Origin of the sequence: Pseudomonas sp. PA-5-4B, assembly GCF_021606215.1 — a bacterium.
Lineage (GTDB): Bacteria > Pseudomonadota > Gammaproteobacteria > Pseudomonadales > Pseudomonadaceae > Aquipseudomonas > Aquipseudomonas edaphica.
Genome location: NZ_WKDB01000042.1, coordinates 1 through 55511, shown reverse-complemented (window position 1 = coordinate 55511; position 55511 = coordinate 1). Strand labels below are relative to the sequence as shown.

Below are 55511 nucleotides of genomic sequence, written 5' to 3'. Positions count from 1 at the left end.
CTGTGCCGCTTGTTGCCCCAGGGTGAGCCCAAGCGCGAAGTGGTGGCACAGACCCTGCACTTGTCTCAGCGCACGTTACAGCGGCGTTTGCAGGAGGAGGGCACCAGTTTCCAGACGTTGCTCGACGATACGCGTCGCGAGCTTGCCGAACAGTACCTGGCGCAGCCGAGTATGACCTTGCTGGAAATCGCCTACCTGTTGGGCTTTGCCGACCCGAGTAATTTCTTCCGCGCGTTCCGCCGCTGGTTCGACGTCACGCCCGGCGAGTACCGGGTGCGGCTGCTGCAGGCATCGACGGTCAGTGGCGCCAAAACGCCGGAATGCACAGAACAAACACGGTAATAATCTCCAGCCTTCCCAGCAGCATGCCGAATGACAAGATCCACTTGGCCGCATCCGGCAGGCTGGCGAAGTTACCGGCCGGGCCGATGGTTTCGCCCAGGCCCGGGCCAACACCGGACACGGTGCTGGCGGCACCGGTCAGTGCGGTCATCCAGTCCAGACCCAGCAGTGACAGGGCCAGGGCGATGGCGCAGATGGTGATAGCGAAGAAAAACGAAAAGGTCAGGATCGAGCGCACGATCTCTTCGTCGAGACGGTGGCCGTTGTACTTCTGCTTGATCACTGCGCGTGGGTGGATCAGTTGGTTCAGGTTGGCCTTGAGCAGGATGTAGGCGACCTGGAAGCGGAAGATCTTGATCCCGCCCGCCGTCGAGCCCGAACAGCCGCCGATAAAACCCAGGTAGAAGAACAGCATCAGCGAGAAATTGCCCCACAGGCTGTAGTCCCCCAGCGCAAAGCCGGTCGTGGTCACCACCGACGTAACGTTCAGGGCAACATGGCGCAGGGCATCCAGCCAGTGCAGGTTGGTCGTCCACCAGTACCAGGTGCCGAGTACCAGCCACGTCACGATCAGCAAACCGAGCAAGCCTTGCACTTGCTGATCCTTGATCAGCGCCCGGCGGTTGCCGCGCAATGTGGCCACATACAGGGTGAACGGCAAGCTGCCGAGGATCATCACCACCACCGCTACCCAGTGCACCGCCGGTTGTTTCCAGTGGGCCAGGGATTCATCGGAGGTGGAAAACCCGCCGGTGGAAATTGCTGACATCGCGTGGTTGATCGCATCAAACAAGCCCATGCCGGCCCACCAGAACGCCAGGCTGCCCAGGATGGTGATGCCCACATACGCTGCCACGATCAGGCGCGCCACCATGTGCGAGCGCGGCATGACTTTTTCTGAGCGGTCCGAGGATTCGGTCTGGAACAGGCGCATGCCACCAATGCGCAGCAGCGGCAGGATCGCCACCGCCATGCCGATAAAGCCGATGCCGCCCAGCCAGTGCAACATTGAACGCCACATCAGGATGCCAGGGGACATGCTGTCCAAACCGCTCAGGACGGTGGAGCCGGTGGCGGTGATGCCCGACATGCTTTCAAAGAACGAATCGGTGTAGCTGATGTGCTGGGTCAGCAGAAACGGCAGCGCGGCGAAGATGCACACCACCAGCCAGCTGGTGACGGTCAGCAGGTACATGTCCCGGGGGCGCAGGTGCACGTGTTCGGGGCGGCCGGGGATAACCAGGGCCAAACCCGCAAGGAAGGTGATCATGCTGGCCCACAGGAACGAGGGCAGGTCGCTGGTGCGTTCGAAGATCACCAGGGTGGCCATCGGGATGACCATGGCGATCGCGAGGGTGATCAGGAAGATGCCGATGATGAAACCGATGATACGCAGGGTCGGCAACGCCATGAAGAAAGCTCGGGTTTGAGAGAGTGGCGCCATTCTACCTGCGGTGCGGGTCTTGTAAACCGGGGTGTACGAGGCGAAGCAGTTCGACTGTGGGAGCTGGCTTGCCTGCGATGGCGACCTGTCAGCCACCCATCTGTAGCAGACCCATCGCTATCGCAGGCAAGCCAGCTCCCACAGTGGGTATGGGAAGGGGGGAACGCGCACAAAAAAGGCGACCCGAAGGTCGCCTTATTCAGCGCAGGATCAATCAGAACTCGTGATCAGCGTTATCCGGGTTCAAATCACTGATGCCCAGCTTGCCCGCGGCGGTTTCGATCGCGCCGGTCTGCTTGACCAGTGCCGCAATCGCGTCACGCACGATCTGGTTGCCCTTGTCGTTACCGGCCGCGATCAGTTGGTCGTAGTGCTCACCGGCGTTGGCCTGGTCAACCATGACCTGGATCTTCGCTTCGGTCGACGCCAGGTCGGCCTTGAGCGCCGAGTCGGCGGCTGGATCGGCCTTGGCCACCAGCGACGAGAGGCTTGCGCCGGTCATTTTGGTGCCGTCGGTGCGGGTGTACTCGCCCAGGTAGACGTTGCGGATGCCCTTGGCGTCGTAGAAGTGCGAGTTGTGGGTGTTGTCGCTGAAGCAATCCTGTTCGTCTTCCGGCGAGTTGGCTTCCAGGGAAACCTTCATGCGCTCACCGGCCAGTTCGCCCAGGGACAGGCTGCCCATGCCGAACAGCATTTTGCGCAGGCCGTCGGTGGCAGGTTCTGCTTCCAGGGTGGCGCGGTAGTTGTCGTCGACCTTGGGTTTCCAGTTGCCGACCATTTCTTCCAGGTCGCTGACCAGCAGTTGGGTCACAGCGCGCAGGTAAGTGCGACGGCGCTCGTTGTTACCGCCGGTGGCACCGTCGCCGGTCATGTAGTCGGATGCCGGGCGGTTGCCTGCGCCTGGGCCGGTGCCGTTGAGGTCCTGGCCCCAGAGCAGGAACTCGATGGCGTGGTAGCCGGTGGCGACGTTGGCTTCGGAACCGCCCAGTTCATTGAGGCTGGCGAGTTTTTCCGGGGTGATTTCCTTGACGTCGACCTTGTCTTCGCCCACCTGGATCTCTGTGTTGGCGATGATGTTGGCGTTGGCGCCCGGGTTACCCAGCGCGTGCTCGTAGGATTTGTCTACGTAGTCGATCAGGCCTTCGTCCAGGGGCCAGGCGTTCACTTGGCCTTCCCAGTCGTCGATGATGGTGTTGCCGAAGCGGAACACTTCACTTTGCAAGTACGGCACACGGGCGGCGACCCAGGCGGTGCGGGCTGCTTTCAGGGTGTCGTCGCTCGGGTTGGCGAGGAAGGTGTCGATTGCGGTCTGCAGGGTCTTCGCGGTGGATTCGGCGTCGCTGTACACCGCGAACACCATGTCGGCGTAATGCGCGACAACGGCCTTGGCGGCTGCTTCGTCGACCTGGCCGGCAGGCGTGGCAGCCGCTGGAGCGGTGGTGCTGACTGCCGGGGTCGGCGCGGCGGCCTTGTCTTTACCTTCGCCGCAACCGGCGAGAGAAATGGCAATGGCCAGCAGACTGGCGGTGGCCAGGGGCATACGAATCATGGCGAACATCCTGCTTCGGTTGTTGATAGGGCGCGCGGGGAAGCGCAAAAACTGCGACATAATGCGAAAGATTTGCATTTTGTGTAAAGGTTTATGCGAGGGAAATATTTGGTATCGATTTGTCGGTTCAGAGAATCGCCGCGTTGTTGCGCTCGGACTGTTTCAAAAACGCCGCCAGCTCACGGGCCTGCAGCGGTTTGCTGTAGTGGTAGCCCTGGCCCTCATGGCACCCTTCGGAAATGATATAGGCCTCCTGCTCGGCGGTTTCCACGCCTTCGGCAATCACCTGCATGCCCAGGCTTTTGCCCAGTTGGATAATGGCGCGCACGATGGTTGCATCGTCGTCGTCATCCAGCAGGTCCTGGACGAAGCTCTTGTCGATCTTGATCTTGTCCAGCGGCAGGCTCTTGAGGTAGCTCAAGGATGAATAGCCGGTGCCGAAGTCATCAATCGCGATCAAGGCACCGGAGCGGCGCAGGCTCAGCAGGTGCTGGGCGGCGGTGCTGATGTCCTCCATCAGGCCGGTCTCGGTCACTTCCAGCTCCAGGCTGCGTGGCGGCAGGCGATAGATCTGCATCAGGTTGTTGACCACCCGTGGCAACTCGGTGTGGTGCAACTGCACGGTGGACAGGTTGACCGCCATGCGCAGTTCGGTGAAGCCCAGGTCATGCCATTCGCGCAACTGCCGGCAAGCCTGGTCCAGCACCCATTCACCAATCGGAATAATGGTGCCGTTCTGCTCCGCCAGCGGGATGAACAAGTCCGGCGGCACCAGGCCGTGTTCCGGGTGCTGCCAGCGAAGCAATGCCTCTACGCCCACCACGCGGTGGTCGAGGTAGCTGATCTGCGGTTGGTAGACCAAGTGGAACTGCTCGCGACCCAGGGCATCGCGCAGGTCTTTTTCCAGTTCGCGGCGCCGGCGCATTTCGCTGTCGACACTGGCGATATAGAACTGATAGCGGTTGCGCGAGCGGCTCTTGGCCAGGGTCATGGTCTGTTCGGCTTTTTGCAGCAGCTTCTCGGTGCTGTCGCCGTCCTCCGGGAACAGGGTGATGCCGATGGTGGCGCGCAGGCGAATCTGGTCCTGGTCGAGGGCGAATTCGGCTTCCAGGTCGTCGAGGATACTTTGCGCCAGCTCGGCGGCCTCGTAAGGCTGGTCGATATCGGCCTGCACCAGTGCAAACTGGTCGCCGCCCAAGCGGGCGAGGGCGCCGAGGCGGCCGCTGTGGGCGCGCAGGCGGTCGGCCAGGGCCAGCAGTAATTTGTCGCCGGCCTGGTAGGTGAACTGTTCGTTGACGCTTTTGAAGTCATCCAGCCCCACGCACAGCACCGCCACCCGGCGCTGTCGGCGGCCGGCATCGGTGAGGATCTTGTCCAACTGCTCCTGCAGCTTCTGACGGTTCGGCAGCCCGGTCAGGAAGTCGTACTGGGCCATGCGCAACAGGCTCGATTCCGCCTCATGCCGCAAGTGCGTATTGCGCTCGATGGACTCGAGCAACTGGTTGGCAGTGTTGATCCACAGCCCCAGCTCGTTGCGTTCATGGCCCTTGAGCTGGGGGATCTTGTGTTCGCTGGGGCGGTCGGGGTTGATTGAGGTCAAGTGCTCGATAATCCGCGACAACGGCTTGGTCAGCAGCCAGTGATACACCAGGTACAGCACCAGGCCCATGGCCAGGGCGCGCAGCACGCCGGAAATAAAGATGATCACCGAGCTGACAATAAAACCTTTGCCGTAGGTGGCTGTGTCGAGGGTAATGCTCAGGTCGCCGTAGTACTCGCTATAGGGGCCTTTGCCAACCAGTGCAGTCGTAAAGGTGCGTTCCTGGCCAAGAATCAGGTCGGTCAACCAGCGGGTGGGTGATTGCTGCAAGGCGCGGCTTTTTTCCGCCAGCATGGTTTCGTTGGGGTGGCCGATGGAGGCCATGCGCACGGCGTCGTCCTGAAACAGGCCCTCGATCACCTGCATGCCCATCTCGCGGTCCAGGCTGTAGACAGCCTGGGTCGAGGGGTCGCGAAACATGTCGAGGATCCGCTGCGCGTCACCGGCCACGGCCTGACGCGTCTTGTAGGCATCAAACACGATCTGCGCCACGCTCAGCGTCACGCCCACGATCAATGCCGAGAGCAGCACAACCCGTAGCAACTTCACCGACAAGCTGTTTTTGAGTTCCAGCTTCAAAGGGTCATTCCTTGTTCCGTGCGGGTAGCCTCAATATGCCATGAGTATTGGCAATCTCGGGATGGCAGTCAAAGGGACATTGCTGCTAAGGCTTCTGGAGGCTGTAAAGGGCGTGTCTGGAAGGAAGAGGGCGATGATATCCATCGCCCTCGGGTACCGCGCAGGAAAGGAAGGGAATGCCTTCGACATCCCGACATCGAGTGTTGCGGGCTTAAGATACTTTGATCGAGTTTTCGTTTACGTTGTTGAACGTGATCTGATGTTCGTTCTTCTGGTGGGCATCACCGCCGATTTTACCTTGCGCCCTGCCGGCGGCCTGACTGGCTGAATTGACCAGCGTGCCCAGCAAGTCCATGCCCTTGCTCACCAGGTCCATGCCTTTGCCTGCGAGTGGCAACACTGAAGACACAGCTGACATACCCATCGATAACGGATCCATTGCGGACTCTCCTACAGGATAAAATGAGAGAGTTATTTCTCTCGCATGCTGGGTGGCCTGTTCCTCTCGGTGAGTTCCACACATTCTGCATTACGTCCAGTTTTCGTCGGCCACAAAAAAGCCCGGCAATTGCCGGGCTCTTTCTACTGCAAACGTTGCTTAGGCAGTAAAGGTTTTGCCTTCGAACTGCTCAGCCACGAATTTCCAGTTGACCAGATTCCAGAACGCTTCCACATACTTTGGACGCACGTTGCGGTAGTCGATGTAGTAGGCGTGTTCCCACACGTCGCAGGTCAGCAGCGGGGTGTCGCCGCTGGTCAGCGGGTTGCCGGCGCCGATGGTGCTGGCCAGGGCCAGGGAACCGTCAGCTTTTTTCACCAGCCAGCCCCAACCGGAACCGAAGGTGCCGACGGACGTCTTGGTGAACTCTTCCTTGAACTTGTCGAACGAACCGAAGGCTGCGTTGATGGCTTCAGCCAGTGCGCCGGTCGGTTGGCCACCGGCGTTTGGCGCCAGGCAGTTCCAGTAGAAAGTGTGGTTCCAGACCTGAGCGGCGTTGTTGAAGATGCCGCCCGAAGAAGACTTGACGATTTCTTCCAGAGTCTTGCCTTCGAACTCGGTGCCAGGCACCAGGTTGTTCAGGTTCACGACATAGGTGTTGTGGTGCTTGTCGTGGTGGTACTCCAAGGTTTCCTTGGAGATGTGCGGCTGCAGGGCATCGTGTGCGTAGGGCAGCGGCGGCAATTCGAAAGCCATGATGATTCTCCTAATCAGGTCAGTTGCGGTGAGCGCAAGGCCGATCACGGGCGGCCAAACAAGCGCCGGGGAGTTTGTACTCTTTGCGGCGCAGGGTCCGGATCATAGCACCGGGGGTGCGGCAAAACCACGCAACAACTGTGTGGGATAGAGGTTCCAGAGCGTTTTGGAATATTCATCCGGCACTGATCAATTGGTAGGCCACGCTGAACATCATCACCGCGACCAGAAGGTCGAGCAGGCGCCAGGTCGCCGGGCGCGCCAGCCAAGGTGCCAACCACGCCGCGCCGAGTGCCAGGGTGGCGAACCACAGGAACGAGGCGCTGGCAGCGCCGGCCACATAGGCGCCGGGCTCGGTTTGTTGCGCGCCCAATGAGCCGATCAGCAGCACGGTGTCCAGGTACACATGGGGATTGAGCAGCGTTACTGCCAAGGCACTGAGCAACACGGCGCGCAATGAACGCACCTTGAGGTGTGCCCCCTGTTCCAGGCTTTGTCGGGAACACGCTCGACGCAACGCCAAGGTGCCGTACCACAGCAGGAATGCCGCACCACCCCAGCGGGCAATGGCCAGCAGCAGCGGGTTTTGCGCCAGCACGGTAGCCAGGCCAAATACCCCAAGTGCGACCAGAATTGCATCACACACGATGCACAGCGCCGCCACCGGCAAGTGATGTTCACGGCGCAGGCTTTGCGCCAATACAAACGCGTTCTGGGTGCCGATCGCCATGATCAGGCCGAGAGCCACCAGCAGCCCGTTTACGTAGCTTTGCCACATAGCCATTACTCCGCGTTTGCTGCCAGTTGGCGCAATACATCCATGGCCCGCTCGGCATCGGCGCGGCCCACGAACAAGTGGTCGTGATAAAACCCGGCAATCACGTTGCAACTGATACCGGCGCTGCCCAGCGCACTGGCGAACGCCGCCGTCAGGCCCACGGCTTCAAGGGCCGAATGCACATTCAGGGTGATCCAGGCGGCCACATAGTCGAAGGCCAGCCCGGCGTGTTCCGCCTGCTCACGCTCCACAATCAGGGTCAAACCTTCCTGCTCGCGAAAGCTGCCGATGATCTCGCAACCTGCCGGGATACGTGAGTCGGGCAGAGTGCAGAACACGTAGTCGCCTTCGTTTAGATGAGGGCTCATGCTGCGCAGCAGGGTTGCCAGGGCGGTTTCGCCAGCCATGTGTGGATTCCTTTAATAAAGAGAAGCAATGCTGGTCATTCTCCCGGCCCACGCTGTATAAGAAAAACCAATATTGCTGATCGCTCATTAGAGAAACTGATGTTCGACTATAAATTGCTTTCCGCCCTGGCGGCGGTGGTGGAGCAGGCCGGCTTCGAGCGTGGCGCGCAGGTACTGGGGCTTTCTCAGTCAGCGATTTCCCAGCGCATCAAGTTACTGGAGGCGCGTATTGGCCAACCGGTGCTGGTGCGGGCCACGCCACCTACACCCACCGACATCGGGCGACGTTTGCTCAACCATGTGCAACAGGTGCGCTTGCTCGAGCGCGACCTGCAAAGCCAGGTGCCAGCGCTGGACGAGGAGGGCATGCCCGAGCGCCTGCGCATCGCCTTGAACGCCGACAGCCTCGCCACCTGGTGGGCCGAGGCCGTCAGCGACTTTTGCGCCGAGCAGCATTTGTTGCTGGACCTGGTGGTGGAAGACCAGACCGTGGGCCTCAAGCGCATGCGCGCCGGTGAAGTGGCGGCCTGTATCTGCGCCAGCGAACGCCCGGTGGCCGGGGCGCGCAGTCTGTTGCTCGGTGCCATGCGCTACCGTGCGTTGGCCAGCCCTGCATTTATAACGCGGCATTTTCCCGAGGGCGTGCGTGCCGATCAGTTGGCACGCACGCCGGCGCTGGTGTTCGGCCCGGACGATTTCCTGCAGCACCGCTACCTGGCATCGCTGGGCGTGGACGGCGGTTTCGAGCACCATTTGTGCCCGTCCTCCGAAGGTTTTATTCGCCTGACCGAAGCCGGACTGGGTTGGGGCCTGGTGCCGGAATTACAGGTGCGCGACCAGTTGCAAAGCGGCGCTTTAGTCGAGTTGTTGCCAGATAAGCCCATCGACGTGCCGTTGTACTGGCATCATTGGCGCAATGGTGGGCAATTGTTGGGGCTGCTGACCGATCACTTGGCCCAGGCCTGTGGCCAATGGTTGGTGCCGTTGGACTGATGGCGTGCGTCAAGGCAACAGCGATGAAAAACGAAAGAGCATGGGGTAACAAATGAAAATTCTGGTCACCGGCGCAAGCGGCTTCATCGGCGGGCGTTTTGCACGTTTCGCCCTGGAGCAGGGCCTGGACGTGCGGGTCAACGGGCGGCGTGCCGAAGGTGTGGAGCACCTGGTAAGGCGCGGCGCCGAGTTTATCCAGGGTGATCTCAATGATGCCGACCTGGTGCGCGAGCTGTGCCGCGATGTCGAAGCCGTGGTGCATTGCGCCGGCGCCGTCGGGTTGTGGGGCAAGTACCAGGACTTCCACCAGGGCAATGTGCTGGTCACCGAAAACGTCGTCGAGGCCTGCCTCAAGGAGCGTGTCGGGCGCCTGGTGCACTTGTCGTCGCCGTCGATCTACTTTGATGGCCGCGACCACCTGGGGCTGACCGAGGAGCAAGTGCCAAAGCGCTTCAAGCATCCCTACGCCGCCACCAAATACCTGGCGGAGCAGAAGGTGTTTGGCGCCCAGGAATTCGGCCTCGAAGTACTTGCGCTGCGCCCGCGTTTTGTCACCGGGGCCGGCGACATGAGCATCTTCCCGCGCCTGCTTAAAATGCAGCGCAAGAACCGCCTGGCTATCGTCGGTGATGGTTTGAACAAGGTCGACTTCACCAGTGTGCACAACCTCAATGAGGCACTGCTCAGCAGCTTGCTCGCCACCGGCTCGGCGTTGGGCAAGGCCTACAACATCAGTAATGGCGCGCCGGTGCCAGTGTGGGATGTGGTCAATTATGTAATGCGCCAGATGGACATGCCCCAGGTCACCCGGTATCGGTCGTACGGTTTGTCCTACAGCGTGGCGGCGTTGAACGAGGCATTCTGCGCAATGTGGCCGGGTCGCCCGGAGCCGTCGTTGTCGCGCCTGGGCATGCAGGTCATGAACAAAGATTTCACCCTGGACATCAGCCGTGCCAGGCATTATCTCGACTACGAGCCCAAGGTCAGCCTGTGGACGGCGCTCGATGAGTTCTGCAGTTGGTGGAAAGCTCAGGAGCCGGGGCTGAAATAAGCTCACAACCAGCAACACATCGGGAACCGAATTCAGGCTTCCGGGTCGATCAATGCGGCGCCAACGGGGTTTATACTCCGCTCGCTCGGCTTTTCCGGTCGCCATCTCACCGATTCAGGGTTGATTCATGCGTAACGATGCCAAAGACGATTTCGACAACGTTCCCAGCCTGCGGGCCGACATCGGGGACGATGATGATTTCGAGCCGACTCCCGCCACCTCCGTGCGCTCGCGCACAACCAAGGTGGTCAAGGTCAAGAGCGCCAGTACCGGCCCCCTGTGGGCCTTGGTCGGCGCGCTGCTGATCGCCTTCGCCGGCCTTGCCTGGTGGAGCTTCCAGCAGATTTCCCTGATGGGCCAGCAGTTGGTCGCCACCCAGGAAAGCTTTGCACGCATCAGTGAAGAAGCAGCGGGGCGCCTGCAAGACATTTCCGGCAAGGTGGTGGCCAGCGAGGCCAACGTCAACAACGGCAGCGAAGCCCTCAAGTTGCAGATCAAGCAGTTGGAAACCCAATTGCTGGAGCAAGGCAAGCAGCAAGTCGGCGTGGCCGGGCAGGCAACCGAACTCGACCAGCGCCTGGCACAGATGAGTGCCAGCACCACTGAACTGTCGAGCGCGAATGCCAAGCTGCAAGGCCAGGTGCAGGCGCTGACCGATGCCGTGGCCACACTTAAGGCGGCGCAGGGTGAGGTCAAGGATCTGTCCGCCGACGTGGCGGCCCTTAAAAAGCAAGGCAACCCGAGCGCGGCCATCGCCCGCCTGGAACAGGACCTGGTGGTGCTCAAAAGCGCGCAGGAGAACCAGCCCGCCAATAGTGATGCGCCAACCAATAAAGAGTTTGACGTGTTCCGCATCCAGACCACGCGCAACATCACCACGTTGCAGAGCCAGGTGCAGAACCTTAACCAACAGCTCAACGCGCCAGCGCGGGTCACCCCACTGGGCCAATAACCCAATGATCGTTCCCACGCTCTGCGTGGGAATGCCGCCATGGACGCTCCGCGTCCCGCTGCCGGGTTGTGCAGGGGTGGCGCAGAGCGCCACGGGCTGCATTCCCACGCGGAGCGTGGGAACGATCGACGGGCTCTGCGTGGGAACGATCAAATGTCACCAGGTGGTGACATTTCCCATCCCCTTCGTTACTTGCCCTCGTCTCGCCCTTGTTTAGACTCCGGTCATCCCATAAAAAATAAAAAGGGCTACCCATGACCATGCAACCACTGCCTGCCAGCAGTTGGCTGAACGCACCTGCCCATCACGCCTGGCTCGCCAGCGAAGGCCAACGTCTGCTGGCGTTCGCCAAAGCCTCACGCCTGCCAGACGGCTTTGGCAACCTTGACGGCAACGGCCAACTGCCGGCCGACGCCCACGCCGAAACCATGAACACGGCGCGCATGACCCACAGCTTTGCCATGGCCCATGCCATGGGGGTGCCGGGTTATGCCGACCTGGTTGCCCATGGCGTTGCCGCCCTCAGTGGCCCCTTGCGCGATAGCGAACACGGCGGCTGGTTCGCCGCGCCCAACGCATTGGATGGCAACCGTGGCAAAGCCGCTTACCTGCACGCGTTCGTTGCCCTGGCTGCCAGCTCTGCCGTAGTGGCCGGCGCACCCGGTGCGCAGAACCTGCTCCACGACGCCGTGCATATCATCGACCAGTTCTTCTGGAGCGAGGAGGAGGGCGTGATGCTCGAGTCCTTCGCCCAGGACTGGAGCGGCGTCGAAGCCTATCGCGGCGCCAACAGCAACATGCACGCCACCGAAGCCTTCCTGGCACTGGCCGATGTCACCGGTGAAACACGCTGGCTGGACCGCGCGCTGCGCATTGTCGAGCGCGTTATCCACACTCACGCTGCCGGCAACCAGTTCATGGTGATCGAGCATTTCGACACGCACTGGCAACCCTTGCTCGGCTACAACGAAGACAACCCTGCCGATGGCTTCCGCCCGTATGGCATCACCCCCGGCCACGGTTTCGAATGGGCACGTTTGGTGCTGCACCTGGAAGCCGCACGCCTGCAAGCCGGGCTGGCCACGCCGGACTGGCTGGTGAGCGACGCCCGCGGCCTGTTCGCCAGCGCCTGCGAATACGCCTGGGCCGTGGACGGCGCTCCCGGCATCGTCTACACCCTGGACTGGAAGCACCAGCCAGTGGTGCGCGAGCGCCTGCACTGGACCCATGCCGAAGCCAGCGCGGCGGCCCAGGCTTTGCTCAAACGCACTGGCGAGCTGCATTACGAAACCTGGTATCGGCGCTTTTGGGAGTTCTGCGAAAGCCACTTTATCGACCGTATCAACGGCAGCTGGCACCACGAACTCAGCCCGCACAACCAGCCCAGCAGCAAGATCTGGGGTGGCAAGCCGGACCTGTACCATGCCTGGCAAGCGGTCGTACTGCCTGTACTACCCTTGTCACCGAGTATGACCAGCGCATTGGGTCAAGGATGCTATGTCACCAAGTGGTGACATTTGTGCGTCCCTTTGTTACCTGCGCGCTAAAAATCCATGTTTAAACTCCGTGCAGCGCAAGCTCTAGACTTGCATGCATAACAACAAGAAAAGGTATTCAGATGAACGCGATTAATCGCCTCGCCGTTGCTATTTCCATTGCCTCGTTGTTTCCCCTCAGTGCATTTGCCGCCGACTCGAAAGGGACGGTTGAAGTTGTGCATTGGTGGACCTCAGGCGGTGAAAAAGCAGCAGTAGACGTACTGAAGGCTCAAGTTGAGAAAGATGGCTTCGTCTGGAAAGACGGCGCCGTAGCCGGTGGCGGTGGCGCCACTGCAATGACTGTGCTGAAAAGCCGCGCAGTCGCTGGCAACCCGCCAGGCGTTGCCCAGATCAAAGGCCCGGACATTCAGGAATGGGCGTCCACTGGCTTGCTCGACACCGACGTGCTTAAAGACGTCGCCAAAGAAGAAAAGTGGGACTCGCTGCTCGACAAGAAAGTCTCCGATACCGTGAAGTACGAAGGTAACTACGTTGCCGTGCCGGTCAACATTCACCGCGTAAACTGGCTGTGGATCAATCCGGAAGTCTTCAAGAAAGCCGGTATCACCAAGAACCCGACCACCCTCGAAGAATTCTACGCAGCCGGCGACAAACTCAAGGCCGCAGGCTTCATCCCGCTCGCCCACGGTGGCCAGCCTTGGCAGGACAGCACCGTATTTGAAGCGGTCGTACTGTCGGTGATGGGTGCCGACGGCTACAAGAAAGCCCTGGTTGACCTGGATAACGACGCGCTGACCGGCCCGCAAATGGTCAAGGCCCTGACTGAGCTTAAAAAGGTCGCGACCTATATGGACGTCGACGGCAAAGGCCAGGACTGGAACCTGGAAGCCGGCAAAGTCATCAACGGCAAGGCCGGCATGCAGATCATGGGTGACTGGGCCAAGTCCGAGTGGACTGCCGCCAAGAAAGTCGCCGGCAAAGACTACGAGTGCGTAGCCTTCCCGGGTACCGACAAAGCCTTTACCTACAACATCGACTCCCTGGCGGTGTTCAAGGTTAAAGACAAGGGCACTCAGGAAGGTCAGAAGGACATCGCCAAAGTGGTACTGGGTGAAAACTTCCAGAAAGTCTTCAGCATCAACAAAGGCTCGATCCCGGTTCGTACCGACATGCTCAATGAAATGGACAAGCTCGGTTTCGACTCCTGCGCCCAGACCGCTGCCAAGGACTTCCTTGCCGACGCCAAGACCGGTGGCCTGCAGCCAAGTATGGCCCACAACATGGCCACTACCCTGGCGGTACAAGGTGCGTTCTTTGATGTCGTGACCAACTACATCAACGACCCGAAAGCCGACCCGGCCGACACCGCCAAGAAACTCGGCGCTGCGATCAAGTCTGCCAAGTAACGGTTAGCACGGCTGGTCCTTGTGAGGGGAAACCCCCTGACCCCTCACAAGGCTTGCTCCTGTAGTCCTTTTTCCCTGTACTGGATTTTCCCATGAGTTCTGTTGCTGTGTTCAGCAAGGCCTCGCCGTTCGATGCGCTGCAGCGCTGGCTCCCTAAGCTGGTGCTGGCGCCGAGCATGTTCATCGTGCTGGTGGGCTTCTACGGCTACATCCTGTGGACATTCGTGCTGTCGTTCACCACGTCCACGTTCCTGCCCAGCTACAAATGGGCTGGTCTTGCACAATACGCGCGGTTGTTCGACAACGACCGTTGGTGGGTGGCGAGCAAGAACCTGGCGCTGTTCGGCGGGATGTTTATCGGCATCACCTTGGTGATCGGCGTGACACTGGCGATTTTCCTCGACCAGAAAATCCGCCGCGAAGGCTTTATCCGCACCATTTACCTGTACCCGATGGCGCTCTCGATGATCGTGACCGGTACGGCCTGGAAATGGCTGCTCAACCCGGGCATGGGCCTGGACAAACTTCTGCGTGACTGGGGCTGGGAAGGCTTCCGTCTCGACTGGCTGATCGACCCCGACCGCGTGGTGTATTGCCTGGTGATTGCCGCCGTGTGGCAAGCCTCGGGCTTCATCATGGCGATGTTCCTGGCCGGCCTGCGTGGCGTTGATCAGTCGATCGTGCGCGCCGCGCAAATCGATGGCGCCAGCCTGCCGCGCATCTACTGGAGCGTGGTGCTGCCAAGCCTGCGCCCGGTGTTCTTCAGTGCGGTGATGATCCTCGCGCACATCGCGATCAAGAGCTTCGACCTGGTAGCGGCCATGACCGCCGGCGGCCCGGGCTACTCGTCCGATCTGCCTGCGATGTTCATGTACTCGTTCACCTTCAGCCGTGGCCAGATGGGCATGGGCTCGGCCAGTGCAATCCTGATGCTCGGCGCGATCCTCGCGATCATCGTGCCTTACCTGTATTCCGAGCTGAGGACCAAGCGCAATGACTAGTCTCGCCTCCAAACCTGCCATCAGCCTGAGTCGCATCGCGATCTACGCGGTGCTGATCCTCGCCGTGCTGCTGTACCTGGTGCCGCTGGTGGTGATGCTGCTGACCAGCTTCAAAACCCCCGAAGACATCAGCACCGGCAACCTGCTGAGCTGGCCGACCGTCGTGACCGGCATCGGCTGGGTCAAGGCCTGGGCCACCGTTGACGGTTACTTCTGGAACTCGATCAAGATCACCGTTCCGGCGGTACTGATCTCCACCGCCATCGGCGCGTTGAACGGCTATGTACTGTCGTTCTGGCGCTTCAAAGGTTCGCAGCTGTTCTTCGGCTTGCTGCTGTTCGGCTGCTTCCTGCCGTTCCAGACCGTGCTGCTGCCGGCCTCGTTCACCCTCGGCAAGATGGGCCTGGCCAGTACCACCACGGGCCTGGTGTTTGTGCACGTGGTCTACGGGTTGGCGTTTACTACGCTGTTCTTCCGTAATTACTACGTGAGCATTCCAGATGCTCTGATCAAGGCGGCGCGACTGGACGGTGCAGGTTTCTTCACCATCTTCCGGCTGATCATTCTGCCGATGTCGACGCCGATCATCATGGTCTGCCTGATCTGGCAGTTCACCCAGATCTGGAACGACTTCCTGTTTGGCGTGGTGTTCTCCAGCGGCGACTCGCAGCCCATTACGGTGGCGCTGAACAACCTGGTCAACACCAGCACCGGGGCCAAGGAATATAACGTGGATATGGCGGCGGCGATGATCGCCGGGCTGCCGACCCTGCTGGTCTATGTGATCGCAGGCAAGTATTTCGTGCGCGGCCTCACGGCCGGCGCGGTCAAGGGGTAATCATGGCTACGCTCGAACTTCGCAATGTAAACAAGACCTATGGCGCCGGCCTGCCCGACACCTTGAAGAACATCGAACTGTCGATCAAAGAGGGTGAGTTCCTGATTCTGGTCGGCCCTTCGGGGTGCGGTAAATCCACGCTGATGAACTGCATCGCCGGCCTTGAGACCATCACCGGCGGCGCGATCATGATCGGCGACCAGGACGTGAGCGGCATGAGCCCCAAGGACCGTGACATCGCCATGGTGTTTCAGTCCTACGCGCTGTACCCGACCATGAGCGTGCGCGAGAACATCGAGTTCGGCCTCAAGATCCGCAAGATGCCCCAGGCGGATATTGACGCCGAAGTGGCGCGCGTGGCCAAGCTGCTGCAGATCGAGCACCTGCTTAACCGCAAGCCAGGTCAGTTGTCCGGTGGCCAGCAACAGCGTGTGGCCATGGGCCGCGCCCTGGCACGTCGGCCGAAGATCTACCTGTTCGACGAACCGCTGTCCAACCTCGACGCCAAGCTGCGTGTCGAGATGCGCACCGAAATGAAACTGATGCACCAGCGCCTGAAAACCACCACCGTGTACGTCACCCACGACCAGATCGAAGCAATGACCCTGGGCGATAAAGTGGCGGTGATGAAGGACGGCATCATTCAACAATTTGGCACGCCGAAAGAAATCTATAACGACCCGGCCAACCTGTTTGTGGCAAGCTTTATCGGTTCACCTCCAATGAACTTCATACCTTTGCGCCTGCAACGCAAGGACGGTCGCCTGGTGGCACTGCTCGACAGCGGCCAGGCCCGTTGCGAGCTGCCGCTGGGTATGAGTGATGCTGGGCTTGAAGATCGCGATGTGATCCTGGGTCTGCGCCCGGAGCAAATTGTTCTGGCCACGGGTGAAGCGAATGGGTCGTCGAGCATTCGTGCCGAAGTCCAGGTCACTGAGCCGACCGGTCCGGACACGTTGGTGTTTGTGCAACTCAATGACACCAAAGTCTGCTGCCGCCTCGCGCCGGACGTTGCACCGCAGGTCGGTGAGACCCTGACCCTGCAATTCGACCCGGCCAAGGTATTGCTGTTCGACGCCAAAACCGGCGAACGCTTGGGCACTGCTGCCTCATTGCCTGCACACGGGCATGCCGACAACGTGGCCCAATTCAAAGGCCGCTGAAGCAGATAACTTGTTGTTTTGGTTAAAAAAAAGTAACCCGCGTTAGATAAAAACAGTTAAATAACAATAAAGACGAGGATGTAGGGATGAAAAAGCAACACAACAACACTCGGCTGATCTGCCAACTGTCAGCAGCAGCAGCCCTGGTATTGTCCGCCAATGCGATGGCGGCCGATGCATTCAGCGCCGATTCCAAGTGGATGACCGGCGATTGGGGTGGCGAGCGTACCAAGCTGATCGAGCAAGGTATCGACATCAAGGCTGACTACGTAGGGGAAATGGGCGCCAACCTGCACGGCGGCTATAACGACGACAAGACCGGCCGTTACTCCGACCAGTTCGGGTTGGGCGTAGCGCTCGATCTGCAAAAGCTGTGGGGCTGGGACAACACCCAGGCCAAGATCCAGTTGACCAACCGTAATGGCCAAAACATCTCCAACGACCGTATCGGTGACCCGCGTGCCGGCACGCTGAGTTCGTCGATGGAAGTCTATGGTCGTGGCCACATGGTGCGTCTGACCCAGTTCTGGATTCAGCACCAGATGTTCGATAACAAGCTGGACGTGAAACTCGGTTACTTCGGTGAAGGCGAAGACTTCAACACCTTCCCATGCGACTTCCAGAACCTGTCGTTCTGTGGCTCGCAGGTGGGTAACTATGTAAACACCTGGTACAACTGGCCGGTCGCCCAGGCCGCTATCCGCGTGAAGTACAACATCACGCCTGAGCTGTATGCGCAGATCGGTGCGTACAACCAGAACCCGTCGCAGCTTGAGCACGGCAATGGCTTCAAACTCAGCGGCAGCGGCACCAAGGGCACCGTGATTCCGGTGGAGTTGGTCTGGTCGCCGAAGGTCAATGGCCTGCCGGGCGAATACCGCGTGGGTTACTACAAGAGCGCCGCGGATGCCAGCGACGTACGTGAAGACGTTAACGGCAACGATGCCGCCACCTCAGGCTTGGCTTACCGTACCCGTAGCAGCAAAAGCGGCTATTGGGGCGTTGTGCAGCAGCAACTTACCACCCATAACGGCGACGCGTCGCGCGGCCTGAACATCGCGGCCAACGCCACCTTCCACGACAAGGACACCAACCTCGTCGACAACTATCAGTCGTTGATGCTGGTCTACAAAGGCCCGTTCGATGCGCGTCCAAAAGATGACGTCGGTATCGGTTTCTCCCGCATCCATGTCAACCAGGACGTGAGGAAAAACGCAGAGTTGCTGAACGCAGCCGGTGGTTTCACCGACTACGATCAGGTGGGCTACGCGCCGCTGCGTGACACCGAGTACAACACTGAAATCAACTACGGCTTCCACGTCACCAACTGGCTGACCGTGCGTCCTAACCTGCAATACGTTACCCACCCAGGTGGCGTCGATAAAGTCGACAACGCGTTGGTAGCGGGCCTGAAAATTCAGTCTACGTTCTAACGCTGTTGCGATAAGCTCCTTCTCTCTGTGCGCATTTTGCGGGTAGCCATGGCTACCCGCTTTTTTTGGGGCGCGCTGCACTACCCATGTGGGAGCTGGCTTGCCTGCGATGCAAACGACGCGGTCTGCCTGGATGGCCGAGGCGATGCCATCGCAGGCAAGCCAGCTCCCACAGGGTAACCAAGCTTGAGCAACAATGAACTCCAGGACCGTGGCACATGCATGAGCATCCGCTGCAACGCTTTTTCAAATCCCTGCGTGAACAACCGGTGTTCGCCTGGGAGCGCTTTCAGATGCGCGATGTATTGGTGATCGACCATCCGCTGTGCCAGGCGGTGTTCAGCCGCCAGGGTGCGCAATTGCTGCACTTTCAGCCCACAGGCCAGAAACCCTGGCTGTGGTGCGCAGCCAAGTGGCCACAAGTCGGCGCCATCCGTGGTGGCGTGCCGGTGTGCTGGCCCTGGTATGGGCGCCATCCGAGCGAAAACGCCTGGCCGTCCCATGGCTGGGCGCGGCTGATCGACTGGAAACTGCTCGACAGCAGCACCGACGATGACGGTGTGCGCCTGCACTGGCAATTGCAGCTGTGCGACTGGCAGGTCGACCTGCACGCGCACCTGGGCGAAACCCTTGAGTTGCGCTTGAGCACCGAGCACCAGGACGAATTGCCGTGCCAGCTGAGCCATGCGTTGCACGCTTACTGGCGTATTGGTCACGTCGACGAGATAGCGCTGTCTGGGCTCGATGGCGCGCAAGGTTATGACCAGCTCAGTCGCCAGGTTTGCCAGCAGGAAGGCGAGCTAAGGGTGGATGGTGGATGCCAGCGGGTGTTCCAGCATGAGGGTGAACTGCAGCTCAAGGACCACGCCTGGCAACGTGAGCTGTGCATCGACACCGGCGACAGCGCTGACACCGTGGTGTGGCATCCAGGCAGCCGGCCGTTGTTGGGCGTGAGCTTTAACGAGGCGTCGGGGTTTGTGTGTGTGGAGTCGGCGATGGCGGCAGCCAGTCTGGCGCCGGGGGAGCGGGCGCACCTGAGTTTGCAGGCGCGGGCCGGGGTTTAGTGGTGGAGCTTATGGCGCTATCGCAGGCAAGCCAGCTCCCACAGGGGAATGCATTCCAAATGGGCAGCTCGGTTCACTGTGGGAGCTGGCTTGCCTGCGATAGGGTCGGTACTGCTGGTGGAGATTGCTGCTAGTTAAACTCATCCCCCACCGGATACCGGCTGTCATTCAAGCTCTCTTTGATCTTGCGCAGATGCGGCTGGAAATCCACCCCGCGGCGCAAGGTCATGCCGGTTGCCAGCACGTCCAGCACCGTTAACTGAATGATCCGCGACGTCATCGGCATGTAGATGTCAGTGTCTTCCGGCAATGGAATGTTCAAGCTCACCGTACTGGCCTTGGCCAAGGGCGAGTTCTCGGCAGTCACGCCCAGTACCGACGCACCGTTTTCGCGGGCGATACGCGCCACTTCCACCAGCTCCCGCGTACGCCCGGTGTAGGAAATGATCACAAACAGCTCGCCGGTGTGCGCCACAGACGCGATCATGCGCTGCATCAGCACGTCGGCATGGGCGGTCACGGCCAGGTTGAAGCGGAAGAACTTGTGCAGCGCATCCATGGCCACCGGTGCCGAAGCGCCGAGGCCGAAGAAATGGATCTGCCGCGCCTGGATCAACAAATCCACGGCCTTGCTGATCAGCGCCGGGTCGAGGGCCTGGCACGCACTGTCCAGGGAGGCAATGGCGCTGCCAAAGATCTTCTGGGTGTAGGCCTCAGGGTTATCATCGGCTTCCACGGCGCGGCTCACATACGCCGCACCACTGGCCAAACTTTGCGCCAGCTGCAATTTAAGTTCAGGGTAACCGCTGACGCCGAACGAACGGCAGAAACGGTTGACCGTCGGTTCACTGACCGAAGCGGCTTGGGCGAGGGCGGCGATCGAGAAGCGGGTTGCCTGCTGTGGGTTTTGCAGGATGACCTCGGCGACTTTTTTCTCGGCCTTGTTCAATTCTTCGAGGCGGTTCCGGATCTGTTCCAGAAGATTTCGCACGCGGTCCATTCAGTCTTTCCTTCGGGCGACGATGCAAATAAAGGGCGGTAACCCATCGACGAGTGGCCCTTTGCGGTGGCCTATCCTACTGAGGGTAGCTGAACACCACCACTCGGAATGCGTATTTCGGGAAAATGTTGTGGTTATTACTACATTTTTCCTTGAGTGATGCCTTGAAAAAAGGTATTTGTAGCTTAACTTGATAAAAGAACAAACATCATGCCTTCGATAACCGTAGAACCCTGCACCTTTGCCCTGTTTGGCGCCTTGGGTGATCTGGCGCTGCGCAAGTTATTTCCTGCCCTCTACCAACTCGATGGCGCCGGGCTGCTGCACGACGATACGCGCATCCTGGGCCTGGCCCGTGAAGCCGGTTCCGAGCAGGAGCACCTGGCCCATATCGAAAAAGAACTGCGTAACTACGTCGGCAAGGAACTCGACGAAGCTGTGGCCGCGCGCTTCCTGGCGCGTCTGGCCTACGTGCACGTCGACTTCATGAAAGCCGATGACTACGTCGCTCTGGCCGAAAAAGTCGGCAGCGACCAACGCCTGATCGCCTATTTCGCCACCCCGGCGGCGGTGTATGGCGCGATCTGCGAGAACCTCGCCAAGGTCGGCCTGGCGGACAACACCCGCGTTGTGCTGGAAAAACCCATCGGTTCGGACCTGGAATCCTCGCGCAAGGTCAACGACGCCGTGGCGCAGTTTTTCCCGGAAAACCGCACCTACCGCATCGACCACTACCTGGGCAAAGAAACCGTACAGAACCTGATTGCGCTGCGTTTCGCCAACAGCCTGTTCGAAACCCAGTGGAACCAGCACTACATTTCCCACGTGGAAATCACCGTGGCCGAGCAGGTCGGTATCGAAGGCCGTTGGGGTTACTTCGACAAGGCCGGCCAACTGCGTGACATGATCCAGAATCACTTGCTGCAGCTGCTGTGCCTGATCGCCATGGACCCACCGGCCGACCTGTCCGCCGACAGCATCCGTGACGAGAAGGTCAAGGTGCTCAAGGCCCTGGCGCCGATCAGCCCGGAAGGCCTGACCACCCAAGTGGTGCGCGGCCAGTACATCGCCGGCTACAGCGCCGGCAAGCCGGTGCCGGGCTACCTGGAAGAAGAGAACTCCAACACCCAGAGCGACACCGAGACGTTCGTCGCCCTGCGTGCCGATATCCGCAACTGGCGTTGGGCTGGCGTGCCGTTCTACCTGCGTACTGGCAAACGCATGCCGCAAAAGCTGTCGCAGATCGTCATTCACTTCAAGGAACCGTCCCACTATATCTTCGCCCCCGAGCAGCGCCTGCAGATCAGCAACAAACTGATCATCCGCCTGCAGCCGGACGAAGGTATTTCCTTGCGCGTGATGACCAAAGAGCAAGGCCTGGACAAGGGCATGCAACTGCGCAGCGGCCCGCTGCAACTGAATTTTTCCGACACCTATCGCAGTGCACGGATTCCCGATGCCTACGAGCGGCTGTTGCTGGAAGTAATGCGCGGCAATCAGAACCTGTTTGTTCGCAAAGATGAAATCGAAGCCGCGTGGAAGTGGTGTGACCAGTTGATCGCCGGGTGGAAAAAATCCGGTGATGCGCCCAAGCCGTATGCGGCGGGGTCCTGGGGGCCGATGAGCTCAATTGCACTGATCACGCGGGATGGGAGGTCGTGGTATGGCGATATCTGAATTGAAACTGCCTCAGGGCGTGACAGCCCATGAGTACCGCACGCCGGTGTTGCTGGCCGATGGCCTGGCCACTGACGTGGCCGAGCAACTGCGCGCGGCCATCAGTGCCCGTGGCGAAGCGACCCTGGTCGTGTCCGGTGGCCGCAGCCCCGTGGCGTTTTTTCAGAACCTGGCCAAACAAGGCCTGGACTGGTCCAAGGTCACCATCACCCTGGCCGACGAGCGCTGGGTGCCGGTGGAACATGCCGACAGCAATGCCGGCCTGTTGAAAAAGTATTTGCTCCAGGGCCCGGCGGCCAAGGCCAAGTTCCTCAGCCTGTACAACGTTGCCGCGAACCTGGAAGACGCCGCCGAACTGGCCGATCGCCAGTTGGCAGAGCTACCCGCGATCGATGTGCTGGTACTCGGCATGGGCGATGACGGCCACACCGCATCGCTGTTCCCCAACAGCCCCAACCTGGGCGAGGCGCTCAAGCCTGACGGCACGCGCCGTTGCTGGCCGATGCTGGCGCCGACTGTGCCGCACCAGCGCCTGACCATGAGTCGCGCGCTGCTGGCCACGGCCCATTACACCGTGCTGTCGATTTCCGGCAGTTCGAAATTGACCACCTTGAGCGCCGCGCTGGCCAGTGACGACGTTGCTGCCATGCCGATTCGCGCGTTTTTGCAACCTACTTTAGAGATTTACTGGTGCCCATGAGCCAAGGATCAGCCGCTATGAAAAGCCCTCAACCGACCGTGTCCATGGCGGACAAAGTTGCCCTGATCGACAGCCTCTGCGCCAAGGCGCGGATCCTGCCGGTGATCACCATCGCCCGCGAACAGGACATCCTGCCGCTGGCCGATGCCCTGGCAGCCGGCGGTTTGACCGCATTGGAAGTGACCCTGCGCTCCGAGTTCGGCCTCAAGGCCATTCAGGTACTGCGCGAGCAACGCCCTGAACTGTGCACCGGTGCCGGCACCGTACTCGACCGCCACATGCTCGAAGCGGCCGAGGTTGCCGGTTCGCAGTTCATCGTCACCCCCGGCATTACCCGTGACCTGCTGGAAGCCTCGGTGCACAGCCCGATTCCGCTGTTGCCTGGCATCAGCAATGCTTCCGGCATCATGGAAGGCTATGGCCTGGGTTATCGCCGCTTCAAGCTGTTCCCGGCCGAAGTCAGCGGCGGCGTGGCTGCAATCAAGGCCCTGGGCGGCCCGTTCGGCGAAGTTAAATTCTGCCCAACCGGCGGCGTTGGCCCGGCCAACATCAAAAACTACATGGCGTTGAAAAACGTGATGTGCGTGGGCGGTAGCTGGATGCTGGACCCTGAATGGGTCAAGAACGGCGACTGGGCCCGTATCCAGGAAGTCACCGCACAGGCGCTGGCACTGCTGGACTGATCTGATTTACCGAATCGTTGTTGCTGTGCTTAACGGCATTTTTGCGGTGCACTTGGTCGGTGTACCGCTTTTTTTTGCCTGCAAAAAACTCACATTCAACTCCGATCAACTGTGGGAGCTGGCTTGCCTGCGATAGCGGTGGGTCAGGTTAGGATGTTTCTACTGATACACCGCCATCGCAGGCAAGCCAGCTCCCACAGTTTTAGTCCGTGCTTAACTCAGTTATTGCGTTGACCAACACATCGATGTCTGCCGCCGACGTCACTAGCCCAGGCGTCACCCGAATACAGGTTCCAAACGCCGCACCTGTGCGCGTGGTGGTAAACAGGTCGTACTCCTTGAGCAACCGATCCGCCATCGCCGTCTGATCCCGCCCAGTAAACTTGAACGCCGTAATCGCGCAATACAGCCGCGGATCATCCGGTGTCAGCACCTCAATCCCCGGCAACCCGCGCACCTGGCTGACCCAGCGATCACGCAGGTAATTGACGCGCGCACCCTTGGCCGCCGAGCCGCCGAGGTTGCGATGTTCCTCCAGCACCAACGGCAAGGTCATCAACGCCGGAAAATTCGGCGTGCTGTAGGAGGTGCGCGCACGCACGTCGCTGGAGGGGTAGTGAAACTCACCCATGTCCGGGTCGATATCGGCCAGGCGCTCCGGGGCGATGTACAGAAAACCCAGGGTCAGCGGCGCGCCGATCCATTTATGCAGGTTGAACCCGGCGAACTGAATGCCCAGTTCGGCGAGGTTGAAGTCAATCTGGCCCAACGCATGGGCGCCATCAAGAATCACGTCCACGCCATGCTCACGCGCCGCCTTGGCGATGGCTGCGACAGGCATCACCAGGCCGGTGCGGTGGGTGACATGGGTCAGCGCCATCAGCTTGAGGCGCGGGTACTGCACGAACGCATTGCGATAGGTCTGCACCAGGCTGTCGAAACTGGCCGGGTGGGCGTGGGCAAGTTCGACTACCTCCACACCGCGAACACCAGCCAACCAACGCATGGCACCTTTGACCGTGTCGTACTCCAGATCACTGATCAGCACCTGATCGCCTGGTTGCAGGCCGTTGTAGTTGCGGATCAGCGATTGCAGAGCCTCGGTGGCGTTGCGGGTGAAAGCGATCGCCTCCGGATCCGCATCGATCAGCCCGGCCAGTTGCCGACGGATCTCGACATTTTCACCTTGCTCAAAGCGCTGACGCACATACAGCGAGTTGCTGCGGTTGATAAAGGCCACATGCTCCAGATACTGCGCCTGCACAGCACGGCTCATGCGCCCGAAGTAGCCGTTTTCCAGATTGATCGGGCCAGGCTCCAGCTCATAGCGCTGGGCGATGGCGTGCCAGTGACGTTCGTTGTCTGCATTCCTTGGCATAGCGGGCGCTCTTTAATGACGGGGGGCAGGTTTGCCGTGTTTTACGCGCAGCGGCTCCAGCAGTTCGGACAGGCCGTTGTGGTCGATTTCCTGCATCAAAGCGAGCAAACCGCCCAGCTCGCCGTGAGGAAAACCTTCACGGGCAAACCAGTTCAGGTAGGGGCCGGGCAGGTCGGCGATGATGCGTCCCTTGTACTTGCCGAAGGGCATTTCGCGGGTGATCAGCAATTCGAGTTTTTCGGGGTTCATGGGCTTCAAGGGTTGGCGTCGAGTCCTTGGAAAATACAGGCATTCTGCATGAAGGCCAAATGACAGATCATGCAAATAACGTACATACAGATGGTTCAATATTTTGTAAGTAGCTGATATATATCAATAAATTAATTTTTCAAAACCTGGCACGGGCGCTGCACTCATTAAGACAACCTTCTAACCTGCACAAGGAATTGAAAAATGACTGACATCAACAAAGAATCGATCTCCGTACTCAACGACCTGATCGAAACCAGCAAAGACGGCCAGAAAGGCTTCGCGACTTGTGCTGAAGACATCAAGCATCCTGAGCTCAAGGCGCTGTTCCAGAAACGCTCCGCCGATTGCGCCACTGCCGCAGCCGAGCTGCAAACCGCCGTGCGTGCCCTGGGTGGCGATCCGGAAGAATCCGGTTCGGTTGCCGGCGCTCTGCACCGTGGCTGGGTCGACGTGAAGTCGCTGGTCACCGGTAAAGATGAAGAGGCAGTACTGAACGAAGCCGAGCGCGGTGAAGACCACGCCCTGAAGGCTTACAAGGAAGCGATCGAGAAAATCAACAAGCACAACCTGCTGGGTATTCGTGACCTGGTTGAGCGTCAGTTCCACGGCGCACAACGTAACCACGACCAGGTGAAAGCCCTGCGTAACCAGGCTCGCGCTAACTCGTAAGCACATTGCTGTAATTGCTTATGCTGTAACTGCCTATGCTGTAACTGAATGTGGGAGCTGGCTTGCCTGCGATAGCATCACCCCGGTGTAACTGATACGCCGAGGTGTGTGTATCGCAGGCTAGCCAGCTCCCACATTTGCTTTGTATTGATTTCGAGATTTCTATCAGCCAATGCTGATCGGCGGCAGCTCAGTCAACGTAACAACCTGTTGCTTGCGCGGCGCAAGAATTTCAGCCTCACCGTCCACCACCAGCTCATCGCGCTGGTTGAAGACGCGCGTGGCGATGCGCACACGAAACTTGGGCAACTTCTCCAGGATCTCCAGGCGCACGGTCAAGGTGTCGCCGATTTTTACCGGCTTCTGGAAGCTCATCTGCTGGCCGATGTAGATAGTGCCCGGCCCAGGCAGCTCGCACGCTACCGCTGCACTGATCAACGCGCCGCTGAACATGCCGTGGGCGATACGCTCCTTGAACATGGTCGCCTTGGCGTACTCGGCATCCAGGTGCACCGGGTTGTGGTCGCCGGACATCGCCGCGAACAGCTGGATATCGCGCTCTTCGACGGTCTTGCTGTAGCTGGCGGTCTGGCCGACTTCGAGGGCTTCGTATGGGGTGTTGGTAACCTGGGTCATCTAAAGGTGCATCCTGTGGCTAATCGGTAATTTAATAGATTGATTTTAAAGGAAAAAGTTACTCGCAGCGCGCCGGCCTGCGTAACGTCAAGGCCTGGTCGAGCCACTTCAGAACATCCGCTGTCACGTCATCGCGGTTGGTTTCGTTGAACACTTCATGACGCGCCTGCGGGTAGATATTCAATTGCAGGTTCTGGCAACCAGCCTCACGCAGGGCATGGGCCAGGCTTTTGAGACGTTTGCCTTCACTTACCGGATCACATTCGCCGCCCATTATCATAATTGGCAGGCCCGGATCGATCTGTGCGAGGTTGGACGCTTTGCTGATTTGCTGCAAGCCGCCGAGCAAGTCGATCCACAACTGGTTGGTACAGCGAAAGCCGCACAGCGGGTCATTGATGTACTTGTCCACCTCCAGCGGGTCGCGGCTTAGCCAGTCAAACGCGGTGCGGTCGGGCTTGAATGCCTTGTTGAATGAGCCGAACGACAAAAAGTCGATCAATGCACTGCGCCCGCGCAGGCCTTGGCGTGCGCGCTCCAGTCGGGCAATGACGCCGGCGGCGCGGTACAGCGCCACCGGCTGGTAATTCGAACCGCTGAGAATCGCCCCGTTCAGGCTCGCGCTATGGTGCAACAGGTACGCCTGGGCGATATAGCTGCCCATGCTGTGGCCCAGCAAGATGATCGGCAGGCCCGGCTGCTGCTGGCCGATGTGCTGGTTGAGGCTGGCGAGGTCGCCCACCACTTTATTCCAGCCATCCTTTTCGGCGTACAGGCCCAGCGTGCCTTCATCGGCGGTGCGGCCATGGCCACGCTGGTCCGGCGCGTACAGGCCGTAGCCGGCTGCGCACAGCGCTTCGGCCAGGCGTGCATAGCGCCCGCTGTGCTCGGCCATGCCGTGGGACAGCATGATCATGGCCTTGGCGGGCCCGTCCGGCAGCCATTGATTGACGTACAGGCGGCTGCGGTCATTCGCGGTCAGCCAGAAGGTGCTGTGATTCATAGCGCTTCCTTTGCTCAGGGTCGTTGCAGTGTATAGCTCATCTGGCCGGGGCTGGTGTATCTGCCTACACGTTAGGGGCAAGATTCATACAATAAATGACACAGTTGCGCGTATTTGCCTGTTTGGCCATAGCTGCTAACGTCCCCAAAGCTCCGCTTTTTATACCAATGAGAAAGCGGCCGGACACACTCAGGTACGAGGACAAGAATAATGCAACCTGATTTCTGGAATGACAAACGCGCGGCGGGCGTTCCCAATGATATCGACCTCACTACCTACAAATCGGTGATCGAGGTCTTTGAACGCTCCTGCAAGGCCTTTGCCGACCGTCCGGCGTTCAGCAACATGGGCATCACCTTGACCTACGCCGAGCTTGAGCGCCAGAGTGCCGCGTTCGCCGGCTACCTGCAAAACCACACCGACCTCAAGCCTGGCGAGCGCATCGCGGTGCAGATGCCCAACGTGCTGCATTACCCGATTGCGGTGTTCGGCGCGCTGCGCGCCGGGTTGATCGTGGTCAACACCAACCCGCTGTACACCCCGCGTGAGATGCGCCACCAGTTCAAGGATGCTGGCGTGCGCGCGCTGGTCTATCTCAACCTGTTCGGTTCGCGGGTGCAGGACGTGTGCACCGACACCGAGATCGACTACCTGATCGAAGCCAGGATGGGCGACTTCATGCCCGCCGCCAAAGGCTGGCTGGTCAACACCGTGGTCGACAAGGTCAAGAAAATGGTCCCGGCCTACAGCCTGCCACGTGCGGTGTCGTTCAAGCGCGCCTTGCGCATGGGCGCGGGCCAGGCGGTGGTTCGCCACCCGGTGACGCTGGATGATATCGCCGTGCTGCAATACACCGGCGGCACCACCGGCCTGGCCAAGGGCGCGATGCTCACCCACGGCAACCTGGTGGCGAATATGCAGCAGGCGCGGGCGTGCATGTCCCAGGTCACCGATGACGGCCAGCCGCTGGTGAAAGAAGGGCAGGAGGTGATGATTGCGCCGCTGCCGCTGTACCACATCTATGCTTTTACCGCGAACTGCATGTGCATGATGGTGACCGGCAACCACAACGTGCTGATCACCAACCCGCGTGACATCGGCGGGTTTATCAAGGAGCTGAAAAAGTGGCGGTTCTCCTGCTTGCTCGGGTTGAACACGCTGTTCGTGGCGCTCATGGATCACCCCGACTTCAAGACCCTGGATTTCTCCCATCTCAAGATCACCAATTCGGGTGGCACTGCGCTGGTCAAGGCCACCGCCGAGCGCTGGAAGGCTCTCACCGGTTGCTCCATCGGCGAAGGTTACGGCCTCACCGAAACCTCGCCGGTGGCCAGTACCAACCCCTACGGCAGCCAGTCGCGGCTGGGCACCGTGGGCATTCCGGTGCCGGGCACGGCGATGAAAGTGATTGATGATGAAGGCCGCGAGCTGCCCCTGGGCGAGCGCGGCGAGCTGTGCATCAAAGGCCCGCAGGTGATGAAGGGTTACTGGCAGCAACCCGTGGCCACCGCCGAGACCCTGGACGCCGAAGGTTGGCTCAAAACCGGTGATATTGCGGTGATCGACACCGATGGTTTTGTCAGCATCGTCGATCGCAAGAAAGACCTGATCATCGTCTCGGGCTTCAATGTGTATCCCAACGAGATCGAAGACGTGGTGATGGCGCATCCAGCAGTGGCCAACTGCGCGGTGATCGGCGTACCGGACGAACGCACCGGCGAGGCGGTGAAGCTGTTTGTGGTGGCGCGCGCCCAAGGTGTGAGCGTTGATGAGTTGAAGGCGTACTGCAAGACCAACTTCACCGGGTACAAGGTGCCCAAGCACATTGTGTTGCGTGAGTCGTTGCCGATGACGCCGGTGGGCAAGATTTTGCGCAGGGAGCTGCGCGACATCGCCTGATGTGAAATGCAATAAAAAATGTGGGAGCTGGCTTGCCTGCGATAGCGATATATCAGTCACCCGATTTATCGACTGATTCACCGCTATCGCAGGCAAGCCAGCTCCCACATTGCTATTTATCGCTCCGTAAAGCCCATTCCAGAGCGATTTACTGGCTTATAGAATCTTTGCTCTAAAAATGACCATTAGATATTCTTGAGTCATGTTTATGACTGTGGGGCCTTCTTTTGGCTCTAGGCGGCCCTTGGCAAAGCTGCTACTCTCGGCGCGCTTTGTGACTTCTCGGCCTGCTTGAAAGCGCCAGATTCACCTAAAAAAACATACACCAATAATAATCGCATCAAATGCGATGATGAATTCGCGTCGCTGAGGAGTGGGCTTCCATGAACGAAGACTTTTGGAAGGATAAGTACCCCGCCGGGATTGCTGCAGACATCAATCCAGACGAGTATCAGAATATTCAGGCGGTACTGAAACAGTCCTGCCAGCGCTTCGCCGACAAACCGGCTTTCAGCAACCTGGGCAAGACCATCACCTACGGTGAACTGTACGAATTGTCCGGCGCCTTCGCCGCCTACCTGCAACAGCATACCGATTTGAAGCCCGGCGATCGAATCGCCGTGCAACTGCCCAACGTCCTGCAATACCCGGTGGCCGTGTTCGGTGCCATCCGTGCCGGGCTGATCGTGGTCAACACCAACCCGCTGTACACCGCGCGGGAAATGGAACACCAATTCAATGATTCCGGGGCCAAGGCCCTGGTCTGCCTGGCAAACATGGCGCACCTGGCTGAAAAAGTCGTGCCCAAGACTGCCGTCAAGCACGTGATCGTCACCGAAGTCGCTGACTTGCTGTCGCCGTTCAAGCGCCTGCTGATCAACAGCGTCATCAAGTACGTGAAGAAAATGGTCCCGGCCTATCACTTGCCCAAGGCGATCAAGTTCAACGACGTGCTGGCCAAGGGGCACGGCCAACCGGTTAACGACGCCAGCCCGGCCAGCGGCGATGTGGCTGTGCTGCAATACACCGGTGGCACCACCGGCGTGGCCAAGGGCGCGATGCTCACCCACCGCAACCTTGTCGCCAACATGTTGCAGTGCAAGGCGCTGATGGGCTCCAACCTCAACGAAGGCTGCGAGATCCTGATCACACCGCTGCCGCTGTACCACATCTATGCGTTCACCTTTCATTGCATGGCGATGATGCTGATCGGCAACCACAACATCCTGATCAGCAACCCGCGCGACCTGCCGGCGATGGTCAAGGAACTGTCGAAGTGGAAGTTCAGCGGCTTTGTCGGCTTGAACACGCTGTTCGTGGCGCTGTGCAATAACGAGGCGTTCCGCAAGCTGGACTTCTCCGCACTCAAAGTGACCTTGTCGGGCGGCATGGCCCTGCAACTGGCTGCGGCTGAGCGCTGGAAAGCCGTGACCGGCTGTGGCATCTGTGAAGGTTACGGCATGACCGAAACCAGCCCGGTGGCCACCGTCAACCCGATCCAGCATATCCAGATCGGCACCATCGGCATTCCGGTGCCTTCCACGCTGTGCAAAGTCATCGCCGACGACGGCACCGAGTTGGCGCTGGGCGAAACCGGCGAGCTGTGTGTGAAAGGCCCGCAGGTGATGAAGGGCTACTGGTTGCGCGACGACTCCACCGCCGAAATGCTCGACAGTGAAGGCTGGTTGAAGACCGGTGACATCGCGATCATCCAGCAAGACGGCTACATCCGCATTGTCGACCGCAAGAAAGACATGATTCTGGTCTCCGGTTTCAACGTCTACCCCAACGAACTGGAAGACGTGCTGACAAGCCTGCCGGGCGTGCTGCAATGTGCGGCCATCGGTGTGCCGGATGAAAAATCCGGTGAGCACATCAAGATCTTTATCGTGGTCAAGCCAGGCGCGACCCTGACCAAGGACCAGGTCATGGAACACATGCGCGCCAACGTCACCGGCTACAAGGTGCCCAGGGCCGTGGAGTTCCGTGATGCATTGCCGACTACCAACGTGGGCAAGATCCTGCGCCGTGAGTTGCGCGATGAAGAGCTGAAGAAGCTGGGCCTTAAAAAGTAACCCATAAAAAACCCCGCTGATGCGGGGTTTTTTTTGGCCCGAACTGGAATGCAGTCCAATGTGGGAGCTGGCTTGCCTGCGATAGCGGTGGATCAGCTAGCCCAACTGTGAAGGGTATACCGCCATCGCAGGCAAGCCAGCTCCCACATGTTTTAATCGAGTTGTTACAAGGCGAACTGCGCGAAGCCCACGCCAGCACCTGCCGGGCGCACATCCTTCAAGAACGAATCCTTATCCGCGCTCAGCTCCAGGGTAATCTCCGGCTTGCGCTTGCCCGCGTTGCGCACCACCAGCCCTTCGATGTGTTCGCGCAGGAACGCCGTCGGCACTTTCAGGTGCAGCAACTGGTCAGTCTCGGCGTTGTGCATCAACAAGTGAACCCACTCGTACTGGCCCACACCAATGCGCACCAGCGGCAGGTCGAACCACCAGATGTTGCGTTTGCTGTCCAGGTCGGTGAAGTGGCAGTTGTTGACGCCGAGTACGGCACCGCCCAGTTCCTGGTTTCTGCGGGCGATGGCCTGTGCTTTATTGAGTTTCATAACCTTCCTACGGGATCTGTTATTCAGCGTTATAGCCTGAATGTGCCGGGCATTCTCATGGGTTGGCGGCAAAACATAAAGCCAAACCTGTCGCCGGCGATGAAATGCGCGCTGAAAATAATTGAAACTCTGCCGAACGGCCTCGGGTCAATCTCTAGGTAATGACCAAAACCCTTGATTGTTCTTTCGGAGAAATACCATGAGCAGCACATCGGATAAGGCAAAAGGTTTGAAAGATGAACTTGTCGGCAACATCAAGCAAGGTGTCGGCAAAGTCACCGGCAATGACAAGCTGCACGCTGAAGGCGTTTTGCAGGAGAAGAAAGGTCAGGTCGAAAAAGCCGTCGGCGACACCAAAGATGCGGTAAAAAAAGCCGTCAAGTAACACTGAATCGCCGGCTGGATTCATGCAGCCCGACGGCCATCTACGGATGGCCGTTTTTATGTGAAGCGTGCAACTAAAGTTTGGAAATTGTTTCAAAGTCGCCAAATGGGCTACTTTGATGTAGAAAACGGCCCCTGAGTCGCCCACGACCTCACCCTTTTGCGGCGAAAGGAGACGCTATGATTTTTCCGGTACTAGACGGCCTCAAGCTCCACAAAGTGCTGCTGCGCACCGTCAAGGAATTCGTCGATGACGAAATGCCCACCTACGCCTCGGCACTGGCCTACCAGATGCTGTTCTCGCTGTTTCCCTTCCTGCTGTTCCTCATTGCCCTGATCGGCTTCCTGCACCTGCCGGACTTTTTCACCTGGCTGCGCATGCAGTCGGAACTGGTGTTGCCGCCCCAGGCGCTGGAGCAGGTCAACCCGGTGATCGACCAGTTGCAGCAGTCCAAGGGCGGTTTGCTCTCGGTGGGTATCGTGATCGCGCTGTGGACCGCCTCGGCCGGCGTGCGCCTGATGATGAGCGCGATGAACGCCGCCTATGACGTGGTCGAAGGCCGGCCGATCTGGAAGCGCTTCCCGCTGTCGATTTTCTACACTGTCGGCATCGCCGGCATGTTGCTCGCTGCTGCCGCACTGATGGTGCTCGGCCCGCAAGTGATGGAATGGCTCGCCGGGCAGATCGGCATGCAGGAATTCGTGGTCACCTTATGGACCATCCTGCGCTGGCCCTTGATCGTGATTCTGCTGATGTTCGCCGTGGCCCTCATGTACTACGTGATGCCCGATGTTGAGCAAAAATTCCGCTTTATCACCCCAGGCTCAGTGCTGGCCGTGGTGGTGTGGATCATCGCCTCGCTGGGCTTTGGTTATTACGTCAAAACCTTTGCTGACTACAACGCGATGTATGGCAGTATCGGTGCGATCATCGTCCTGCTTCTGTACTTCTATATTTCCGCCGCTGTGTTGTTGCTCGGCGCGGAGATGAATGCCGTGATCGAGCACATGTCGGCCGAAGGCAAGGACCCAGGTGAAAAGGAATTTGATGAAGACAGCCACACGAATGAAAAACAGCACGTCTCAGGCCTGGGCCGGGACCACTCCAAGCCCACTACCGATGAAGTCTGATCGATGATCCGTGAAATCCTGAAAATGGGCGACGAGCGCCTGCTGCGCATCGCGCCACCGGTTCCGCCGGAAATGTTCGACAGCCCTGAGCTGTGGCAGTTGATTGATGACATGTTCCAGACCATGGAACACGTCGGCGGTGTCGGCCTGGCCGCGCCGCAGATTGGTGTGGACCTGCAGCTTGTTATCTTTGGTTTCGAGGCCAGCGAACGCTACCCGGATGCGCCGCCGGTGCCGCAGACCATCCTGATCAACCCGCTGATCACGCCGCTCAGCCCGGTGCTCGAAGAAGGTTACGAAGGTTGCCTGTCCGTGCCCGGCCTGCGCGGTGCAGTGGATCGTTACCAGCAGATTCGCTACGAGGGTTTCGATCCCAAGGGCGAGCCGATCGTGCGCGTTGCCGACGGCTTCCATGCGCGGGTGGTGCAGCATGAATGCGATCACCTGATCGGCCGGTTATACCCCTCGCGGATTACCGACTTCAGCAAATTCGGGTTTATCGAAGTGATGTTCCCGGATATGGATCCAAACGCTGACGAGTAACCCTCAGGCACACTGAGATAAAAATGTGGGAGCTGAGCTTGTGTGGGAGCTGGCTTGCCTGCGATAGCATCGCCTCGGTGACACTGATAAACCGAGGTGCCTGCATCGCAGGCAAGCCAGCTCCCACACAAGCCAGCTCCCACATTTGGAATGCATTCCAAACAGAGTTATCGGGCGGGTTTAACGAACCGCAACGTCATCCGATCCGACTCGCCAATCGCGACATACCTGGCCTTATCCTGCTCCCCATAGCGCAGCGATGGCGGCAACGTCCACACGCCACCCGGGTAATCCTTGGTGTCCTTGGGGTTGGCATTCACCTCGCTCTGCCCGGCCAGCTTGAACCCGGCGTCCGTCGCCAGCTTCACCACTTGCGCCGTGGTCAGGTAGCCGCTGTCCTTGATCGCTTCCAGGTCCGCGCCGTCTTTGGCCCGGTGATCTTCCACGCCCAGCACACCGCCTGGTTTGAGCACGGTGTAGAACGCGCTGAAGGTCGCTGGCGCGGTGCCTGCGTCTACCCAGTTATGCACATTGCGAAAGGTCAGCACGGCGTCCACCGAAGCCGGTTTGCCGAGCACCGGGGCTTTGGGGTTGAACTCGACGACTTCGGCCTTGGCATAGCGCGCAGGGTCGGCGGCGAATTTGTTTTTCAGGTTCTGTTCGGACGTCGCAGCATAAGCACTGCTGCTGGCAGCTTGCACGGCGGCGATGTAATGCCCGTGGTCCTTGAGCAGCGGCGCGAGAATTTCGCTGAACCAACCGCCACCCGGGGTGATTTCGATCACGCTCTGTGTGGCGCTCAGGCCGAAGAACTCCAGGGTTTGCTGCGGGTGGCGGTAACCGTCACGCGCGCTATTGGCCGGGTCGCGCCAACTGCCGGCCAGCACGCTGGCGTATTGCTCGGCGGTAATCGGCGCATTCGCTGCCTGGCTTAAAGCCGGAGCGAGGAGGGCGGTAAGAGACAGCGCTGCAAGCGTGGTTTTCATGATCATCCTGTAAGGGGCCACTGTGCTGTCGAGGCTAGCACGGGCCTTGCACGGGCCGATCACACATTATCCGCAGTGGACCTCACTAAAAGGTCTAAGCCCATGGCGATCATTGGCTTGTTGCGTTTGTAGCGCGCCAGGCGCTCACCCAGCGATTGGGGCAGGGTGGTTTCCTGGGTGAAACCCATACGTTGATAGAGCCCTTCCAGCTGCGGATGACACAGCAACCACACCGTGCCTTCCACATCGGCCACTGCCGCAGCAATCAACCGCGCCGCCAGCCCGTGGCCGCGATAGGCCGGGTCAACAAACACGCCGGTCAGCCATTGCCCTCCCACCACAGGCGTAAGGCACAACCCGGCGACAATCTCGCTGTCACGCGCCACCCACAAGCGGCCGCCCTTGAGGGCCTTCATCGGCGAATTATGGCGGCGGTAAAACTTGTTCAGCAGCGGCCACAGTGGCTCTGCCAGCAGTTGGATGTGCAGTTCGGGCATGGTGTTTGAGCAACGTAATCAAGGGCCGCCGATTATAAGCGCCTTCTGCCGGGCAATAGGTGGTATACCCAGTGTTACATCCCCTTCACGTGGAGCATGCATCATGGCCAAAGGTATGGATTCAAAGAAAGCCGCGAAGAAAAAGCCGGCAAAGACCGCCGATGAAAAACGCGCCGACAAAAAAGCCAAAAAGACTGAAACCGGCCTGTTCGGTCACTGAGTTACAAGCTTAGAACCAAACGATCTGCAAGATTTTTGCGCCTCACTGCACAGAGCAGGAAACACCTGCTCTGAGCTGCCGATGGCCAACTACCTTGATCTGACCCAACGCCGGGAAATCGAAGCCCTGGCACGCAGTTTTACCGCAGTCACCGAATGGCCGACCTGGCTGTTGCTGATCGGCGTATATACCGGCTGGTTCGCCGTGATCCTCGCCAGCCACTGGCTGGGCCTGTGGCTGAGCACGGTGTTGCTGATCCCGTTGGTGACACTCTGGCTGTCGGTGCAACACGAATTGCTGCATGGCCATCCCACCCGTTCGCCCCTGATCAACAAACTGCTCGGCTACGCGCCGTTTGCCGTGTGGTATCCCTACACGCTGTACCGCGACAGTCACCTGTTGCACCATAACGACGAAGACCTGACCCTGCCGGGCATCGACCCGGAAAGCCGCTACCTCAATCAACACCAGTGGGATAACAGCTCGTTGCTCAAGCGCGGCGTTCACTGGCTGACCAAAACCCTACTGGGGCGTTTTCTGCTGGCATCGCCGCTGGCCATCGCCCGATTGGCGCGTCATCAACTCCGATGCCTGCCCCAGGTGTGGCCAATGTGGCTGGCCCACGGCGGCGTGACAATCCTGATGCTCGGCGTTATCGCCCACTCCAGCGCCATCCCGGTATGGCATTACCTGCTGCTGGTGACCGCGCCAGCCTTGTCCCTGGCGTCGATCCGTTCCTACTATGAACACCGCCCGCACCCGCAGCCGGAACAGCGTACGGTGCTCAACGAAGCGTCCTGGCCGTGGACCTGGCTGTTCCTCAATAACAACCTGCACCTGGTGCACCACGACTTGCCCAAGTTGCCCTGGTATCTGCTGCCCACGGTCTACCGGGCGCGACGTGAACAATGGGTCGCGCGCAGTGGCGGCTTTCTGGTGCAGGGTTATGGCCAGTTGATCAGCCGCCACGGCCTCAAGGCCATCGACAGCCCAAGGCACCCTTTTGCGTGAGAGACGACCATGAGTGACCACTACGCCGAGCTGCGGATGTACGTCGCGCCCGCAGCGGTGCAACAGGCCAACCAAGCGTGGCTGACGCGTATTTTTGAGCGCCTGAACCTGACGCGCCGCAACGCCGACCACCTCGACCTGCACGGCCTGTGGCTCGCGCCCGAGCTGCTGGTGACGCAAACCTGTGGCTACCCGCTGATGACCCAACTGCGCGGCAAAGTGCGCGTGATCGGCCGCCCGCGCTATGAGCTGGCCCACAGCAGCCAGGGCGAACATTGCAGCCTGCTGCTGACCCGCGAGGACAGCTCGCTTAACGAACTGGCGGACTTCTACGACAGTCGCGGCGTGATCAACGGCCACGACTCCAACAGCGGCATGAACCTGCTGCGTGAACGCCTGGCCCCGCTGCAACGCGACGGCCGTTTCTTCGCCAGCGTCGGCATCAGCGGCGCCCACCGCGAAAGCCTGCGCTGGCTGCGCGAAGGCCGCGCCGACCTTGCCGCCGTCGACAGCGTGACCTACGACTACCTCGCCCGTTTCGCCCCCGAAGAAGTGGCGGGGCTGCGCACCGTCACCCGCAGCGCACCGAGCCCGACCTTGCCCTTTATCGGCCCGCTGCACTTGAGCGATGAGCAAGTGGCGCACATTCGTGAGGTGATGAATCAGGCGTTGCAGGATTTACCGCACGTGGTCGCAACCCTGGGCATCCAGGCAGTTCTGCCTGCCAGCGAAGACGACTATCAAGTCCTGCTGAACTATCAACAAGCCGCCGCCACTGCCGGCTACCCGCACCTACGCTGATCGTTCCCACGCTCCGCGTGGGAATGCCTCCAGTGACGCTCCGCGTTACGCGTTCAGGAGCAGACGCGGAGCGTCCAGGGCTGCATTCCCACGCAGAGCGTGGGAACGATCATCGTGCGAACAATCGGTTATATAAAAATGCATTTTAAATATTATTAAAGAATAAGCGGCCTTGCTAGGATCGCTCCACCGGAACACCGGACATAACGCGCAACCTTCTCAGATGGAGCCACTATGTCCGGCGCCGACACTTCTCACAGCGATTACGTGGGCGGATTGTTCCGCAGTCATTACGACTGGCTGTGCAGCCGTTTGCACCGCCACCTCGATTCCCGCGCACACGCCGAAGACATCGCCGCCGACACCTTCGTCCAACTGCTGAGTTCGCCCGGCGTGCTGCCGATTCGTCAGCCCCGCGCCTTGCTCACCACCATCGCTCAGCGTTTGATGTACCAACTGTGGCGTCGCCGTGACCTGGAACGCGCTCATCTCGGCGCCCTGGACAACGACGAAACCTGCAACGCACCGTCGCCCGAAGACCTCGCGCAAATGCTCGAAGCCCTGCAGGCCATCGACCAATTGCTCGACGGCTTGCCGGCCAAGGTCAAGGCGACCTTTTTGCTTTCGCAGCTCAATGGCCTGACGTATCCCGAGATCGCCGCCGAACTGGGGATTTCCCAACGCTCGGTCAGCGGCTACATGGCCCGCGCCCTCAACCGTTGCCTGCGCCAGACGCCCGGCCAGCCATACAGCTACACGCGGCTCAGTTATGACTTTTAAACAACTTGAGTGGCACACCGATCCAGTGTGGGAGCTGGCTTGCCTGCGATAGCGATGTTGAAGCCACCATCGCCATCGCAGGCAAGCCAGCTCCCACCGTTGATCTCCTGTGTTCCGGAAAATGAGGTTCTGCATGAAAACAATTAAAAACCTGCTCGGTGGCTCGCTGCTGGCTCTCGCTGTCCTGACGCAGCCAACCCAGGCCGCCGAGGCCATCAAACCCATCCACTTCGGCGACATCACCTGGGAAAGCGGCAGCCTGATCACCGAAGTGCTGCGCCTGATCGTCGAGAAAGGTTACGGCCTGCCCACCGACACCTTGCCAGGCAGCACCGTGAGCCTGGAAGCCGCCCTGGCCAAGGACGACATTCAGGTGATCGGCGAAGAATGGGCCGGGCGCAGTCCGGCGTGGGTCAAGGCCGAGGCCGAAGGCAAAGTGTTCGGCCTGGGCGACACGGTCAAAGGTGCCACCGAAGGCTGGTGGGTGCCTGAATACGTGATCAAGGGTGAGGCCGAACGCGGCATCAAACCGCTGGCGCCGCAGCTTAAGTCAGTGGCTGACCTGGCGCGCTACAAGGACGTATTTCGCGACCCTGAAGACCCGAGCAAAGGCCGCTTCCTCAACAGCCCCACCGGCTGGACCTCGGAAATCGTCAATAGCCAGAAGCTCAAGGCCTATGGCCTGACCGATACCTTCGTCAACTTCCGCACCGGTTCCGGCGCGGCGCTGGATGCTGAAGTGGCCTCCTCGATCCGCCGTGGCAAACCGGTGTTGTTCTACTACTGGTCGCCGACGCCACTGCTGGGCCGCTTCAAGCTGATCAAGCTCGAAGAACCGCCGTTCAACGCCGACGCCTGGAAAACCCTGGCCGACGCCAACAACCCGCACCCCATTGGCACCCGTTCGATGCCTGCACACTTGGCGATTGGTGTGTCGGCGCCGTTCAAGGCGCAGTACCCACAGTTAGTCACCTTCTTTGAAAAAGTCGACCTGCCGATCGACCTGCTCAACGGCATCCTTGCGCAAATGAGCGAGAAACGTGAACAGCCGCGCCAGGTCGCGCTGGCGTTCCTCAAAGAGCAGCCGCAAGTGTGGCAGCAATGGGTGCCTGCGGATGTCGCGGCCAAGGTCAAAGCTGGCCTGTAGCTGATCGTTCCCACGCTCCGCGTGGGAATGCATCCCGTGACGCTCTGCGTCACGATTTTAGAGCGGGACGCGGAGCGTCCCTGGCGGCATTCCCACGCAGAGCGTGGGAACGATCGGAGGTAACAATGATGGTTAAGTTTTTCAGTGTGGTTCTGGCTTCACTTGTGTTTTCGGCAGCGGTGTCTGCGGCCGAACCGTCTACCTTGCGCATCGGCTACCAGAAAAGCTCGGTGAGCATGGTACTGGCCCGTGAGCACAAACTGTTCGAAGAGGCGCTGCCCGGCACCCAGGTGCAGTGGACTGAATTCCTCGGCGGCCCGCCACTGATCGAAGCGCTGAACGCCGGCAGCCTGGACATTGGCAATATCGGCGACATCCCGCCGATCTTCGCCCAGGCCGCCGGCATCGACTTGCAGTACTTCGCTGTCGAGCCCAATGAAGGCAAAACCGAAGCGGTGCTGGTGCCCACAGCCAGCAGCATCCAAAGCGTGGCCGAACTCAAGGGCAAGCGCGTGGCGCTGCTCAAGGGCTCCAGCGCACACAACCTGTTCCTCAAAAGCCTGCTGCGCGCGGGCTTGCAGTGGAAGGATGTGAATGTGGTGTACCTGTCGCCGTCCGATGGCCGTGCTGCGTTTGAACAAGGCAAAGTCGACGCATGGGTGGTGTGGGACCCGTACTACTCGGCGGCCGTGGTCGATGGCTCCGCCCGCGTATTGGGCGACGGCCAGGGCCTTAACCCGGCCGGCAGTTTCTTTGTGGTCAACAGCCCGTTTGCCAAACAGTACCCGCACGCCGTCGCCACCATCATCAAGACGCTCGGCAAGGCCCAGCGCCTGTCTCTGGACCAGCCCGAAGAAAGCATCGCCTTGATGGCCAAGACCCTGGGCCTGCAACCGGCGGTGGTCAAAAGCTACTTCGAACACCGCTCGCCGGAGCCGATTCGGCCGCTGCAGGCCATCGACATCGCCAATCAGCAGCGCACCGCCGACCTGTTCTTCGCCAACGGCCTGATCCCGAAAAAGGTCGATGTGCAGCAAATAGTCTTCAAGGCTCTAAACCAATGAACATCAACTGTGGGAGCTGGCTTGCCTGCGATAGCGCTGGCCCAGACAGCACATCATTGCCTGACACACAGTCATCGCAGGCAAGCCAGCTCCCACAGTGGATTGCATTTCAGGTCATGGATTTTCAGCAGCCAGCGCCGCAGTCACGGCAGGCCGTGCGCCAACGCGTTGTTGAAACGCCGTCAGTGCCGGCCACGGCTGCAGATCAATGTCATGAACCGCCGCCCAGCGCAGCAGCACAAACAAATACGCATCCGCTACCGAGTACTGCTCGCCCAGCAAATAATCCTGACGCTCCAGCGTCTGCACCAGAAACTCAAAGCGCTTGAACAACTTGGCCACAAACGTGGCTCGCACTTCGCCTTGGATCGCCGGGTTGAAGAAAATCCCCAGCCCGCCGTGAATCTCGCTGGCGATTAAATTCAGCCATTCCTGCAAACGCACACGCTCCCAACTGCCATTGGCCGGGGCCAACCGGGCGGCGGGTTTCAGGTCGGCCAGGTATTGCAGGATCGCACTGGCTTCGGTCAGCACCTGGCCGTTATCCAGTTGCAGCGCCGCCACATAGCCCTTGGGGTTTATTTGCAGGAAGTCTGCGCCATCGGCAGTGGTTTTGGCCTTGTTATCGACCCTTACCAAGTCGAACGGCAGCGCCAATTCGCGCAGCACGATATGGGGGGCGAGGGAACAGGCATTCGGGGAAAAATACAGTTTCATGTGGGGCTACTCGGTTGAATTTGCGCCAGTCTCGCGGGCATGGCACCGTGGGTAAAATTAAACCTTCAGACCCCACCCATAAGGACAGCTACTGCCATGATGAACCTGATGCACTGGCGCTTGCTGGTGGCCGTGGCCGATCAAGGCAGCATTACGGCGGCTGCCGAGCAGGTGGGCATGACCCAGTCCGCTGCCAGCCAGGCCATGGCCAACATGGAGGCGACTTTGGGGGCGCAATTGTTCACGCGCGAGCCGCGCAAGACCTTGCCCACCGCGCTCGGGTTGAGTGTGATCGAACAAGCGCGCGTGATGATGGGGGCGTTGCAGGCGATTCGTACAACGGTCGACGACGCTCGGCCGCTGCTGCGTGGGAGTATTCGCATCGCCAGTTTCCCGATGGTGATGGCGACTTTTCTGACGCCGCTGCTGCAGCGTTTTCGTCAGCTGAACCCCGGTATTGAAGTGACCACGCTGGATGTCACGGACAGCGAAGTGCTCACCTTGCTTGACGCCGGCCTGATCGACCTGGGCGTGGTGCTCAACCCCAGGCCCGAGCGCAACGCCAGCGTATTGGGGCGAGATTGCTGGATGGCCGTGTTGCCGACCGATCATCCCTTGGCGCAGCGCCCGGCCAACGCCAGCGTGTCGTTTGAGGAACTGCTGGAGCAACCCTTTGTACTTGCCACCGGCGGTTGCACCGCCAGTGCCCGCAGCTTGGCGAGCGCTGCGGGGCTTACCCTGCGCGATATTCGCGTGGAAGTACGCGAGTGGAACAGCGCCTACAGCCTGGTACGCGAAGGCGTCGGCGTCACGCTGGTACCTGAAATGGCCTTGCCGGTAAAGCGCAATGGCTTGCGCGTGATGCCGCTGACCGTCCCGCTGTATCGCGAATTTGCCTTGGTCGGCTCGCCCACCCGGCCGCCTTCAGCCGCGGCAAGCGCATTGTTAAAAATGCTGGCTGACTAGTGGCCTTGCATAGCGCCAAGCCCTGTCTATGCTCACCCAGAACCGTTGATGACGTTTGGCATATAAAGCGTTTCGGATGGTTATTTCCCCATGAAGGTTAGCCAGCACTATCCAAAAAATGAATGGAATGCGCCTTTCAGGCGCCGGGAATCAAGGGTGATCTGACCATGTTCAACCGCCATCACAAATCCGACCTGCAAGAAATCGAACGTTTCTCCTGTGCCCTCACCGAAGCCAACGCCAAACTCGCCGCCATCAGCCGTTCCATGGCAATGATCGAGTTCGACCGCAACGGCATCATCCTCGATGCCAACGACAACTTCTGCCAAGCCATGGGCTACAACGTGGAGGAAATTCGCGGCAAGCATCACCGCATTTTTTGCGAGGATGCCTACACCCACACCGAGGCCTACACCAAGCTATGGCGTGACCTGGCGCGGGGCGAAGCCCTCAGCGGCACCTTTATGCGCCTGAACAAGCGTGGCGAAGAAGTGTGGCTCGAAGCCAGTTATATGCCGGTGCTCGACAGCAACAACCAGGTGCAGAGCGTGATCAAAGTGGCTTCGGATATTTCGGCGCGGGTCCATCATGAACACGAGAACCAGAGCCTGATCGACGCCATCAGCCGTTCAATGGCGGTGATCGAGTTCACGCCCCAGGGCCAGATTCTCAACGCCAACGACAATTTCCTGCGCACCGTGCAGTACTCACGCGAAGAAATCATCGGCCAGCACCACAGCATGTTCTGCCACCGTGCCGAGGTTGAGTCGCCGGCCTACAAGGCGTTCTGGGCCTCGCTCAACCGTGGGGAATATCATTCCCATCGCTTCGAGCGTAAGAACAAATACGGCAAGACCCTGTTTCTGGAAGCGTCCTACAACCCGATTTTCGACACCAACGGGCGCCTGTACAAAGTGGTGAAATTCGCCAGTGACATCACCGACCAGGTCACCACCCTGCGCACCGCCGCCGATTCGGCGCATGCCACCTCGGTACAAAACGATGCCTGTGCGCGCAAAGGTTCGGAGGTGGTGCAGCAAACCGTGCAGATCATTGAAGAGATTTCCAGCGACTTGAATCAGGCGGCCCAGAGTATCGATGCGGTGAGCAAGCAATCGGACATCATCGGCTCCATCGTGCAGACCATCCGCAGCATTGCCGAGCAGACCAATATGCTCGCGCTTAACGCAGCTATTGAAGCGGCGCGGGCGGGTGAGCATGGGCGTGGTTTTGCGGTGGTGGCCGATGAAGTGCGCAGCCTTGCCGCACGCACCAGTCAGGCGACAGTGGAGATTGTGGATGTAGTGCGCAAGAACCACGACCTGTCGCTGAGTGCGGTGTCGAGCATGCAGTCGAGCCTGAGCCGTACGGGGCTGGGTGTGGAATTGGCGAATGAAGCGGGGCAGGTGATCCTGGAGATTCAGGAAGGCTCGCGGCATGTGGTGGATGCGATCAGCCAGTTCAACTCAACGTTGCAACTGCAGTAAGGCTGGGGGCTCAAGATCGTTCCCACGCTCCGCGTGGGAATGCCTCACTGGACGCTCCGCGTCCGCTCTTGGGACGCGGAGCGTCCTTGGCTGCGGAGCGTGGGAACGATCATCACGATCATCAGCGGTGTCGGTCAGATCGCGGCCAGGGTTTCTTTAACCGCCTGCGCCGGATCAGTGGCCTTCGCCGCTACCTGCTGATCTTGCTGCTGCTTCACGCGTTCAGCCACTTGCTTGGCAATCGCGTCCTGTTTTTCCTGCGGCATTGCTTGCACTTGCGCCTCGGTCAAACCCTGTTCCTTGAGCAACTGCTCGCGGATGCGTTCGGCGGGGGATTTGTTCATGTAGTCGGTGAAGTCGGCGCGTGCGGTGCTGGTGCTCGAACCGGCTGCCGGCACATCCGTCGATGCGGTAGGGGCGGCGGTGGTGGCTTGCAGCTGCACACGGGTCTTGGCGAAGGCTTCGTCGATGCGATCGTTGGCCTTGTCCAAATCCTTTTGCGCGGCCGGCACGGTCACGCTTTGCTGCGCCGCTTGCAGGGCGCCGCTGTACAGCGTGCTGGCGGCAGCGTTGGCCGGGTCCATGTCGGGACGCTTGAGCTGTTGCACGGTCGATACGGCTTGGGCGTTGTTATTAACCAGCATGATCGGTCACCTGTGGAAATGTTCGGTGCGACAGCTGGAGCAAATAGCATGCCGAGTGCACCACCCCCGGTTTTGTTGGGGATGGCGCGGGCGTCGCGGCAATCATTGTCCCGCAGGCGGCCAACTGTTGCCGTCAGTGCGCAATATTCTCCAACGCCAAATTGCGCGTGCGCGGCCCGAACCAGCTGATGGTGATCATCACAATCAACATGCTGCTGGCAATAAACGCCAGCACGCCCGGCGTGCCCAGGTGCTCCAGAATAAAACCGATCAACAAGCTGCTGAACACCGTGGACAAGCGGCTGAACGAATAGCAGAACCCCACCGCCCGTGCGCGGATATTGGTCGGGAACAACTCGCTCTGGTACGAGTGATAACTGAAGCTCAGCCAGGCGTTGCAGAAGGTGATCATCACCCCGCAGATCACCAGCCCCACGGCCGTGGTTTGCAGGGCAAACAGGCTGCCGAAGATCATCGCGCCCATGGCTGAGCCGACAATCTGCCATTTATTTTCGAAACGGTTGGCCACTTTTACAAACAACAACGGGCCCAGCGGGTAGGCGAGGGTGATGATAAAGGCGTACATCAGGCTGTGGGTCACGCTCACGCCCTGGCCCGACAGCAACGCCGGCAACCAATTGCCGAAGCCGAAAAAGCCGATAGCCTGGAACACGTGAAACACAATCAGCATCAACGCACGGCGCCGGTACGGCGGTTGCCAGATATCGGCAAAACGGCCGCTGCCTTGCACGCTGACGGCCTGCGGTTCAGGTTCTTCCAGCGGTTTGCCGTGATCCTTTTGGCAGCGCGCCTCCAGGTTGTCCATGATCTGCCCGGCTTCATCAAAGCGACCTTTTTGCGCCAGCCAGCGCGGTGATTCCGGCAGGCGCTTGCGCAGTTGCCAGATAAACAGCGCAAACACTGCACTGCTGAGCACCACCCAGCGCCAGCCAGAGACCCCGAATGGCGCCTGGGGCACCAGCCACCACGACATCAATGCTACCGCCGGCACCGACAGAAACTGGATGAAAAACGCAAAGGCGAACGCTGAACTGCGCATGCGCTTGGGCACCAGTTCCGACAGGTAGGCGTCGATGGTTACCAGCTCGATCCCCAGGCCAATACCCACCAGAAAACGCATGCCGATAATGCCCAGCGCCGAGGTTTGAATGCCCATCAACACCGTGGCGACCGTGTACCAGATCAACGCAAAGGTAAAGATCGCCCGGCGCCCGAAACGGTCGGCGATAGGGCTGAGCAGGCTGGCGCCGAGGAATAGGCCCAGAAAGGTTGCCGAGGCGAACGCGGCCTGGTCCGAGAAGCCGAACACGCCCTCGCTGCCGGTGTGGAAAATACCGTCGCTGATCAAGCCGGGGCTGATATAGGCGGTCTGGAACAGGTCATACAGCTCAAAAAAACCACCGATCGACAGCAGCGCCACCAGGCGCCAGACGGTGGCGACGGCGGGCAGGCGGTCAATGCGCGCGCTGATGTGGGCAGCACGGATCGGGTCGATGCCGTCGGCGGTGGAGAGTGCAGGCATGGGCAGAACTCAATAAGTAATCGGGATTTCAAATGCTTGGAATGCATCATCGACCGGATGGTAACCCAACACCCGCGTGGTTTCGCTCAGGTCCAGGCGCTTGAAACGGTTATTGGAAATGCCATGGGCGATCAGGTGCTTCACGCCCTCGGCCTCCACCGAGCGTTGCAGCAATTGCACCGCGTCCCGTGGGCTGAGCCAGGCGCTGAGGTCGCGGGCATTGTTGAGGTCGTGGGTTTCGGGGAACTCAAAGGCGCCGATGCGCAGGGCAATGGTCGACAGTGGCGTCTTGGCTGCGTAGTAGCCGCACAACGCCTCGCCGTAGCATTTGCTCACGCCATACAGGTTGGCGGGCATTACCTGCATGCCGGGCGTGATCTGCCGGTCTACCGGGTAGCCTTCGATGGTTTGTGCGCTGCTGGCGAATACCAAACGCTTCACGCCGGCGGCCACGGCGGCTTCGAACAGGTAAGTCGTAGCAAGGATATTGTTCGGTAGCAACTCGTCGAACGACGCGCTGGCGTGGGGGATGCCCGACAGGTGCACGACCACGTCGATGCCATCAAGCAGCGCAGCCAGGCTGGCTTTGTCGCTGAGGTCGGCATGGACAAAACGGTGCTCGCCCAGGTCGAACGCCGGCGCGATGCGGTCCGTGAGGGTGAAGCGGTAGCGCTCTTTTGAGGCTTCGAAAAATGTCTTGCCGATTCTGCCGCAGGCGCCGGTAAGCAGTACGTTGAGTCCTTTCACAGTGAGTCCTTGTTTTAGTGATGGCCGTCGAGGGCGAAGGTCTTGAAGCCCTGGCGTTGGCTCAGGCGTTGGTAATACGCCGCAATGGCAGGGTAGGGCGGGCGCTCCATGGGCGTGTTCTGCCAACGGTGCACCGAGAGGCCGATCAGGATATCGGCGAGGGTGAATTCATCTCCGGCCACATAGGCGCCGGTTTTGGCCAACTGTTGTTCCAGCAGGCCCATCTTGTCATTCCAGCGCTGCACGGCGGCGGCAATCTGCGTTGTGTCGAGGCCGTCGGGGTTGTTGCGCACCAGCGCGGTGAAGGCGTCGCCCCAGGCGCGGTTGAGTTCCACGGCTTGCCAGTCCACCCATTGCTCGACCCGCGCACGTGGCGCGGGTTCGGCGGGGAGCAGGTCGGTGCGTTGGTAGAGGCCGATCAGGTAGCGGCAGATGGTGTTGGATTCCCACAACACACCGTGGTCGTCGATCAGCACCGGCACCTGGGCGTTGGGGTTCAGGGCCAGGAATTCGGCTGACTGGGTGGGCTTGAAGCCGATGCCCCAGTCTTCACGTACGTAGTCGATGCCCAGTTCCTGGCAGGTCCAGAGCACTTTGCGCACGTTGATGGAGGACGTGCGGCCGAGGATTTTCAGTGAGTGTCCCATGGTGCTTCCCTGACGATGGCGAGCGGTCAATCTAGCAGGGGCAGGACTTTACGGCGATATCTTAAGTGGGCACGGACAACATGTGGGAGCTGGCTTGCCTGCGATAGCGGTATGTCGGGCAATGATGTGCCGACAGGTCTACCGCCATCGCAGGCAAGCCAGCTCCCACATTTTTAACCGAGTAAGGCTTTAGGTGCGTGGTGTTTGCTGGTCCATGGCTTTGCCTACCATCAGCACTGACAACTCGCTCAGTTGATGAATGGCGAGTGCCACGTCGCGGTGTTTGCCGGTGAGGTCATTGGACAGGTCGAGCAACAAGGTGCTGACGGAGCACACGGTTTCGTAGCTGTTGATCAGTAGGGATTCGAGGGGTGTGTCGGGTGTGAGAGTGAAGAGCGTAGTTGGGGGATTGACGCTTTGCATGGTTGAAGTACCTGGTTTGTGCCACACCCGCATCGCTACTAAACAAGTTGGGTGGCAGCTGTGCGCAGGTTAGTAGACCGGTAATCCCACACAAACCCGGCGCGCCCGAAGGCGCCCTACGCACAGCCGCCATAATTGGCTTGTGCATATTGTGTTGGGAAGTTCGGGCTACTAAACCCGATCACCGAGAAATTCAGTGACCGACCCACCTTAGAGACCACCCCCCAAGCGCACAAGCCGGCGGATTCTGACGTAAGCGTAGGCAACCGGGCAAGGCGCTTACGGCAATGTCAGCCGCGTCCTACAGCCTTCCTACATCTCAAGCGAGCACGGAAAAAAATGTGGGAGCTGGCTTGCCTGCGATAGCGGTGTGTCAGGCAATGATGTGCCGACAGGTCTACCGCCATCGCAGGCAAGCCAGCTCCCACAGTTTGATTGTGTTTGGGCTTTGAAAGTTACGTGCTTTCGCGCACCTGCAACTCAAACCCCATGTCCACCACCGGCTTGGCAATCTTGTTGCCTGCCATGATCGTCAACAAATGCTCCGCCGAGCGCCGCCCGATCGCTTCCCGTGGCGTGCTGATACTGCTCAAACGCGGCACCATAAAAGACGATGCCGGCAAGTCGTTAAAGCCCAGCACCGCCACGCGCTCCGGCACGTTGATGCCGTGTCGCATGGCCTCCAGCAGTGCGCCCTGGGCCAGGTCGTCGTTACCGAAGAAAATCGCATCCACGTCCGGATGCGCCGCCAGCAGCTGCAAAAACAACTCACCACCCAAGCCCACGGAGGAGGGGCGTGGCGTCAGCAGTTCCAGCGCCGGGTCGTACATACCCGCCTGCTGCAGGGCGCGGCGGAACCCTTCACCGCGCAGCAACGTGCGCTGGTCCAACTGCGCGCCGATATACGCCAGGCGCTTGCGCCCACGGGAGAGCAAATGCGCTGCGGCTGTTTCGCCTGCGCTCAATTGCGAAAACCCCACGCAATTCACGCCTGCGTTCGGGTCCAGATCCATCATGTACACACAGGGCACATTGCTGGCCTCGACCATCCGTCGTGCGCTTTCGGTGCGATCAAACCCGGTCAGCAGCAAACCGCGTGGCTGGTAGGCCATGTAGTTGCGCAGCAGGTTTTCTTCTTCATCACGCGAATAGTGCGAGTTGCCGATCAGTACTTCAAAGCCCTTGGGCCGCAGCACTGCGTGGATGGCTTCGAGGGTTTCGATAAACAACAGGTTGGACAGCGACGGCACGATGACCACCACCGAATGGCTTTGCGCCGAGGCCAGGGCGCGAGCGGCGGGGTTGACGACGTAATTCAGTTCGGCAGCGGCCAGTTGCACTTTTTCCACCAGCTCGGTAGCCACCGTGCTGACGCCACGCAGTGCGCGGGAGGCGGTAATGGGGCTGACACCCGCCAGGCGGGCCACTTCATTGAGGGTCGGGCGACCGGTGGTGCGCAATTTTTTATCGTTCTTGGAGGTCATCAGGCTGTTGCCAAACAAAAATCGAGGCACTAAGGTAGCGCTGTCTCCAAATGGCTGCAAATTATTGAACGTTGGGTTGCCTGATCCTGTTCAAACAGTTGGAGAGGATGCACGCGTCACTCCATAAAAATGACAAGTCGGCGCGGGAAAAGCCTGTTTTTGCACTAGCCTTACAGCGTGCAAAGGTAGCGCTATCTGCGTCCTGAGGTGTTTCATGAGTCAACCTGTTACCGCCCTGGTCATCATGGGTGTTTCCGGCTGTGGCAAGTCCAGCGTCAGCGAAGCCCTGTGCCGCCTGAACGGCGCCACCGCCATTGAAGGCGACAGCTTTCACCCTGCCGCCAATATCGAAAAGATGAGCGCCGGCCACCCCCTCAACGACGACGACCGCGCCGGCTGGCTCGATATCCTCTGCGATGAACTGCGCCGCTCGCTCAAAGCGGGCGAGCATCCGGTGCTCACCTGCTCAGCCCTCAAAAAGAAATACCGTGACCACCTGCGCGAAGCCGCGCCGGGCCTGGGGTTTGTGTTCCTGGAGCTGACCCGCGCCGTGGCTGCTGACCGCGTGTCCCATCGCCCCGGCCATTTCATGCCGGCAAGCCTGATCGACAGCCAGTTCGCCACCCTCGAATCGCCCGTGGGCGAGCCGCTGACCCTGGCGCTCAATGCCAGCGAAGACAGCGTTGAGGACTTGGCCAAGCAAACCAATGCCTGGTGGCTGCAACACGGCTTTGAACCTACTCATTAATTTTTTGCCGGAAAAGGTAGCGCTACCCCCGGCGAAAGATTCAATACCCGCTTTAATAACAACAACAAACAGGAGAGACCCCCCATGTTTGGCATGTCCCACGAGTCCTACCTGCTGCTAGACGCAGTGGTCACAATCATCGGGTTGATCGTTCTGATCACCCAATTCAAGGTGCACCCGTTCATTGCACTGATCATCGCGGCCGGCTTTCTCGGCCTGACCTCGGGCATGCCCGTGGACAAGATCATCAAGGCGTTCCAGGACGGTTTTGGCGGTGTGCTTGGTTTTGTCGGCATTATCCTCGCGCTGGGCACGATGCTCGGCAAGATGATGGCCGAGTCCGGCGGCGCCGATCAGATCGCACAGACACTGATCCGTGCCTTCGGCAAAGACAAAGTTCAGTGGGCGATGATGTTCGCTGCGTTCCTGGTGGGCATCCCGCTGTTCTTCGAGATCGGTTTTGTACTGCTGATCCCGCTGGTATTTATCGTCGCGCGCCGCACCGGCGTGTCGCTGATCAAGATCGGCATTCCGCTGCTTGCTGGCCTTTCGGCAGTACACGGCCTGGTGCCACCGCACCCTGGCCCGCTGCTGGCCATCGGCGTGTTTGGCGCAGACATCGGCAAGACCATCCTGTACGGCCTGATCGTCGCACTGCCGACCGCCATCATTGCCGGTCCGATTTTCGGCACGTTTATCGCCAAGTACATTCCGGGCAACCCGTCCCAGGAACTGGTCGACCAACTGGCCCGCGAGCCGGAATCCAAAAGCCTGCCGAGCTTCAGCATCACCCTGATCACCGTGCTGCTGCCGGTGTTCCTGATGCTGCTCAAAACCTTCGCCGACGTCGCGCTGCCGGACGGCCATGCCATCCGCAACTGGATGGACATGATCGGTCACCCGATCACTGCGCTGCTGCTGGCGTTGCTGCTGTCGCTGTACACCTTTGGCCATCGCCAGGGCATTCACTCCAAGCAAATCCTCAAGCTGCTCGACGCCAGCCTCGCGCCGACCGCTGCGATCATCCTGATCATCGGCGCCGGTGGTGGTTTCAAGCAGATGCTGGTGACCAGCGGTGTGGGCGACGTGATCGGCCACATGGCGGTGAACGCGCAGATCAACCCGATTCTGCTGGCGTGGCTGGTGGCGGCGGTGATTCGTGTGGCCACAGGCTCCGCGACGGTCGCGACCATTACCGGCGCAGGCATTGTGGTGCCGGTGGTCGGGATGATTCCAGGGGTTAACCGTGAGCTGCTGGTGTTGGCGACGGGGGCGGGGTCGTTGGTGTTGTCTCACGTCAACGATGCGGGGTTCTGGCTGGTGAAGCAGTACTTCAATATGACCGTGGTCGAGACGTTCAAGACCTGGACGGCGATGGAGACCATTCTGTCGGTGGTGGCGCTGATCTTTATCATGTTGCTGTCGTTGGTGGTGTAACAGGCGCACCACAAAACCTATGTGGTAACCCAATCAAATGTGGGAGCTGGCTTGCCTGCGATGGCGGTGTTGGATTTACCATCGCCATCGCAGGCAAGCCAGCTCCCACATTGATTCGGTTTCTTCAGGTCGTTCAGGATCAGGCTTTATCCGCCCGGAACATCCCGCGAATCCCGCGTACCGCCTGGCGAATCCGGTCCTGGTTCTCGATCAGCGCAAAGCGCACATGATCATCCCCGTACTCACCAAACCCAATCCCTGGCGACACACACACTTTGGCTTCCAGCAGCAGCTTCTTGGCAAATTCCAGCGAACCCATGGCGGCATACTGCTCGGGGATTTTTGCCCAGACGTACATCGACGCCTTGGGATTCTCGACCATCCAACCCAGCTCATGCAGGCCTTTGACCAGCACGTTACGGCGCTGGCGATACTGCTCGGCAATGTCCTTCACGCACTGCTGATCACCTTCCAGCGCCGCAATCGCGGCCACTTGCAGCGGGGTGAAGGTGCCGTAGTCGTGGTAGCTCTTGATCCGCGCCAGGGCGTTGACCAGTTCCGGGTTACCGACCATAAAGCCGATGCGCCAGCCGGCCATGTTGTAACTCTTGGACAGGGTGAAAAACTCCACCGCAATGTCCTTGGCGCCCGGCACTTGCATGATCGACGGCGCTTTCCAGCCGTCGTAGACGATGTCGGCGTAGGCCAGGTCGTGGACAACAAGCACGTCGTACTGCTTGGCCAGGGCGATCACACGTTCAAAGAAGTCCAGTTCCACGCACTGCGCGGTGGGGTTGGACGGGAAGCCCAGAATCATCATTTTCGGCTTGGGGATCGAGCCACGAATCGCCCGTTCCAGCTCGGCGAAGAAGTCCACGCCCGGCACCAGCGGCACCGAACGCACCTGGGCGCCGGCAATCACGGCACCGTAGATGTGAATCGGGTAGCTGGGGTTGGGCACCAGCACGGTGTCGCCCTGGTCGAGGGTGGCCAGCATCAAATGCGCCAGGCCTTCCTTGGAACCGATGGTCACGATGGCTTCGGTTTCCGGGTCGATATCCACTTCGTAGCGGTCTTTATACCAGCGCGAAATCGCCCGGCGCAGCCGCGGAATGCCTTTGGAAGTGGAGTAGCCGTGGGTATCTTCACGCTGGGCGACGGTGACCATTTTTTCCACGATGTGGGGAGGCGTGGCGCCGTCAGGGTTACCCATGCTCAAGTCGATGATGTCTTCGCCGCGCCGACGCGCAGCCATCTTCAGCTCGGCAGTGATATTAAAAACGTAAGGGGGGAGTCGATCTATGCGCGCAAAGCGGCGCGGCGAACCTTGGTCTGCCATTGTTGCCTCGAGGTACGTAAGCGCCCGGAACCGTCCGAGCGACGTCGGCCACTGCGGTGGCCTGCGGGGCAGACAATACGGTCGATGATGGCCAGTTGTCCAGATGTGTAGGAAAAATTTCTACTTGGAGTGAAGCCTGGATATGCCCCTATACTCGATGCGGGTTTGTTCCCTCATAAGAAGGAGACTGTTCGTATGGATCAGCAGACAAAACAACCGTTAGAGCCACGCATGGAAGCCGGTAAAGCCTTGGTAATCGCCGGGGTACAAGGGCGTTATTCAAAGGCCACAGTGGGTGATATCCCAAAGCTGTGGGAATTGTTCGACACTTGCATCAAAGACATTAAAAAGCGCGTCGGTGGCGTGACCTATGGTGTGTGCCATAACCCCCACCATGGCGAGTTCGACTACATGGCCGGGGTTGAAGTCCCGACTAAAAGCGACGTGCCGAGCAACTTCGAGTTCATCGAAATTGCGCCGCTCAACTATGCCGTGTTCCCACATTACGGGCCGGTGCAGGCACTTGAGCAAACCTACGAACGCATCATGTTCGAGTGGTTGCCGCACTCGGGCTACAAGGTGATGGGCGCGGATTTCGAACGCTACAGCGCCGATTTCGACGCGCGCAAGGGTACGGGGACGGTGGAGATCTGGCTGCCGGTTGGCGAAAAGGGCTGACGGCGGTGCTGTCAGCGCCGGCAAGCCGGCGCCGACAGACGTATCAATACAGCGTGTTTTTGACCCGCTCCGGCATCTCTCGGTCATAGGCCTCGGCATCAAACTGCCCAGCATTGAGCCGCTTGTGAAACGCTCCGGCCGACGGCAGTGCCGAGCGGTCCAAGTGCTTCTCGGGGTTCCAGCAATCCGAGCGCACAAAGGCTTTGGAGCAGTGGAAATACGCGGCCTCCACCTGCACCAGAATCACCGAACGCGCCGGTTTGCCATTCACCGCAAAACTCTCCAGCAGCTCGGGCTCGATGGAAATCTGTGCGCGGCCGTTCACGCGCAACGTTTCGCCAACCCCCGGGATGATGAACAGTAAGGCAATGCGTGGGTCTTGCAGCAGATTGCGCAGGGTGTCGAGCCGGTTATTGCCCGGCCGGTCCGGGATCGCCAAGGTGCGCTCATCCACAATCCGCACAAACCCCGGCACATCACCACGTGGCGAGCCATCAATGCCGTCCGGCCCGGATGAACTCACCACCACCAGGGGCGACGCCCGCACCATGGCCTGGTAGTCCTCGTTGAGAAACGCGATCTCCTTGCGCACCGCCCGCTCGTGGGGGAGGCCGTAGAGGGTTTCGAGTTGTTCGAGGGTTGTCAGCATGTTCACCACCTTGTCCTTGGATGAGTACAGAAGCGTTCAGCCACCGAAGCTCTGCTGGTAGCTCTGGGCGGATTGTCGAATGGCTTTTGCAACGTCAGGCGCTAACCGACAGTATTCGTCTTCGCGCTTGAGCACGACCTCAAGGGTTTGAAGCAGCGCCTGAATACGCGCCTGAGGTTCTGCAATTTCGCAGGTTCTTGCAAACTCAAGGATGCCCAAGCGTGAGGCAAACATTGATTTGTTGCCGGACAGATCCAGCGCAAGTGTGTCTTCAGGTATATAGGCGGTGGTATTCACGATGTCGTAAGCCGGGGCCAGGCGCGCGTCAAATTTAATCGGGTCACTGTAGAGCACACCGAAGTTTTTCAGGTGAGCATCGCCATTTCCCACGATGCAACTCAAAGCCACGCTATCGAACAATTGGTCCAACGAGCTGCGTTGGTTTTCTGGTGAGCAAAACGCGCGTACAGCCTTGGCGATGGCGGCATAGCTCTTGGTGTATTTCTGTTCGGCAGACAGGCCCATCAGTGTGGTCATGTCTTCGAAACCCAGCGGGTTGAGCTGCGCGTCGCGATCAAAGCGCCGCATGATGAATAGCTTATGGTTCTGCGACAGATAAAACGGCGGCACGGGCAGGCCTGCATCCCGCGCAATGGACATGCACAGGTATTCATTGATGGCCAAGCCCGGAAACTCATCGCGCCCGCTTTTGATAATCAGGTCGTTGGTTTTTGAGGTGAATTTTTGCTCGGGAGTTTGAGGTTTTTCTGGCACCAGCACTTTGGGCTGCACGCCAGAAATGCCCGCTCGCAGAATGTAACGGTCCACCAAGTCGGCGAACAGGTCTTCTGCTCCATCCCACGCGAGAATTTCTGCCAGGTTCTCTCCGTTTGCGGGCGGACCGTTGCGTTGGATCAATTCGTTTATCTGATCGGAAATCACGAAAACCCGGCCAATCGGTGCACTGCTACCTGATAAGGCCAGTAACAGCATCGGGTCCACTTTTACCGTTTTAGCCAGACGGTTACGCAATTGCTCCAGTACGTAGCCTTCGGGCAAATTCATTTGAAAGATTGGATGCAATTCGCGGCGGCGATATTCTTCTGCACGCACGGGCATGGTAAGGCTGATGGCGCTTTGGGCCTGTGCCTTAGCGTCGTAGCGAAACAGGTAATCATCAGCGCCCACCAAGACGCTGCCGCTGTCGCCCTGAGGCGTATGAACGCTAAGAGCGGGGCTATTCATTGAACAAGTCCTCTAACTCTTCAAGTGTCGGCAGAGTCACTGGCACTAATTTGACCTCACTGCCCAGGGCGGCAATCACGCGAGCATAGGCATTCATGGAAACAGAGAGGCTGCCCTTCTCGATTTCGATCAGTTTTTGCCGGGTAACGCCCGCAAGTTTCGCCAGGTCCGCTTGTGTATAGCCACGGTTGAGGCGCATGGAGCGAACTTGTTGGCCTAAGCGTTGGGTGATAATAGAAGTGTCCATGTCACGTATTCATTACTTTTGATTATTTAAGTCATATATACGTTACATTTTTAAGCTGTCAATGCCATCCCGACCAAACACCCAACTCAACCTGCGCTCATACCCAACCCGCCCCTTATACGCCTCCCCGCTGTCCAC

At 59.6% G+C, this 55511-nt stretch carries 56 protein-coding genes and 1 pseudogene (1 of these 57 running past the window's edge); 31 read left to right on the top strand and 26 right to left on the bottom strand.

Features of this window, described 5'->3' with window-relative positions; all coding sequences use genetic code 11:
* Positions 1–342: the 3' portion of an AraC family transcriptional regulator gene (locus GIW28_RS20195; protein ID WP_017139172.1), read on the top strand. It extends 717 nt beyond the left edge of the window; only the last 342 of its 1059 coding nucleotides appear in the window; its start codon lies off the left edge, out of view; the stop codon is at positions 340–342.
* Here the strand turns inward: GIW28_RS20195 and GIW28_RS20190 are convergent.
* The 7 genes from GIW28_RS20190 to GIW28_RS20160 all read right to left on the bottom strand — a co-directional run bounded on the left by GIW28_RS20190 (position 299) and on the right by GIW28_RS20160 (position 7894).
* Positions 299–1753 (bottom strand): TrkH family potassium uptake protein, encoded by a 1455-nt coding sequence (locus GIW28_RS20190; protein WP_017139173.1) that lies wholly within the window; start codon positions 1751–1753, stop codon positions 299–301. The genes GIW28_RS20195 and GIW28_RS20190 overlap by 44 nt on opposite strands.
* Positions 1754–2000: 247 nt before the next feature.
* Complete coding sequence (locus GIW28_RS20185; protein WP_017139174.1) at positions 2001–3335, bottom strand: imelysin family protein; 1335 nt, start codon at positions 3333–3335, stop codon at positions 2001–2003.
* Between the two features lie 127 nt (positions 3336–3462).
* The gene (locus GIW28_RS20180) at positions 3463–5514 is read right to left on the bottom strand and encodes a putative bifunctional diguanylate cyclase/phosphodiesterase (protein ID WP_017139175.1); all 2052 of its coding nucleotides are present in this window, start codon (positions 5512–5514) and stop codon (positions 3463–3465) included.
* A gap of 211 nt (positions 5515–5725) precedes the next feature.
* Positions 5726–5953 (bottom strand): hypothetical protein, encoded by a 228-nt coding sequence (locus GIW28_RS20175; RefSeq protein ID WP_099550444.1) that lies wholly within the window; start codon positions 5951–5953, stop codon positions 5726–5728.
* Between the two features lie 159 nt (positions 5954–6112).
* Complete coding sequence (locus tag GIW28_RS20170) at positions 6113–6709, bottom strand: superoxide dismutase (RefSeq protein WP_003212997.1); 597 nt, start codon at positions 6707–6709, stop codon at positions 6113–6115.
* A gap of 175 nt (positions 6710–6884) precedes the next feature.
* Entirely contained in the window at positions 6885–7487 is a 603-nt protein-coding gene (locus GIW28_RS20165; RefSeq protein ID WP_099550497.1) for a LysE/ArgO family amino acid transporter, read from the bottom strand.
* Positions 7488–7492: 5 nt separating this feature from the next.
* Entirely contained in the window at positions 7493–7894 is a 402-nt protein-coding gene (locus GIW28_RS20160) for an ACT domain-containing protein (protein ID WP_017139178.1), read from the bottom strand.
* A 99-nt stretch (positions 7895–7993) separates the two neighbouring features.
* Between GIW28_RS20160 and GIW28_RS20155 the strand changes: the two genes are divergently transcribed.
* The 10 genes from GIW28_RS20155 to GIW28_RS20110 all read left to right on the top strand — a co-directional run bounded on the left by GIW28_RS20155 (position 7994) and on the right by GIW28_RS20110 (position 19294).
* The gene (locus GIW28_RS20155; protein ID WP_099550446.1) at positions 7994–8887 is read left to right on the top strand and encodes a LysR family transcriptional regulator ArgP; all 894 of its coding nucleotides are present in this window, start codon (positions 7994–7996) and stop codon (positions 8885–8887) included.
* 52 nt (positions 8888–8939) lie between these two features.
* Positions 8940–9938 (top strand): NAD-dependent epimerase/dehydratase family protein, encoded by a 999-nt coding sequence (locus GIW28_RS20150; RefSeq protein WP_099550447.1) that lies wholly within the window; start codon positions 8940–8942, stop codon positions 9936–9938.
* A 127-nt stretch (positions 9939–10065) separates the two neighbouring features.
* A complete protein-coding gene (locus GIW28_RS20145; protein WP_017139180.1) occupies positions 10066–10890 on the top strand; it encodes an ATPase in 825 nt (274 codons plus the stop codon).
* A gap of 254 nt (positions 10891–11144) precedes the next feature.
* Positions 11145–12404: a D-mannose isomerase gene (locus GIW28_RS20140; protein ID WP_236447101.1), complete on the top strand. Its 1260-nt coding sequence runs from the start codon at positions 11145–11147 to the stop codon at positions 12402–12404.
* Between the two features lie 104 nt (positions 12405–12508).
* Complete coding sequence (locus tag GIW28_RS20135) at positions 12509–13795, top strand: ABC transporter substrate-binding protein (RefSeq protein ID WP_017139182.1); 1287 nt, start codon at positions 12509–12511, stop codon at positions 13793–13795.
* A 92-nt stretch (positions 13796–13887) separates the two neighbouring features.
* Entirely contained in the window at positions 13888–14796 is a 909-nt protein-coding gene (locus GIW28_RS20130) for a carbohydrate ABC transporter permease (RefSeq protein WP_017139183.1), read from the top strand.
* Complete coding sequence (locus GIW28_RS20125; protein ID WP_017139184.1) at positions 14789–15634, top strand: carbohydrate ABC transporter permease; 846 nt, start codon at positions 14789–14791, stop codon at positions 15632–15634. The genes GIW28_RS20130 and GIW28_RS20125 overlap by 8 nt, the downstream gene beginning before the upstream one ends.
* 2 nt (positions 15635–15636) lie before the next feature.
* Complete coding sequence (locus tag GIW28_RS20120) at positions 15637–16797, top strand: ABC transporter ATP-binding protein (protein WP_017139185.1); 1161 nt, start codon at positions 15637–15639, stop codon at positions 16795–16797.
* 86 nt (positions 16798–16883) lie between these two features.
* Positions 16884–18230, top strand: a complete 1347-nt coding sequence (locus GIW28_RS20115; RefSeq protein WP_017139186.1) for a carbohydrate porin — start codon at positions 16884–16886, stop codon at positions 18228–18230.
* Positions 18231–18448: 218 nt separating this feature from the next.
* Positions 18449–19294, top strand: coding sequence for a D-hexose-6-phosphate mutarotase (locus tag GIW28_RS20110; RefSeq protein WP_017139187.1), 846 nt, complete (start codon positions 18449–18451; stop codon positions 19292–19294).
* 130 nt (positions 19295–19424) lie between these two features.
* On the opposite strand, the gene GIW28_RS20105 is transcribed toward GIW28_RS20110, so the two are convergent.
* Positions 19425–20285 carry a MurR/RpiR family transcriptional regulator gene (locus GIW28_RS20105; RefSeq protein WP_169985276.1) on the bottom strand — a complete coding sequence of 287 codons (861 nt, stop codon included), beginning with the start codon at positions 20283–20285 and terminating at the stop codon, positions 19425–19427.
* Positions 20286–20504: 219 nt separating this feature from the next.
* Here GIW28_RS20105 and zwf point away from each other — a divergent pair, with 219 nt between their 5' ends.
* The 3 genes from zwf to GIW28_RS20090 are packed head-to-tail and all read left to right on the top strand — an operon-like array spanning position 20505 to position 23354.
* Positions 20505–21971: a glucose-6-phosphate dehydrogenase gene (gene zwf, locus GIW28_RS20100; protein WP_099550450.1), complete on the top strand. Its 1467-nt coding sequence runs from the start codon at positions 20505–20507 to the stop codon at positions 21969–21971.
* On the top strand, positions 21958–22671 hold the full coding sequence (gene pgl, locus GIW28_RS20095; RefSeq protein ID WP_026013851.1) for a 6-phosphogluconolactonase: 714 nt from the start codon (positions 21958–21960) through the stop codon (positions 22669–22671). Before zwf ends, pgl begins: the two co-directional genes overlap by 14 nt.
* A gap of 17 nt (positions 22672–22688) precedes the next feature.
* Complete coding sequence (locus tag GIW28_RS20090; RefSeq protein ID WP_026013852.1) at positions 22689–23354, top strand: bifunctional 4-hydroxy-2-oxoglutarate aldolase/2-dehydro-3-deoxy-phosphogluconate aldolase; 666 nt, start codon at positions 22689–22691, stop codon at positions 23352–23354.
* Between the two features lie 202 nt (positions 23355–23556).
* Here GIW28_RS20090 and GIW28_RS20085 read toward each other — a convergent pair whose 3' ends face one another.
* Positions 23557–24732 (bottom strand): aminotransferase class V-fold PLP-dependent enzyme, encoded by a 1176-nt coding sequence (locus tag GIW28_RS20085; protein WP_236447100.1) that lies wholly within the window; start codon positions 24730–24732, stop codon positions 23557–23559.
* A gap of 12 nt (positions 24733–24744) precedes the next feature.
* Positions 24745–24981 carry a DUF3820 family protein gene (locus GIW28_RS20080; RefSeq protein ID WP_017139191.1) on the bottom strand — a complete coding sequence of 79 codons (237 nt, stop codon included), beginning with the start codon at positions 24979–24981 and terminating at the stop codon, positions 24745–24747.
* A gap of 204 nt (positions 24982–25185) precedes the next feature.
* Here GIW28_RS20080 and GIW28_RS20075 point away from each other — a divergent pair, with 204 nt between their 5' ends.
* Positions 25186–25653, top strand: a complete 468-nt coding sequence (locus tag GIW28_RS20075; RefSeq protein ID WP_017139192.1) for a ferritin-like domain-containing protein — start codon at positions 25186–25188, stop codon at positions 25651–25653.
* Between the two features lie 165 nt (positions 25654–25818).
* Here GIW28_RS20075 and GIW28_RS20070 read toward each other — a convergent pair whose 3' ends face one another.
* Complete coding sequence (locus tag GIW28_RS20070) at positions 25819–26289, bottom strand: MaoC family dehydratase (protein WP_003175719.1); 471 nt, start codon at positions 26287–26289, stop codon at positions 25819–25821.
* Positions 26290–26347: 58 nt separating this feature from the next.
* Complete coding sequence (locus GIW28_RS20065) at positions 26348–27292, bottom strand: alpha/beta hydrolase (RefSeq protein ID WP_236447528.1); 945 nt, start codon at positions 27290–27292, stop codon at positions 26348–26350.
* Positions 27293–27502: 210 nt separating this feature from the next.
* Between GIW28_RS20065 and fadD2 the strand changes: the two genes are divergently transcribed.
* Both fadD2 and fadD1 read left to right on the top strand, forming a co-directional pair.
* Positions 27503–29191: a long-chain-fatty-acid--CoA ligase FadD2 gene (gene fadD2 / locus GIW28_RS20060; RefSeq protein ID WP_017139194.1), complete on the top strand. Its 1689-nt coding sequence runs from the start codon at positions 27503–27505 to the stop codon at positions 29189–29191.
* Positions 29192–29574: 383 nt separating this feature from the next.
* Positions 29575–31266: a long-chain-fatty-acid--CoA ligase FadD1 gene (fadD1, locus tag GIW28_RS20055; protein WP_169985115.1), complete on the top strand. Its 1692-nt coding sequence runs from the start codon at positions 29575–29577 to the stop codon at positions 31264–31266.
* A 164-nt stretch (positions 31267–31430) separates the two neighbouring features.
* Here fadD1 and GIW28_RS20050 read toward each other — a convergent pair whose 3' ends face one another.
* Positions 31431–31808, bottom strand: a complete 378-nt coding sequence (locus tag GIW28_RS20050; protein WP_017139196.1) for a hypothetical protein — start codon at positions 31806–31808, stop codon at positions 31431–31433.
* A gap of 199 nt (positions 31809–32007) precedes the next feature.
* Between GIW28_RS20050 and GIW28_RS20045 the strand changes: the two genes are divergently transcribed.
* The 3 genes from GIW28_RS20045 to def all read left to right on the top strand — a co-directional run bounded on the left by GIW28_RS20045 (position 32008) and on the right by def (position 33866).
* The gene (locus tag GIW28_RS20045; RefSeq protein WP_017139197.1) at positions 32008–32193 is read left to right on the top strand and encodes a CsbD family protein; all 186 of its coding nucleotides are present in this window, start codon (positions 32008–32010) and stop codon (positions 32191–32193) included.
* Positions 32194–32372: 179 nt separating this feature from the next.
* The gene (locus tag GIW28_RS20040) at positions 32373–33323 is read left to right on the top strand and encodes a YihY/virulence factor BrkB family protein (protein ID WP_017139198.1); all 951 of its coding nucleotides are present in this window, start codon (positions 32373–32375) and stop codon (positions 33321–33323) included.
* Positions 33324–33326: 3 nt separating this feature from the next.
* A complete protein-coding gene (gene def / locus GIW28_RS20035; RefSeq protein ID WP_017139199.1) occupies positions 33327–33866 on the top strand; it encodes a peptide deformylase in 540 nt (179 codons plus the stop codon).
* 167 nt (positions 33867–34033) lie between these two features.
* Here the strand turns inward: def and GIW28_RS20030 are convergent, their stop codons facing one another.
* Both GIW28_RS20030 and GIW28_RS20025 read right to left on the bottom strand, forming a co-directional pair.
* A complete protein-coding gene (locus GIW28_RS20030) occupies positions 34034–34852 on the bottom strand; it encodes a class I SAM-dependent methyltransferase (protein WP_099550457.1) in 819 nt (272 codons plus the stop codon).
* A 59-nt stretch (positions 34853–34911) separates the two neighbouring features.
* Positions 34912–35349, bottom strand: a complete 438-nt coding sequence (locus tag GIW28_RS20025; protein WP_017139201.1) for a GNAT family N-acetyltransferase — start codon at positions 35347–35349, stop codon at positions 34912–34914.
* 301 nt (positions 35350–35650) lie between these two features.
* Between GIW28_RS20025 and GIW28_RS20020 the strand changes: the two genes are divergently transcribed.
* The 5 genes from GIW28_RS20020 (at position 35651) to GIW28_RS20000 (ending at position 40372) form a co-directional block, all read left to right on the top strand.
* On the top strand, positions 35651–36580 hold the full coding sequence (locus GIW28_RS20020; protein ID WP_017139203.1) for a fatty acid desaturase: 930 nt from the start codon (positions 35651–35653) through the stop codon (positions 36578–36580).
* A 9-nt stretch (positions 36581–36589) separates the two neighbouring features.
* Positions 36590–37381, top strand: coding sequence for a phosphate/phosphite/phosphonate ABC transporter substrate-binding protein (locus GIW28_RS20015; RefSeq protein ID WP_170039772.1), 792 nt, complete (start codon positions 36590–36592; stop codon positions 37379–37381).
* A 234-nt stretch (positions 37382–37615) separates the two neighbouring features.
* Positions 37616–38161: a sigma-70 family RNA polymerase sigma factor gene (locus GIW28_RS20010; RefSeq protein WP_177033298.1), complete on the top strand. Its 546-nt coding sequence runs from the start codon at positions 37616–37618 to the stop codon at positions 38159–38161.
* 133 nt (positions 38162–38294) lie between these two features.
* On the top strand, positions 38295–39308 hold the full coding sequence (locus GIW28_RS20005) for an ABC transporter substrate-binding protein (RefSeq protein WP_099550461.1): 1014 nt from the start codon (positions 38295–38297) through the stop codon (positions 39306–39308).
* Positions 39309–39436: 128 nt separating this feature from the next.
* On the top strand, positions 39437–40372 hold the full coding sequence (locus GIW28_RS20000; RefSeq protein WP_017139207.1) for an aliphatic sulfonate ABC transporter substrate-binding protein: 936 nt from the start codon (positions 39437–39439) through the stop codon (positions 40370–40372).
* Between the two features lie 114 nt (positions 40373–40486).
* Here the strand turns inward: GIW28_RS20000 and gstA are convergent, their stop codons facing one another.
* Positions 40487–41089 (bottom strand): glutathione transferase GstA, encoded by a 603-nt coding sequence (gstA, locus tag GIW28_RS19995; RefSeq protein ID WP_236447527.1) that lies wholly within the window; start codon positions 41087–41089, stop codon positions 40487–40489.
* A gap of 96 nt (positions 41090–41185) precedes the next feature.
* Here gstA and GIW28_RS19990 point away from each other — a divergent pair, with 96 nt between their 5' ends.
* The 3 genes and pseudogenes from GIW28_RS19990 (at position 41186) to GIW28_RS30855 (ending at position 43542) form a co-directional block, all read left to right on the top strand.
* A complete protein-coding gene (locus tag GIW28_RS19990) occupies positions 41186–42055 on the top strand; it encodes a LysR family transcriptional regulator (protein ID WP_236447526.1) in 870 nt (289 codons plus the stop codon).
* A gap of 122 nt (positions 42056–42177) precedes the next feature.
* Positions 42178–42999: pseudogene (locus tag GIW28_RS30860) on the top strand (PAS domain-containing protein); the annotation flags it as partial.
* Positions 42973–43542, top strand: coding sequence for a methyl-accepting chemotaxis protein (locus tag GIW28_RS30855; RefSeq protein WP_371318500.1), 570 nt, complete (start codon positions 42973–42975; stop codon positions 43540–43542). The pseudogene GIW28_RS30860 and the gene GIW28_RS30855, both read left to right, overlap by 27 nt.
* A gap of 134 nt (positions 43543–43676) precedes the next feature.
* Here the strand turns inward: GIW28_RS30855 and GIW28_RS19980 are convergent, their stop codons facing one another.
* The 6 genes from GIW28_RS19980 to GIW28_RS19955 all read right to left on the bottom strand — a co-directional run bounded on the left by GIW28_RS19980 (position 43677) and on the right by GIW28_RS19955 (position 49033).
* Positions 43677–44186 carry a hypothetical protein gene (locus tag GIW28_RS19980; RefSeq protein WP_017139210.1) on the bottom strand — a complete coding sequence of 170 codons (510 nt, stop codon included), beginning with the start codon at positions 44184–44186 and terminating at the stop codon, positions 43677–43679.
* A gap of 133 nt (positions 44187–44319) precedes the next feature.
* Positions 44320–45729, bottom strand: coding sequence for an MFS transporter (locus GIW28_RS19975; RefSeq protein ID WP_138452086.1), 1410 nt, complete (start codon positions 45727–45729; stop codon positions 44320–44322).
* Between the two features lie 9 nt (positions 45730–45738).
* Positions 45739–46476: an NAD-dependent epimerase/dehydratase family protein gene (locus tag GIW28_RS19970; RefSeq protein ID WP_138452085.1), complete on the bottom strand. Its 738-nt coding sequence runs from the start codon at positions 46474–46476 to the stop codon at positions 45739–45741.
* A 14-nt stretch (positions 46477–46490) separates the two neighbouring features.
* Positions 46491–47123, bottom strand: coding sequence for a glutathione S-transferase family protein (locus GIW28_RS19965; protein WP_176991475.1), 633 nt, complete (start codon positions 47121–47123; stop codon positions 46491–46493).
* Between the two features lie 189 nt (positions 47124–47312).
* Complete coding sequence (locus GIW28_RS19960) at positions 47313–47546, bottom strand: DUF6124 family protein (RefSeq protein WP_099486528.1); 234 nt, start codon at positions 47544–47546, stop codon at positions 47313–47315.
* A 455-nt stretch (positions 47547–48001) separates the two neighbouring features.
* Positions 48002–49033 carry a LacI family DNA-binding transcriptional regulator gene (locus tag GIW28_RS19955; RefSeq protein WP_169985274.1) on the bottom strand — a complete coding sequence of 344 codons (1032 nt, stop codon included), beginning with the start codon at positions 49031–49033 and terminating at the stop codon, positions 48002–48004.
* 211 nt (positions 49034–49244) lie between these two features.
* Here GIW28_RS19955 and GIW28_RS19950 point away from each other — a divergent pair, with 211 nt between their 5' ends.
* Both GIW28_RS19950 and GIW28_RS19945 read left to right on the top strand, forming a co-directional pair.
* The gene (locus GIW28_RS19950) at positions 49245–49778 is read left to right on the top strand and encodes a gluconokinase (RefSeq protein WP_169985094.1); all 534 of its coding nucleotides are present in this window, start codon (positions 49245–49247) and stop codon (positions 49776–49778) included.
* Positions 49779–49862: 84 nt separating this feature from the next.
* A complete protein-coding gene (locus GIW28_RS19945; protein WP_056859617.1) occupies positions 49863–51215 on the top strand; it encodes a GntP family permease in 1353 nt (450 codons plus the stop codon).
* A 139-nt stretch (positions 51216–51354) separates the two neighbouring features.
* On the opposite strand, the gene alaC is transcribed toward GIW28_RS19945, so the two are convergent.
* Complete coding sequence (alaC, locus tag GIW28_RS19940) at positions 51355–52554, bottom strand: alanine transaminase (RefSeq protein WP_017135427.1); 1200 nt, start codon at positions 52552–52554, stop codon at positions 51355–51357.
* Positions 52555–52749: 195 nt separating this feature from the next.
* Here alaC and GIW28_RS19935 point away from each other — a divergent pair, with 195 nt between their 5' ends.
* Complete coding sequence (locus GIW28_RS19935) at positions 52750–53232, top strand: GyrI-like domain-containing protein (protein WP_017135428.1); 483 nt, start codon at positions 52750–52752, stop codon at positions 53230–53232.
* A 43-nt stretch (positions 53233–53275) separates the two neighbouring features.
* Here GIW28_RS19935 and GIW28_RS19930 read toward each other — a convergent pair whose 3' ends face one another.
* Genes GIW28_RS19930 through GIW28_RS19920 form a run of 3 tightly spaced genes read right to left on the bottom strand, consistent with a single transcriptional unit; the run spans position 53276 to position 55373 of the window.
* A complete protein-coding gene (locus tag GIW28_RS19930) occupies positions 53276–53881 on the bottom strand; it encodes a pyridoxamine 5'-phosphate oxidase family protein (protein ID WP_017135429.1) in 606 nt (201 codons plus the stop codon).
* A 36-nt stretch (positions 53882–53917) separates the two neighbouring features.
* Complete coding sequence (locus tag GIW28_RS19925; protein ID WP_026013559.1) at positions 53918–55126, bottom strand: type II toxin-antitoxin system HipA family toxin; 1209 nt, start codon at positions 55124–55126, stop codon at positions 53918–53920.
* On the bottom strand, positions 55119–55373 hold the full coding sequence (locus GIW28_RS19920) for a helix-turn-helix domain-containing protein (protein WP_017135431.1): 255 nt from the start codon (positions 55371–55373) through the stop codon (positions 55119–55121). The genes GIW28_RS19925 and GIW28_RS19920 overlap by 8 nt, the downstream gene beginning before the upstream one ends.
* Positions 55374–55511: the final 138 nt, after the last annotated feature.

Excerpts from the sequence above, each read along its gene's own strand:
- GIW28_RS20190 (WP_017139173.1), bottom strand. The coding sequence starts at position 1,753 with ATGGCGTTGCCGACCCTGCGTATCATCGGTTTCATCATCGGCATCTTC.
- GIW28_RS20185 (WP_017139174.1), bottom strand. The coding sequence starts at position 3,335 with ATGATTCGTATGCCCCTGGCCACCGCCAGTCTGCTGGCCATTGCCATT.
- GIW28_RS20175 (WP_099550444.1), bottom strand. The coding sequence starts at position 5,953 with ATGGATCCGTTATCGATGGGTATGTCAGCTGTGTCTTCAGTGTTGCCA.
- GIW28_RS20170 (WP_003212997.1), bottom strand. The coding sequence starts at position 6,709 with ATGGCTTTCGAATTGCCGCCGCTGCCCTACGCACACGATGCCCTGCAG.
- GIW28_RS20165 (WP_099550497.1), bottom strand. The coding sequence starts at position 7,487 with ATGTGGCAAAGCTACGTAAACGGGCTGCTGGTGGCTCTCGGCCTGATC.
- GIW28_RS20160 (WP_017139178.1), bottom strand. The coding sequence starts at position 7,894 with ATGGCTGGCGAAACCGCCCTGGCAACCCTGCTGCGCAGCATGAGCCCT.
- GIW28_RS20155 (WP_099550446.1), top strand. The coding sequence starts at position 7,994 with ATGTTCGACTATAAATTGCTTTCCGCCCTGGCGGCGGTGGTGGAGCAG.
- GIW28_RS20150 (WP_099550447.1), top strand. The coding sequence starts at position 8,940 with ATGAAAATTCTGGTCACCGGCGCAAGCGGCTTCATCGGCGGGCGTTTT.
- GIW28_RS20145 (WP_017139180.1), top strand. The coding sequence starts at position 10,066 with ATGCGTAACGATGCCAAAGACGATTTCGACAACGTTCCCAGCCTGCGG.
- GIW28_RS20140 (WP_236447101.1), top strand. The coding sequence starts at position 11,145 with ATGACCATGCAACCACTGCCTGCCAGCAGTTGGCTGAACGCACCTGCC.
- GIW28_RS20135 (WP_017139182.1), top strand. The coding sequence starts at position 12,509 with ATGAACGCGATTAATCGCCTCGCCGTTGCTATTTCCATTGCCTCGTTG.
- GIW28_RS20130 (WP_017139183.1), top strand. The coding sequence starts at position 13,888 with ATGAGTTCTGTTGCTGTGTTCAGCAAGGCCTCGCCGTTCGATGCGCTG.
- GIW28_RS20125 (WP_017139184.1), top strand. The coding sequence starts at position 14,789 with ATGACTAGTCTCGCCTCCAAACCTGCCATCAGCCTGAGTCGCATCGCG.
- GIW28_RS20120 (WP_017139185.1), top strand. The coding sequence starts at position 15,637 with ATGGCTACGCTCGAACTTCGCAATGTAAACAAGACCTATGGCGCCGGC.
- GIW28_RS20115 (WP_017139186.1), top strand. The coding sequence starts at position 16,884 with ATGAAAAAGCAACACAACAACACTCGGCTGATCTGCCAACTGTCAGCA.
- GIW28_RS20110 (WP_017139187.1), top strand. The coding sequence starts at position 18,449 with ATGCATGAGCATCCGCTGCAACGCTTTTTCAAATCCCTGCGTGAACAA.
- zwf (WP_099550450.1), top strand. The coding sequence starts at position 20,505 with ATGCCTTCGATAACCGTAGAACCCTGCACCTTTGCCCTGTTTGGCGCC.
- pgl (WP_026013851.1), top strand. The coding sequence starts at position 21,958 with ATGGCGATATCTGAATTGAAACTGCCTCAGGGCGTGACAGCCCATGAG.
- GIW28_RS20090 (WP_026013852.1), top strand. The coding sequence starts at position 22,689 with ATGAAAAGCCCTCAACCGACCGTGTCCATGGCGGACAAAGTTGCCCTG.
- GIW28_RS20085 (WP_236447100.1), bottom strand. The coding sequence starts at position 24,732 with ATGCCAAGGAATGCAGACAACGAACGTCACTGGCACGCCATCGCCCAG.
- GIW28_RS20080 (WP_017139191.1), bottom strand. The coding sequence starts at position 24,981 with ATGAACCCCGAAAAACTCGAATTGCTGATCACCCGCGAAATGCCCTTC.
- GIW28_RS20075 (WP_017139192.1), top strand. The coding sequence starts at position 25,186 with ATGACTGACATCAACAAAGAATCGATCTCCGTACTCAACGACCTGATC.
- GIW28_RS20070 (WP_003175719.1), bottom strand. The coding sequence starts at position 26,289 with ATGACCCAGGTTACCAACACCCCATACGAAGCCCTCGAAGTCGGCCAG.
- GIW28_RS20065 (WP_236447528.1), bottom strand. The coding sequence starts at position 27,292 with ATGAATCACAGCACCTTCTGGCTGACCGCGAATGACCGCAGCCGCCTG.
- fadD2 (WP_017139194.1), top strand. The coding sequence starts at position 27,503 with ATGCAACCTGATTTCTGGAATGACAAACGCGCGGCGGGCGTTCCCAAT.
- fadD1 (WP_169985115.1), top strand. The coding sequence starts at position 29,575 with ATGAACGAAGACTTTTGGAAGGATAAGTACCCCGCCGGGATTGCTGCA.
- GIW28_RS20050 (WP_017139196.1), bottom strand. The coding sequence starts at position 31,808 with ATGAAACTCAATAAAGCACAGGCCATCGCCCGCAGAAACCAGGAACTG.
- GIW28_RS20045 (WP_017139197.1), top strand. The coding sequence starts at position 32,008 with ATGAGCAGCACATCGGATAAGGCAAAAGGTTTGAAAGATGAACTTGTC.
- GIW28_RS20040 (WP_017139198.1), top strand. The coding sequence starts at position 32,373 with ATGATTTTTCCGGTACTAGACGGCCTCAAGCTCCACAAAGTGCTGCTG.
- def (WP_017139199.1), top strand. The coding sequence starts at position 33,327 with ATGATCCGTGAAATCCTGAAAATGGGCGACGAGCGCCTGCTGCGCATC.
- GIW28_RS20030 (WP_099550457.1), bottom strand. The coding sequence starts at position 34,852 with ATGAAAACCACGCTTGCAGCGCTGTCTCTTACCGCCCTCCTCGCTCCG.
- GIW28_RS20025 (WP_017139201.1), bottom strand. The coding sequence starts at position 35,349 with ATGCCCGAACTGCACATCCAACTGCTGGCAGAGCCACTGTGGCCGCTG.
- GIW28_RS20020 (WP_017139203.1), top strand. The coding sequence starts at position 35,651 with ATGGCCAACTACCTTGATCTGACCCAACGCCGGGAAATCGAAGCCCTG.
- GIW28_RS20015 (WP_170039772.1), top strand. The coding sequence starts at position 36,590 with ATGAGTGACCACTACGCCGAGCTGCGGATGTACGTCGCGCCCGCAGCG.
- GIW28_RS20010 (WP_177033298.1), top strand. The coding sequence starts at position 37,616 with ATGTCCGGCGCCGACACTTCTCACAGCGATTACGTGGGCGGATTGTTC.
- GIW28_RS20005 (WP_099550461.1), top strand. The coding sequence starts at position 38,295 with ATGAAAACAATTAAAAACCTGCTCGGTGGCTCGCTGCTGGCTCTCGCT.
- GIW28_RS20000 (WP_017139207.1), top strand. The coding sequence starts at position 39,437 with ATGGTTAAGTTTTTCAGTGTGGTTCTGGCTTCACTTGTGTTTTCGGCA.
- gstA (WP_236447527.1), bottom strand. The coding sequence starts at position 41,089 with ATGAAACTGTATTTTTCCCCGAATGCCTGTTCCCTCGCCCCCCATATC.
- GIW28_RS19990 (WP_236447526.1), top strand. The coding sequence starts at position 41,186 with ATGATGAACCTGATGCACTGGCGCTTGCTGGTGGCCGTGGCCGATCAA.
- GIW28_RS19980 (WP_017139210.1), bottom strand. The coding sequence starts at position 44,186 with ATGCTGGTTAATAACAACGCCCAAGCCGTATCGACCGTGCAACAGCTC.
- GIW28_RS19975 (WP_138452086.1), bottom strand. The coding sequence starts at position 45,729 with ATGCCTGCACTCTCCACCGCCGACGGCATCGACCCGATCCGTGCTGCC.
- GIW28_RS19965 (WP_176991475.1), bottom strand. The coding sequence starts at position 47,123 with ATGGGACACTCACTGAAAATCCTCGGCCGCACGTCCTCCATCAACGTG.
- GIW28_RS19960 (WP_099486528.1), bottom strand. The coding sequence starts at position 47,546 with ATGCAAAGCGTCAATCCCCCAACTACGCTCTTCACTCTCACACCCGAC.
- GIW28_RS19950 (WP_169985094.1), top strand. The coding sequence starts at position 49,245 with ATGAGTCAACCTGTTACCGCCCTGGTCATCATGGGTGTTTCCGGCTGT.
- GIW28_RS19945 (WP_056859617.1), top strand. The coding sequence starts at position 49,863 with ATGTTTGGCATGTCCCACGAGTCCTACCTGCTGCTAGACGCAGTGGTC.
- alaC (WP_017135427.1), bottom strand. The coding sequence starts at position 52,554 with ATGGCAGACCAAGGTTCGCCGCGCCGCTTTGCGCGCATAGATCGACTC.
- GIW28_RS19935 (WP_017135428.1), top strand. The coding sequence starts at position 52,750 with ATGGATCAGCAGACAAAACAACCGTTAGAGCCACGCATGGAAGCCGGT.
- GIW28_RS19930 (WP_017135429.1), bottom strand. The coding sequence starts at position 53,881 with ATGCTGACAACCCTCGAACAACTCGAAACCCTCTACGGCCTCCCCCAC.
- GIW28_RS19925 (WP_026013559.1), bottom strand. The coding sequence starts at position 55,126 with ATGAATAGCCCCGCTCTTAGCGTTCATACGCCTCAGGGCGACAGCGGC.
- GIW28_RS19920 (WP_017135431.1), bottom strand. The coding sequence starts at position 55,373 with ATGGACACTTCTATTATCACCCAACGCTTAGGCCAACAAGTTCGCTCC.